Source organism: Flavobacterium sp. (assembly GCF_029945805.1).
Classification (GTDB): domain Bacteria; phylum Bacteroidota; class Bacteroidia; order Flavobacteriales; family Flavobacteriaceae; genus Flavobacterium.
Window position 1 is genome coordinate 115,344 of the sequence record NZ_JAQSDH010000035.1, and the last position, 57,671, is coordinate 173,014.

Below are 57,671 nucleotides of genomic sequence, written 5' to 3' on the forward strand. Positions count from 1 at the left end.
CTAATATTTCCATCGATAAAACAAAAGGAGGAGGAGAATTTTTTTTAAACTCAATTTTTATTTCTTCAATTTTTTGGATTGTAGTTTCATAATCTTGCACATTAAATGCTTCAGAAGCCTCTTTAATGATGATTTTAACATCTTTTTTTTGAGCTAAAGAAATTTGAAATAACAAAAGAACTAATAGGGTAAGTGATGCTCTTTTTTTCATTTTTTTTTGAATATCTTATTTTTTATTCTCTAATTCTTTTGTTTTTATTGGAGAATTTTCTTTTGAAGATTTATCATCTTCATTATTTTTTGTTACTTTTTCTTTAACTTCATCACATGGTTGCAAATCATCATCGGTATATCCAACTACACTATTTTTAATTTTTTTTATAGTTTGAACTAGATATGGATAATCTTTATAATGTTCATCTTTTTCGAGAGCTGTATATTTTTGTTTCAAAATAGCGCTTTGGTCAGCTTTTTTATATGCATCTAAAGTTTTTTTCAACAAGCACGTGTTTTCTAAATAATTTTTTAAAACACTACTCATTCTCTTTTTTGTACTATCTAATTTTGAATTTTCATCTAAAGCTGGTAGCATTTGAATTTCTTTTATTGCTTCATTTACTTTAACGGAATCATACTTTTCAAATATTACATCATTTCTAATTTGAAATAACTTTAAATAATTTTTGTTAAAATCTAATGCTTTATTACAAATTTCAAAGACCTCTTTATTTGTGTCATCTAATAGAATACTTCTTATTAAAATGTTAGAGTTTTCAATTCGCGTTGATATATCATCAATAGCTAAATCTGTTTCCATTAAATATGGTTTGCTAACATATTTGTTATCAAAAATCTCTCTAAGAAAAACAGCATTTGTTTCTTTTATGCTTTTTTTGAGTTGTGCAATTTCTGCATTAGTTGATTTGGTTTGATTAGTTTCTAATTTCTCTTTTGCAGTTTTTTCACTTTCTAGTTTTTCTTTCAAACTTTTTAATTCTTTATCTTTAGAATTAATAGTATTTATTAATTCCTCTTTGCTTGATTTGGAATAATCTTTTTGAGCAAAAGAAAATGTTGATATCAAAATAATTAGCAGAAAATATTTTTTCATGGTTTTTTAGTTTATAAAATTATTCAGTTGGCACACCAGCAGTAGCCCAATCAGTATTAAATTGAGCTAATTCATTGATTAATCTTGTTTTAATATTATTGAATAAGGGCTTAGCTCTATATTTTGGTTGTAATTTTGGCATGTTGTCAATTTCATTTTTAAAGCTATAATAAAGAGTATCATTATAGTTTGTAATGCCCGGTGATATAAAACTGTCTACTTTATTGGGCAAGGTTTCAGAATAATATATGTAAGCATTTATTTGTCCTCGATAATAATCTATAGAACTATTTCTGGATGTGATACTTTCTAATTGACTAAGCCAATTTAAAACATCTGTACTTGTATTCATAGTATTCCCAGTCAGATAAAATTCACACCTGTTGTACACTAAATTTGAGTATACAGTAGTCAAATTTGATATTAGATTAGCTTTTGCTGAACTGTTGATTAATCCTTGTTCATACGAAGCATCAATCGCAGTTGCCAATGTATTGTAACTATTTGGATCAAAATTCTGATTTTTTAAAATGTCAATTTTATTTTCTAAGTCTTTGAAATTTGTATTGGCCTGCTCATCTATTATTTCTACGCCCTGAACATCGTTATTCTCTACTAGTATGAGAACTCCAACTATTAAAACCCCAATAATCATTGTTGCTGCTAAAAAAACAAGACTTCTATTTTTTTCTGTTATTTTTATCATACTATTATATTTTGTTAGGATCTACTTTTTCACCATTATTATTTTGATTATTTTGTTTTGGTGCATTTTTCGGTTTGCCAGTCTTTGGTTTAGTTACAATTGGAGCCACATTTTTAGGTTTGCTTTCTTGTTTCCTATCCTCAGTCGAATGAATAATTATTATCTCTTTATCAGGTATCCTTTGTCCTGATATTTTCTCTAGATTTTGTAAAAACTCATTTTTTTTGTTGCTATCAAAAACTAAAGATTCGTTTTTTAATATTTCGTCTAGATTAGTACTGTAAAAATCAGCATATTTACTTTTATCTTTATTATAAGTCCATTTTTCATTATCTAATTTGAAATGGTATTTCTCTAGTTTAGGGTAAGAGGTTATATAAACAGTAGTGTCTCTAATAGACCTATCTATTTCAAATGTTATTTCTGAAGCTGTTGGATTTGCATTTTGATTAGCCTCATTGTTAGAAATTGGTGTTGGTTCTGGTTCCGGTACAGCATTATCTTTTATAAAAATAAACCAACTTCCAACTCCCAGAGCCACAATCATTATTACCATTATAAAATACAGACCATACGTTTCAAAAAAACTAGCTTTTTTTGGTCCTTTTGGTCGGGATGGCGAAGGTGGAGCTGTGTATTTTCTCTCCACATAAATCATTGAACCTACAGCTTGTTTGAATTTTGGATTGTCAGTAGTATTATATTCTATTTCATCTTCCTTTTTTAGTATTAATACTAATTCATTATCATTTTGATTAAATTCTACAGGAACATTATTTACTTTTAGTTCCTTTAGAATTCTATAATTGTTATTTATTAAAACTTCTTTAAAATTGGTTCTTACTTCTTCGAAAGATTTCAATCCTAGTGATTTAATAATGTCGGTTGAAACCGCATTTTCTTTATTGAAAGCATACATTTTATTAAATAAACCAACAGCTTTATGATTAAATAAACCGCTTAATTGCGGATTATTACCATCATAAAGGCAAAATGCTACTTCATTAGTGTTAGTGGTTATAAAGTTTGCTTGATTTACTTCTAGCGGTAAATCATATTTTAGTAAATTATTGTACTCTTGATTGTTTTTTAAAGTACCTGTACTTTCAAACTCGAGATACTTTTTATTAATTTGTTGAAGTATTACTTCAAAGTTGGCTAATGGATATTTTTTTGGCGTATATAGTCTAATGGCGTAAAAACCTGCTCTACCAAATGAATCAGTAGCATCAGTAATAACCAATGAATATACTCTATAATTTGGAGTTATTTGAAATGTATATACATCAGATTGGTTTGCCAATTTTGTAGCATATTTATTTTCATCGTCTGTAGTTTTTTCAATTTCAGGAGTTCTTCTAATTTCTTTTAAATTATCTGAAACAAACATATCGTTCAAACCCGAAGTAGTTCTTTGTATTATTAGTCCGAATAAATTCATTTTATATTAGATTAATTAAAAATTTTATTAGCTCCACCACTTATAATAAAAGAATCGTTTGTGATTTGATTGAGTATTGTTTTTGCAAAATCTCTATCTAATGTATTCAGTATGGAACCATAAGATAAACTTCCGATTGAGAATGGTATTACTTTGATTTTAATACTGTTTTTTGTATCCTTTCTAGCAGCAATACAATTATTTTTTAAGCTTAAAAATTCATCGTTTAAAAATTCAAGTGCAATGTCACCATTCGGTCTATCGTCGAATGGGTACTTTGATTCCTTTATTGCATCGAATTTATTTACTACTAAATAAATTGCATCTGTTTGTTCTAAAACACCATTTGTATTAAATATTTGGAGGATGTTTGGAAATACAACTGACTGATCAAATTTACTTATTGACTCCGTATTTTCATGTTCTAATGAATCTATGACGAATATTAAAATCTTTTTATTTTTGTTATTGATGTATTTTAAAAATTTATCTACTTCAGCATTACCTTGTATCTTTTCATATAATTCGCCGGGAACATCAACAATATTTAGAGGATGTCTTTTATTATTGGGATCATTAATAGAGGCCGCTATATAATTGTATGAACCCACATCTGTTCGTTCTGGCAAAACACCTCTATTTAAATCTTGTATTAAATCTGTTTGAAAATTCACCCCTGCTGCGTGATATGGATCTGGTAGCAATACCCCAGTTTTGTGAGCTACATTTAACAAACCTGCAATCATTGTTGATTTACCAGAACCAGGAAGTCCTATAAAGTAAACATCTGTACGACCTTCTTCCATTGGAGGAAGTTGCTCTATCGTGTAACTTTTAGTTATTTTATCGGCACTACAATAATATTTTAGAGCGTTAGCCGTTTTTAAGGGCAAACCAGCTTCGGTAATATCTTCAAACGTAATTACTCTTTTGTTTATCAATCCTTTTATTTCATCAGCTATGATTTTTCCTTTTAAGATTCTATCTAAATGAACTGTTTTTTGATTTTTTAAATCTTCATTCTCTAATTCTATTTTCTCCTTTTGAATAGCTGCTTTTAATTCATTTTTGACACTTTCAACTTTTGTAGCATCTAATCCCGCATTTATGAATTCATCTATGGTAATGTCTCCTTTTTTTATGATGTTTACTATGCTATCTATATCAATATTATTACAATTAAGTAAAATATTATTTTTTTGAACTTCAGTCATGATTTCTTTTTTAACTAATTAAATTTCTCTAACATTTTCTATTGCTAATGGATCCATATCATTAGATTTAACATAGTCCACAATTCTCCATGTAAAAAATGGAATCAAAATGAATAAATGCGTAAGAATAATGAAAACTGTTGGAATCATATAATTTGGTTTGTATTCAATATTTAGCTTAGTTGGGCTATTTAGAGGAAGTTGCTTTTTATCAAATACAAGTTTAATCTCAGTTTTATTTAAAGGTAGTTCTCCTATCTTTGAATTAATTGATTTTACATTGGCTTCTACATATTGATTTAATTTAGCATAAGTGGCCACTAAGCTTAAGCGTTTCCAATTATCAAAAACACTTTGGTAATTCTTATTATTAATACTGATGGTTTTATCAATATTCTCAATATTCTTATTAATCTTAATATCATATGGATTTACTTTAGCACTTGCTACTTCATTCACATTTATATAGTCAGGATTACTTAAAATGCTAACTTCTACTTTGTAAGAACCGTTTACTAATTCTTCCCTTAGTTTAATGCTTTTGGTGGTTTTATAATCTCTTAGTTTATTTTTTAGTTGTGAATCAAAACTCTGAAGGTCATCATGGGCTCTTTTTTTATAAATAGAGGCAATACTATCGACTAATTTTATTTTGTAAGTAGCCTCTTTTTTAATCTGGTCTTTGCAATTGTATTCCACATTGATAAAATGTGACATCAAATTAAAACTCACAAATCCTAGTAGCAAGAAGAAAATCCAAAAAAGTGATGATGGATGTAAAAAGTTTTTTTTAATCATTAATTCCTTGTTTTTCTTTAAAAATTGTACAACAAAGAAGTAGCATATTACAAGGAACATACTGCCCAACATGCTTATAACTAAATTACCATCTGTGATGTATAATAGCCCCATAAAATTACCTATTAGGATTACTAATAAAAAGATTGAGGATATAATGTCTACGAATAAAAAGTTTTGTTGTTTCATTAATTTAATTGATTTGTTTGTATTTACTTTTATTGTTAATTAATACTGCTCACAATATCTATAATTTTAATATTGTTTTTTGTTATTGTGTTAGCATCCAGTATTTTTAGTATTTCCTGATTTGAAATATTTTTATTTTTTGATTTTATTAAACCTATCAAACCTGAAATAATTGGAGCAGCCATACTAGTGCCTTGAAGTACTTCGTAACTGTTACCAGGTTTTGCGCCATAAATATTTGTTCCGGGAGCATAAATGGTTGTATAATTACCAAAATTTGAAAATCCCGCTTTTATACCATTTTGATTTACAGCCCCGACTTTTATTGTTGATTTTGCTCTTTGGAATGGGTCAAACCCTGTTAAAATATTGCTATTACCTGCCGCTAAAACACAGGTTACCTTTTTCTCACTAGCATAGTTAAATAAATCATCCCAAAATTCTGTTTCATCTTTAGCACTCGAATTTATGTATTCTTTTTGCCTTTCGAGTGGGATATTTAAACCCATTGGAATCTGCATCCCAAGCGATAAATTCACTACATCTGCTTTATTTTTGATGGCGTAAAGTATGGCATCTATAATATAAGTATTGGACACCATGCCGTTTTGATCTTCCACTTTGATTGGCATGAATGAACATTCTGGACAAATGCCAACTAGTCCTTGATTGTTATTTCCATTAGCAACAATAGTTGAGGTAACATGCGTTCCGTGATTTTCTTTACTTGGACTTACATTTTCCGATTTATCAATCACATTATATGGTTTAACTGCTTTTCCAACTAATTCCGGATGATTTAAGTCGAAACCATTATCAATTACTGCAATTACAATTTTTTTATCTCCAGTAGTTTGATCCCAAGCTTTATTAATATTTATTGCTTTTAAATACCAACTAGCGCTATTGTCTTTTAATTTAGGATCGTTAAAAGTTTTGACATAATCAAATAATGTTTCGTCCCAAACTAATAGTTTGTATTGGTTTAATTTTGCTTTTACTTCAGTTTTAAAATTGACTCTGTCTTTATCAGGAAGTTGTACTTGTAAACGATTCACAACGCTATCGATGTAGACAATTTTATATTCGTCTGAAGGATATTTTTGTTTTAGTTCATTAGCAAACTTTGCAATAGAATTTGATGTGTTTTTAATTGCAATATTTACTAGATTAGAAACAATTCTTCTTTGATTTAGTGTGTCGTTAATGATTTTAGTAGTATCAATAGGATTGATTTGAGCAGCTTGTTCTGGTAAGTATTCTTGATGCCAGTATTCTTCTTCAGTGTTTGGTCTGTCAATAAAAACACGGTCTACAATTCTTTGAATATTTGTTTGTTCGTTGCCATTTGAATTTTTGTTAAATCCAAAAACTATTACCCAAAAGAGTATCGCCAATAGTAACATTAGAAACAGAATAAGAAAATACCGAAATGGAAATTTATTAGTTTGCATTATAGTTGTATTTTATTAATTCTATCATTTCATCTTGTTGACTAATGGTTTTTGAAATCTCTTTAACGATTTTCCCTTTTTTTCTGACTATTAATTTAACGTTTACAGGACTTGTTTCTCTTTTTTCAAAAGCTTTTACACGGGCACTGTAAATCCCATTTGGAGGCGTACATTTAAAATAAATATTTTCTACAGGCTGGTCAGTATCTATACCTTCTGCGTTTAAATCAATATCTAATTGTCCGCCAGCACTTGAAAATTGGTTGTCTTGGCTTTTGCAATATTTTTTATACCATATATGATTGCTTTTTGCATCAATAACATCCAAATCTAGATCATCTGTTGAGTTCCAAATTAGTGTAAAACTAAGACACCCAAATTCTCCTTTATTATCAATTACTCTAATGGAATCACTAACAATTGCATTTCTTGCATTACAACAATCGTCAAGTCGTTTATTAATTGTATTAATTCTATCGTTTGTATTACTCCAGTTATTTCGACATAATACTGCATAAATGAGTAATCCCAATAAGAAAAAGAATACCAGATAGTATAACCACCAATACTTATAAAAAAAAGATTTTATATTTTGTGTGTTCAAATTCATTTATGCTTTGCTAGTTACCACAGTCATTTGCTTTTTGTTCTAACTGATTTAGTTTCGTATTGATGTCGTTATAATTATCACTACAATCACATGATTTTAATAATAGAAAGAAAATTATCAGTAATAATAACAACCAAAGCAACCACCAAAAATTAGAAGCGAACCATTTTAAGAATTTCAAAAAACTTGATTCTTCAACGGGAATAACTCCTTGAACTTCTTCAGTTGGAATCTCTTCACTATTTTCGTCTTCTAAAGGGATGTCATCAACTATTGGTTCTGTATAATCATCTACCTGCTCAATTTCATTTTCTTTATTTATTATTGGAACATTCTCAATTGCTGCATTCCTGTCAGGATACAAAAAAGTATTAGGTGTTTTTGAAATATTTGGTTTATAATTTTCGTTGTTATTAAACTTCCAACCCCATACAATACATATGTCTTTTCCGTTAGAGAAAATAAAATTATCGTTAGAATTGAATACTTTAGCTAGAAGATTAGCCCAATTCTTATTATTTTCATCGCTAGAACATGAAAGTTGGCTTATTTTAGCATTGATTACCTCAATAAATTGCCAATATTTCGCCAATTCATTTTCTGATTCTTCTTTGCTTTTCCCATTGATATTTACTAAATTTTCATGAACCGAGAACCAATCAAAGACATAACCATTTTGAACTGGTTTAGCTAAAATATTTTTATAATTCTTTTCAAGATTAAATGCCAAAAAATTAGCCACCTTATCATAATGATTGAACAAATAACTGTTATCATGTGATATTGGAATAAACGTATCAGTTGGTATTTGGTGGAATTTATTCATAAAATTAATTTAATTTGAATTCGTTAAAATCATTAATTAATTCTTTTAACTGATTGTTAGCTTGCTCATCATAACTTACAAAGCCACAATTAACTAGCAACGAAATTCTAAAAAATTCAATCCATTTATTGTATTTGTCTAAAACAATTCTATTTGAATTGGATACTTCGTCAGAATTATTTTCAAATAAGCCCTGAATGGTTTTTTGATCTGTTGGTATCGTTTTATTATAAAATTTAAAGTTGCTATTTGACTTTAAATTATCAATTTCGATTAATTCTTCAGTTGTAAAGTAGTTGATGTCAAAGTTGATTACAATTTCATTGATTAATAAAGAGAAGGTCTCTGCCAGAAATTCTTCGACACCACGATTTGTATTTGTTTCTGAAACTACATCATTTAATATTCGTTCCAATTTATCTTTTAAACCTCTGTTTTCAATTATTTTAGATAGATGGTTAGCAAGAAAAGAAGTGCTGTTTTGACTCAATCCGTTATTAATAAAATATTCTAAATTAGATTGATTGGTAATTTTTGACTCCCAATAATTTAACAATAATTCTGTATAAAATTGTGCTTTGGATTTGGTTTCCTTATTTGTGAAAAGATTTTCTTTTTTAATACCTTTTTCTGAAAGAAAAGATTCCACTTCCTGATTAGAAGATAGCCATAAGTTTTGTTTTAAAATTTCTATAACTTCTTCATAAGAATTGACATTTCTCAATTCGGGATATTGTGACATTAATATATTTCCTTGATTAAAATTATCTAAACTCTTTTCATTTATGTTTACTACAATATTTTCATTTAGTAAATTATAAATTTCAACAGGCTCTACAGATACTCGTTTAATTAATTGATTGAAACCATTTATATCTTTTGTCAAAATTGCGTTGAATGAAAATTGAATTTCATTCACACTTTTCATACTATTGGCTCTTAAAATAGTTAAATCATCAGTATGGATGTGTTTGTTTAACTCTCTTTTTAAATCAATAACCAGGTTGTTTAATTTATTGATATAATGATTTGTTTTGGTCAAGTTATTTGAAACTTGCGTTAAATTATCAATAATTAACTCCGAACCATCATTGTTTAAATTCGCTGCTATATTCCAGCTGTTTGCGGGAGAATCAAAATGATTCTGAACAAATTTGAAGTTTAAGAAAGATTCTTTTAATTTATCTAAAAAAGGACTTCTTTCTTCTCTTACTTTAATTTCATATCCTTTTTCTTCAAATCCATCGAAAGAATCTGTTGAATATTTGAAATCTCTTAACAAATAAAAGTTTTTGAAATTTTGTTGGTCTTTTGTCCAATCAATGTGCCAGTCTTTTGTTTGTGTTACAATTTCATTTTCAAAAAAGCGGTTGAATCGCGTGTCCCATTTATAGTCTAATTTCTGAACATCATTTGCATATTCAAAATCATTTGTTGTGTCAAATTTTAACTGATTATTAAAAAATGTAAAAATGATAAATAAAGGAGGCACATTAGCATCTTTAAGAGCATTGTTTCTATCATAAGCATTACCACCAATATTTTTTGATATCCAATTGAATAATAATGATGGAATTTCGTTGACATCTAATTGCTTGTCATTTGTACAAAACAAAAGATTGTTGATATTGAAATCATCAGAATATTTGTTGAATAAATACGAAACCTTTCCACGCAATAACATATCCGGAATAATTTCATCGTCTACATCTTCAATTTCTATTGCTAATCTGCTTCTTGCTCCGGGGAAATCTAATAAATCAGAATTTTTTAAAAATTCTTTGCTATCTGTAAGTTCGTTTGGAATAGAGAAAACAAGTTCGGCAGTAAGAGCAGTTATTAAAGATAAATTGATTTTTATTTCCTCGCCATTCTCTTTTTTTATTGTTGTAAATTTATTGCAAGTGTATAATTCTTTTAGTCGCTTTACATCTAATACTTCTCCTTCGCCTCTAAGTACTTCTTTAAATGATAAATAGGCCACTGCATCAAAATTAACAGTTTTTAAGTCGGATATTAACTTTGAAAAAAGGGCTGAAAAATGGTCGTTTTTATTCCATAATACCTCAAAAATTGCTTTCCATTCCTGATACTCAAAACCATCAATAATTTTCCCAATACGTTCAAAGAAACGCGATTCATTTAATCCTTCAAATAGAATTGTGTGTTTGCTTAAATGATTTTCAAAATATTCTTTAATTTCTAAAATATCATATTCTGAAAGAATGGTTTGTTTTGAATTGGAATAATTAGATTCGAAATTCTTAATGTGAATATCTAGCTCCTTATTTTTATCAAAATTTGTTATCTTTTTGAGGTCTAAAAAGAAGGAATCCAAAATAATAATTAAAATGTCTTTTGGAGAAAGTAATTTTACTTTAATTGGAAATTCTTCATATTTCACTTCATTATTAATTGTAAACCTAGTTACTACACCTGTACTTTCTGCCCCAACACCTGGAGGATTGATGTCTTTAAGAAAATCATATTCTTTATTATTATTTTTAATAACAAATGGTTGCCCTTTGCTACTTAATAAATTTTTAATCAGATAGGATTTACCTACTTGACTGCCACCAAAAATGGCAATAACTGGTTTAGAATCGATGTTGTTATATACCTTTCTAAAAGTGTTTAAAGCGTTTTTGAGTTTTAATAAAAGTGAATGCTTTTCCTCATATTTTAAGTTGCTCTCCACCCATTTAACGGATTCAGTCAACTTAATGCTATTGGAATTTATATCCTCCTTTAAAACTGCTATATCTTGTTCTGAATAATGTTTCATAATTATCTGGCATTTAATATAAACTCGCAAGTATCTAACCAATAGCCATTCTCATTATCTAAGGTTTGGTAATTTAGCTTGAAATATTTATTTGGTTTGTCATTTCCTTCATTATCCTCAACACTCTCAATTTTTAATTGTTCTTTGGATTCATCAATATCTCGGGACAAATTGATTTTTAAGGGGAAATTTTGGTAAATCTTGTTTTTTTCAAGACCTATTTGTTCTTCATAAAAAGCATTGTCTTTATTAGGATGACGCGTTTTTACTGTCTTACTAATCTCTTTATTATCAATACTTATGCTGTATAAATCGGAAACTGGATAATTTTTAGAAATGAACTTAGCATATCCAAATTGATATGGAAGTGTATTAACCAAAATTGTATTTTCGTTTTTGGTAGGAGTTAGAATCACTTCTTTATTACTATAATTGGTTTTAACGATGTAATCAGCAGTAGAGATTAATTTTTGTTTTATCAGTTCGGTATCTATTTTTAAGTCATTAATTTTTTTGAGTTTACCTGCCATAAGTGCTATAATTGCGCCAACACTTACCATCGTTTTGGGATCTTCTACAAATCCTCTATTGTCTGAGAAAGGAAACCATTTACCAATCCAATACTTGTTTAAATTGATTAGATTGTTTGGAGAAATAGCTAAGTATTTTAAAAATATTTCTTCCATACTATTTAATGAGCATGGTTTTCCGGAAAGTACAATATAATCACATTGGTATTGGTTTAATACCAAACAAAGCTGTTTTATTAAGCTATCAAAAACAGAACTTGTAATAGTATTAATTTTTTGTGTACTAACTTTCCATTTAATTTCTAAGAAGTTAAAACCAAAATGCTTTTCAAAATAAAGAACGAGCTCTTTGTTTTTAAATTCTTTACCAATTATCTGTTCGAATGATGCCTCATTATTCTCATTATTATTGGCATTTTTCATATAATAAATAGCAATTGGAATCGCTACTTGATGAATAAAAGCTTTACGCATCATTTTGGCTACATACCCAATGTTATTAGAATCTTGACCAAAAAAACCATTTAATTTTTCAGAAACATTTTCTATTCCTTTTGCTTTTGCATAATTTTCAATTACTCCTGTGCACCCTTCATCTGCATCAGAATGAATAGTTCCTTCAATTATTATTTGCTGAATAATTTCTTTTAATAAATCATCACCCGCTAATTTAAAACTGTCCCAGTATAATGGATCCGGCTTTATGTTTATGGTTTTATTTTTACTATTCAAAGAATAATCATTAATCATAACATCAGTTGTACCAGCACCAATATCAATAGAACCTACTGTAATTTTATCTTTGTTTTTGAATAAATAATTGTCAATTACATAATTGTTTCCTTGCAATTTTTTAGACAATAAACTGTACATAAAAACCAGTTGGCAACTAGTGGCTTCATCATATATCCAGTCTTTTCTTTCTTCTAAATCGGGAAGCTTTTTAGCAATATCTTTTATTGAAGGTATTATTTCAGGTAATTCAAACCAGAATTTGTTCTCATTAGAATCAAAATAATATTTAACGTAATTGTTTAATAATTTACAAGCATCTTCAGCTGCTTCTCTCAAGGCAATTTGTTCATACTGAATCATCCCTGTAGGGCAAGAAATTGTGATTCGTTTTAGTGTTCTAGGTATTGTTAGATTGCCATGATCTTCTCTGAACTTATATGAATTTATTTGAACGTAGGCATGAATTAAAAGTTCGAGAAAGACAAACTTCATTAATGAATTTCTTGAGAACAACGATTTTGACCCAAAAACATCCCCATTGGTTAGAGTACCATCAATTTTTAATTGCTCAGATATACCACTTAAATAAACCTTTTTAATTTTATTGAAATTCGTTGGGTAAAACTCCCATTCTTGATCGGCAGGATTAGTGTCCCATAAATATCGTTTTGGACTTGAATTGTGTGTTTTTAATTCATAACCCAGATTTAGATTAAGGTTGGCATTATTGATTAGGTTTTCTGCTTCAAAACCAATCCTAACGAAGCTAGGCACCGTGAATTTATTGTTATGGTATTTTTCTTTGTTTATGTTTCCAAAAACAGATTCACTAAAAACCAAATTCATTGGAAATGGTTGATTATACTCTACTTGTGGGTTGGAATAGTCTTGAATAATTATTTTTTTTACTTTTTCGAAAGTAAAATTTTCATCACTTTGATTTTCAAAAAGTAACGCGCAGGTTGCTGAATTACCAATATCAATTACTAAATCTACCGGTATTTTTTTAGCATCATCAGTAAACAACTGTAATTCGGGCGTTTCTTTTAAGCTCTCAATCCATTTTAATAAAAGGATGTAATGTGAAACATATTGCTTTATAGGTTGTTCATAACGCAATTCCTCATTCTTACCATAGAACGTATCCGCTAAATAACTCTCAATCCATGAAGTGGCCGCATTAGTATTGAATAAAAAGTTACTAATATTGATTTCATTGGTGTGAATTTTGAAAATGTTTTCTTCGGGATTTAAGCTTAATTGTGGCCCGGTTTTATCTGATTCATTTTTAGCTAAAGTGGTATCGATTGCTAAAACCAATTTTATTTTATTGTATTCATCATCACAGTCAAAATATACTCTTACCCAATCTGTTGGATACATTACATCCTTATTGATAGAATTGTCTTTGAAGTATGGTAAAGGAATCCATTTTTTCTTAAAATGTTTTAATGCTTTACGAAGATTATTGGTTTCATAAAAATCGACTATCTCTTGACAGTTTTTTAAATCAGCATCCTCTTTTAATTTATTGTTTACAATAAAATCTTTGTCTAGTAACTCTTGTTTTCTGTAAAAAGTTTCATTTCCATCGTTGGCTACTTTAAACAAAGGGTCTAAGGTGAAATCTAAGATGTTAGCATCAAATGGTTGGTGAAAATAAATTTTATTGCCTTTAGCAAAATCTAAATTGATTTCAGCTTCAAATTTATGATACTGTATACTAGAGTTAGAAATAAGAGAAATTCTTTTCATTAAATTAATTTTAATGTTGCTTTTTATAAAAAGTAAATTTAACAATTTTTAACAAATAACCTATTCGTTTTTTGAACATGTTACTTGTTGTGTTTTAAATCTAATTAGTATTGTAAATCAATAGTTTAGATGGTTTTTGCGAAATTAAAAAATTAGATTCGTATTATTTTACGGTTTTCATCATTCTTACTAAATCATTTTTTTAATACTTACAAAAGGAAATACTAATTTTTAATTTTAAGTTTTATTAAATTCAATTGAAATTATTGAGCTAAAACCATTTTAATAAACAACATTTTAGTTTAAAAGGCACTAAAATTTATTTATATTTGACGTTAAATGACAAAACTAAACTAGAACTTTGTCAAATAGCGACAAAATCTATTAATTTTTATAATGCACCCAAAATGCAATTTTTTTCATAATTAATTTGAATTTTACGCTTAAAAAAGAATCATAAACAACCCCTTTATTACCCTTATGGCCAAACAAGTTACCTCAAAAAAAGAAAAGCCAATTGAAGAACTCCTTTGGGATAGTGCCAATAAATTGCGCGGTACCGTTGAATCTTCGGAATATAAGCATGTAGTATTGGGATTGATATTCTTGAAGTTTGCCAGTGATAAATTTGAGGAACGCCGCAAAGAACTGTTAACGGATGGTAAAGAGAAATACCTTGAGATGAAGGAATTCTACAATATGTCGAATATTTTCTTTTTACCAGAAGAATCACGTTGGTCTTTTATTATTGAAAATTCAAAACAAGATGATATTGCTTTGAAAATAGATACTGCACTTCACACCATTGAAAAAAACAATCCTTCGTTGAAAGGTGCTCTGCCTGATAATTACTTTTCTCGTTTGAATATGGATGTGAGTAAGTTGGCGGCTTTGCTAGATACCATTAACAATATTGACACAATTAAAGATAAAGAACAAGATATTGTAGGTCGTGTTTATGAATATTTTTTAAGAAAATTTGCTATTGCGGAAGGAAAAGGAAAAGGTGAATTCTACACCCCAAAAAGTATTGTAAACCTCATCGCTGAAATGATTGAACCCTATAAAGGTATTATTTATGATCCTGCATGTGGTTCGGGAGGTATGTTCGTGCAATCGATGAAGTTTATTGAAAGTCACCATGGTAACAAAAAAGAGGTTTCCATTTATGGACAGGAATATACTGCTACCACATATAAACTTGCCAAAATGAACTTAGCGATTCGTGGTATTAATGCTAATTTGGGCGATGTTGCAGCCGACACTTTTGGCCGTGACCAACATCCTGATTTGAAAGCTGATTATATCATGGCCAATCCTCCGTTTAATCAAAAAGATTGGAGGGCTTCTAATGAATTGATAGAAGATTCACGCTGGCGCGGTTATGATGTTCCGCCTGTTAGTAATGCTAATTATGGATGGATTTTGAATATGGTTTCTAAATTATCAGAAAACGGAGTAGCTGGATTTATCTTGGCTAATGGTGCTCTTTCTGGTGGTGGCGAAGAATATAAAATTAGACGTAAACTGATTGAAAACAAATTGGTTGAAGCTATTGTTATTATTCCTAGAGATACCTTTTATACGACTGACATTAGTGTTACGCTTTGGATATTGAATAAAAATAAGAAAGCTAGAACGATAGAAATAAACGATGTTGAGAAGAAGTATCGCAACCGAGAAAATGAAATTCTTTTTATGGATTTGAGACGATGGGGTTCTGAATATGAGAAGTCTTATATTGAACTTACTTCCGATGACATTACTAAAGTAGCTGAAAATTATCATAATTGGCAACAGACTTCTTTTGAAACTAAGTATAAAAGCATTCCTGAATTTTGCTATTCTGCTACTTTTGAAGAAGTTGTGAAAAATGATTTTTCCCTAGTTCCAAGTAAATACATTGAATTTACAGATAGAGATAGCACGATTGATTTTGATACTGAAATGTTGAGAATTCAAAAAGAGTTCCAAACCATATTGGCTGAAGAAGTGGATTCACAAAATCAATTAAGAAATGCTTTTAAAGGATTGGGGTATGAAATCAAATTATAAGCGTTTAGGCGACTACATACAACTGGTTGATAAACGAAATACTGATTTAAAGGTTAATCGTCTTCTTGGTATAAATATTACCAAAAACTTTATGCCGTCGGTTGCCAATGTTTCTGAAACCGATTTATCGAGATATAAAGTTATTGAAAAAGGACAGTTTGCCTATAGTGCTATGCAGGTTGGACGCGATGAAACCGTTAGGGTTGTTTTGTTTACTGATGATGAGCCTGCTATCATTTCGCCTGCTTATTTAGTATTTGAAGTTGTTGATACAAAAGAAGTATATCCTGAGTTTTTGATGATGTGGTTCCATCGCCCAGAGTCGGATAGGTATGGTTGGTTTATAAGCGACAGCACCGTGAGAGCAAGTTTGGAATGGGAACGTTTCTGTGAAATAAAGTTGCCTTTGCCTGATGATATTAATGAGCAAAAATACTTTGTTGATATGTATCAAGGGCTACTAAACAATCAAAAAACTTATCAAAAAAGCTTAGATGATTTGCAAATAATTACTAACTCGTTTTTGGATAATTTGAAAAATCAAAAAGTCAAAACTTCATTGGGTAAATTAATTGAGCTTGTTGATATTAGAAATTCCAATAATGAGGTAAAAAAATTATTAGGGATAAATGTCAAAAAGGAATTTATGCCTTCTAAAGCAAATGTTGCTAATACTGATTTAGGGAAATATAAAATAATCAATAAGGACCAATTTGCTTATAGTGCAATGCAAGTAGGAAGAGACGAAACTGTGAGAGTTGTACTTTATGAAAAAAACAAGGCTGCAATTATATCTCCAGCATATAATGTTTTTAGAGTTCGTGATGTAAAAGTTGTACTTCCTGAATTTTTAATGATTTGGTTTCATAGACCCGAATTCAATAGGTATGGTTGGTTTATTAGTGATAGTAGTGTAAGAGCAAGCCTTGAATGGGAAAGATTTATTGAAATAAAAATACCTGTACCCGACATTGAAATTCAAGAATCAATAGTTACAATATTTCATACTCTACAAACGAGAAAGAAAATTAATGAACAACTAAAGAATATGATTCAACCACTTTGTCCTATTCTTATGAAAGGTGTTATGGATAAAGTTAATGCGACTGTAACGGTGTAAATTGGAAATATGGAATATAAATATCAGTTAATATTATTAGGCGAAAATGAAACATTATTTAAACAAATTAAAGTTTCATTAGCTAATAAGTTTGATGAGTTAAAACTAATTAGTGACTTAGTAAAAATTATCACTAAAGAAAACATTTCTGAATATACTGGAGGGCAACCTGCTTATGTAATTTATTCTGGTAATAAAAATAATTTGGATGCTGATACTTTAGAAATTCTTAAAAAGCAAAAACTTGATGGAAATGTAATACTCCCTATTTTTAATACTTCTTTTACTGATGAAATACCAGATGAATTAAGAAATCAAAATGGTTTAAAGTTTGAAGACAACTTAAACAAAATTTGCAATCTTATTTTAGAAGGTTTTGAATTGTTAAGAAAGAACAGAAAAATTTTTATTTCATATAAACGAACTGAATCAAGTAATGTTGCTATTCAATTATATGAAGCTCTAGAAAGAAATAATTTTGATGTATTTATTGATACACATTCCATAGATAAAGGAGAAGAATTTCAAGAAGAATTATGGCATCGAATGACGGATTGTGATGTAATTCTGATGCTCAATACAAAGCATTTTTTAGAAAGTGATTGGTGTGGACAAGAATTAGAGAAAGCTCATCTTAAAAGAATTGGAATAGTTCATTTAATATGGCCTGACAATGATTTTCAAGATTTTGCACAATTAGCACATTCAATTAAATTAAAAAACAATGATTTTGACAAGCCATTATTTAGTGATTTAACAAAAGGTAGATTAGGAATCGAAAAAGTAGACGAAATAATAAATCTTGTCGAAAGTGTTCGAGCAAGAAACTTAGCAGCAAGGCAAGATGCTTTAATAACTGAATTTACGCAAGCAGCCAATGATAATAAAGTTGAGGTAAATTTACAATTTAGTAGGTATATAACCGAAAATCTACCAAATGGAAAAAGAAGAGTTTATATTCCAACTATCGGAGTACCCCAATCTATTAATTGCTTTAATTCAGAACGATTAATTAAAACTATAGAAAAAGGAGAAGTTGATTCAATTCATTTAATTTATGATGAAATGTCAATCAGAGATTATTGGTTGGAGCATTTAGATTGGCTTAATGAATATCTAAAAGTGCAGACTATAAAAAAACAGAATTTTAACAAATGGTTTTCTAAATAATGAAAAATATATTTCTATCAGCAAGTATACCTTTACCAGAAAGGCATCCTAAATATTATGATACAGCAGATATTATTGCAATTAGAGAAGCTGTAATTTCATTAGTAACAGTTGTATTGCCACATCATAGAATTATTTGGGGTGGTCATCCTTCAATAACGCCATTGATTTACTATGTAATGCAAAAAATGAATTTAACCATTCAAGAGCATGTAAAATTATACCAATCAGATTTTTTCAAAGATAAATTTCCGGAGGACAATAATAAATTTCAGAACATAATATTTACTGAAAATATGGGAGAATTACCTTCAAGTATTCAAAGAATGAGGGAAAGAATGTTTTCCGAAAATGAATTTGCAGCTGGAATATTTATTGGTGGAATGGATGGTATTGAAGTTGAATATAATATGTTTAGGGAATATCATCCTAATGCAATTTTATTGCCAATTGCTAGTACGGGAGCTGCAACTAAAATTGTTTATGAAAATTTAAAAGAACCTAAAAATGAAAGATTGCTAAAGGATTACGGATATATGAGTTTATTTCAAAAATTATTAATTGATAAAATATAAAAGATGGCAAAAAAATATTTTGTTTCTTATAAATACAAGGATGATAAAGTACAAAAATTAAAAGACTTTTTCTACGAAGAAGTAAACGTTACTATGCAGTTCATCTACAGAAATACCAGAGTTCGAGATTATGTAGATTTATTGCAAAATAAAATTGGAAGTGATCATATTAATCTTGGTGAAAGAGACGGTGAAAGTTTAGAAGATTTCTTAGACCACGAAATTGAATCCGAATTAAAGAGAAGAATTCGACAGTGTAGCGTAACAATTGTTATGATTTCAAAAGGAATGAAATTAACTACTAAAACTCAAAAGGAACAATGGATTCCTTGGGAAATCTCATACTCTTTGCGAACTGTTCCAACTGGAGGAAATACAAAACAAATGAATGCTGTTTTGGGTGTTGTTTTACCTGACGAAACTGGAACTTATGATTGGTATTATTCTTCTAATCCAAACTGTAATAGTGTAACTCACCATACCAATTTACTATTTAAAATCCTAAGCACTAATATGTTCAACTTATGGGAGAAAAAAACTCGTGAATGTAATGGTTCAATAATTACGATATCTGATGAGCCTTCATTCATAAAAACTGTAAAATGGAGTGATTTTATGTTTAATGATAATTACAATTTTTACATTGATGAAGCTATCAAAATTAAAGATAACATGGCATTATATGATTATAAAATTAATTTAGAGTAAAAAAATGGCAAAATATAGCGTACATCAACAGCCCGTAGAAACTTTATTGAGTTGGATAAAATCTGGCGATATTGCCATACCTGAAATTCAGCGCCCGTTTGTTTGGAATGGTGCCAAAGTAAGAGATTTAATAGATTCTTTATATCAGGGATATCCTGTGGGGTATATCATTACTTGGCGTAATCCTGATGTAAAATTAAAAAACGGAGAACTATCGGCTGGAAAAAAAGTATTAATCGATGGGCAACAACGTATCACTGCCTTAACGGCTGCCATTGTTGGGCAAAGGGTTTTAGATAAAAATTATAAAGAAATCAACATCCGAATTGCTTTCAACCCGTTGGAAGAAAAATTTGATGTACTCAATAAAGCTTATGAAAAAAGCCCGGAATGGATAGACAATATTAACCCTATTGTAAATGATGAGATTTCTATATCTAAAGCTATTCGGAAGTATTGCAAGGACAATCCTGATGCCAATGAAGATTTGGTAGAGGAACGCATAGAAAACCTAAAACGCATTAAGACCAAGCAAGTTGGAATTATTGAGTTAGATGCTAGTTTAGATATTGATACCGTTACCGAAATTTTTATTCGTATCAATCAAAAAGGAGTGGTTTTGAGTAATGCCGATTTTGTAATGTCTAAAATTGCTTCCGATGAAAATCATGGCGGTAATAAAATGCGTAAAATGATTGATTATTTCTGTCGTTTAATTGTAGACAAAGGATTTATAAAACACATTCAAGACAATGATACTGCTTTTACTCAAACGGATTATTATAAAGCCATTAAATGGATGGCGACTGGAAGCGATGATTTGTATGTTCCAGATTATATCGACATGCTTCGGGTTGCTTTTACATTTAAATTTAGCAGAGGTAAGTTTAGTGATTTAGTAGCACTATTATCCGGGCGAAATTTTGAAACTAGAAGTTATGAAGATGTTATTGCTGAAGCGAGTTATGCTAAATTATCAGAAGGATTGGAGGCGTTTGTCAATCAAACCAACTATCAACGTTTTTTAATGATTATTAAATCGACAGGTTTGATAAGTAAGAAATTGATTTCCTCTCAAAACAGTCTTAATTTTGCTTATGCCTTGTATTTAAAATTACGAGAAGATGGCATGGGAGAATCTGAAGTACAAGGATTTGTTAAGCGTTGGATGGTTATGAGTATGTTTATCGGTCGCTATTCGGGTTCTGCTGAATCGCGAATTGATGAGGATGTTAAGCAAATCAATGAAAAAGGAATCCAATTGTATTTGAAACAAATGGAGCAAGCAAATTTAGGAGAAGGATTTTGGGATTTTGGAATCATAAATGATTTAGAAACTTCAAGTGTAAACAACAATGCTTATAATTTATATTTGGCAGCACAAATAAATGCTAGTGCTAATGCATTTTTATCTAAAAGCATGAAAATTAGTAGTCTTATTGAGCAACGAGGCGATGTGCATCATATCTTTCCTAAGAAGTATTTAATGAATAACGGCTATCCGCAAAAGGCCTATAATCAAGTTGCTAATTTTGTTTATACTGAACAAGCCACCAATATAAAAGTGGGAATGTTAACACCAGAGGCATACCTAAATAAGGTAAAAACTCAAATAGATGCAGGTACTAATGAAATAAGTACATTAGATAGTTTAAATGGGTTAAATGATAACTTAGTTGTAAACGATATTCCTGAAATTATTGAAACTGCAAGCCATTTAGAATACGAGACATTTTTAGAAAACCGTAGAAGATTAATGTCGACTAAGTTGAAGAGATATTACGAGGGATTATAATTAAAATATTAAGTTTTTGACCTCTAAAGTTTTTGAACAAAAAGGTTTAAAAGGATGAAGTTACTTAACTTTGATAAATCAAAGTTAAGTAACTTCACTGTAATAAACTAAATAAATTTTAATTTCACTTTTAAAAATGTCCAGTTTTTTATTAAATAAACTGGACAAAATAATATATTTGCAGTAAATTTTATCGTATGAAAACTACTGATTATATTGCGGTTACTATAGATAGACTTCCTAAAGGATATGTTTTCACCTATGCTGACTTTACTACAGAGGTGAATAAGAAAGAAGCAGTCATTAAAGCCTTGAACCGAATGGTGGTTTCGGGTAAGATTTCTAAACTTGCTAAAGGAAAATATTATAAACCTGAACAAACTGTTTTTGGCAACTTGGAACCTAATCAATATCAAGTTGTAAAAGACCTGCTAGAAGTTGATGGTAAGATAATAGGTTATCTTACCGGTTATAGTATTTATAATCAATTAGGACTTACTACTCAAGTGAGTAATACTATTCAGATTGCTAAAAATGAAATTCGTCCGGCACTAAAACGAGAACTCTATACTATTAAGTTTATCAAACAAAAGAATATAATCACCAAAGAGAATATAGCGTTGTTACAACTATTAGATGCTATTCGTTATGTCAAGAAAATACCCGATAGCAGTATAGCTTCGTGTTGCCTACGGTTTGTATCGATATTGAAAACATTATCGGAAAAAGACCTTTCGACTATAGTGCGGTTGTCGCAAAAATATCCGCCCGCTACACGAGCACTTTTGGGTGCATTACTTGAAGAAATGGGCGTTATGCAATTCCAGGAACTATTACAAAAAAACTTAAATCCAATTACAAAATATAAACTATCGGGAGTCCAATTGGTTTTAAAAGCTGCCGAAAAATGGAGTTTACTATGAAGTTACACGAAAATACAACACTATTTAGACAATCTATTGACTTTACAGCTCAACAGATGAAGATATTGCCTATTTATGTAGAAAAAGATTACTGGGTTACTTATGCACTTCATCTTATTTTTCATGATCCAATTGGAGCAGAAACTATATTTAAAGGAGGAACAGCATTGTCAAAATGTTTTGGTTTAATTGAACGGTTTTCTGAGGATATTGATTTGGTTGTTTTGAAAAGAGAGGGAGAAGGCGGAAATCAACTGAAAAACAAGTTGAAGAAAATCACCAATCTTGTTGGTACAAAATTGACGGAAGTTGATGAACCTGGAATTACACATAAAGTTGGTATGCTTCGTAAAATAGCCTATAGCTATCCCAAAAACTTTACGGGAAAATATGGACAAGTAAGAGAGAATATTATTGTAGAAGCCACATGGCTGGGACGATATGAACCTTTTCATAAAAACATTATTTCTTCCTATGTGTCTACAATGATGGAATCTACAGGTCAACACCTTCTTGCTGAAGAATATGGATTGTTGCCTTTTGAAGTTCAGGTATTACATGTAAACAGGACTATTTGTGAAAAAATAATGAGTTTGGTTCGATTTTCTTATGGTGAAAATCCAATAGTTGACCTACAGAACAAAATTCGCCATACCTATGATCTTCATCAGCTGTTGACAGTTCCTGCTATTCTAGAATTTTTTGAAAGCCCAGCTTTTGAAGAGATGCTACTAATTGTAGCAGAAGATGATGTTGAAAGTTTCAAAAACAATAATGAGTGGTTAAACTATCATCCCAAAGATGCTATAATATTCAGTGAAACTGCAGCAACATGGAAGTCATTAGAAACAACTTATACCAATGAATTTGGGAATCTTGTTTATGGCAAATTACCGACAAGTGAAGAAGTATTGAACTCGCTTATAAAAATTAGAGACCGAATAAAAGGTATATCATGGAATATTGTAATCCCTAAAAAGGAAGAAACAAAATGAAATTTACAGAAGCACAATTAGAACAAGCCTTTATTAGTTTGCTCCAAGAAGAGGAAATGACTCATCTTTTGGGTGGCAACATTCGTAAAGCTGAGTTTCAAGGCGTATCGGAACCACCGACTACTTACGGTCATATTGCCAGTGAAAAGGTTTTAATTACCGATGATTTGAAGCAGTATTTGCGCCAGCAGTATGCCTCTGAAAATATCACCGAAAATGAGATAGATTCTATACTTAGGGATTTGGAACGACTGCCTTCTTCTGACTTGTATGAGAGCAACAAAACCATAATGAAGATGGTTAGTGATGGCTTTTTACTAAAGCGAGAAGACCGCAACCAAAAGGATATTTATATTCAGCTGATTGATTATACCTTAGCAGACAATAACACCTATAAAATAGTCAACCAATTGGCTATTAAAGGGTATGAAATGCGCATACCTGATTTGATTTTATATATCAACGGACTGCCTTTGGTGGTGTTTGAATTTAAAACTGCTATTCAGGAAAATACAACCATACACGATGCTTATGTGCAATTGACTACACGGTACAAGAGAGATATTCCGGAATTGTTTAAGTACAATGCCTTTTGTGTGATTAGTGATGGCGTGAATACGAAAGCTGGTTCTTTCTTTGCGCCGTATGAGTTTTTTTATGCCTGGAGAAAGATTGAAGGCATGGTTACCGAAGTTGACGGTATTGATGCGATGTTCACTTTAATTCAAGGGATGTTCAATCGCAACCGCTTGCGCGATATTATTCATAATTTCATTTACTTACCCGATAGCTCTAAGAAAAACGAAAAGATTGTTTGTCGTTATCCTCAATATTATGCTGCAAACAAATTGTTTCAAAATATAAAATTGCACCAGCGACCTGATGGCGATGGTAAAGGCGGTACTTATTTTGGAACCACAGGTTGCGGAAAAAGTTATACGATGTTGTACTTGAGTCGGTTGTTGATGAAGAGTACTTATTTTGGCAGTCCAACGATTATTCTAATTACAGACAGAACCGATTTGGACGACCAGCTTTCGGGTCAATTTACCAATGCTAAGGGATTTGTAGGTGATGAAACGATTATTAGTGTTGAAAGTAGAAGTCATTTGCGCGAATTGCTTCAAGGCAGAAATAGCGGTGGTGTGTTTTTGACCACCATTCACAAATTTACAGAAGACACCAAACTATTAACCGATAGAACCAATGTGATTTGCATTTCGGATGAGGCGCACCGTAGCCAAACCAATTTAGATCAAAAAGTAAAAGTTACTGAAAAAGGAGTTACTAAAACGTATGGTTTTGCCAAGTATTTACATGACTCATTACCTAACGCTTCTTATGTTGGTTTTACAGGAACACCTATTGATGCAACTATCGATGTGTTTGGCGATATCGTTGATGCTTACACCATGACAGAATCTGTAAAAGACGAAATCACTGTTCGTATCGTATATGAAGGTCGTGCCGCTAAAGTATTATTGAATAATAGTAAGTTGCAAGAAATAGAGGCGTACTACAACCAATGTGCTGAGGAAGGCAGTAATGAGCATCAGATAGAAGAGAGTAAAAAAGCGATGGCACAAATGAACGCCATTATTGGAGACCCAAAACGATTGAAAGATTTGGCTGCTGATTTTGTACGTCATTATGAAAATAGAATTGCTGAAGGTGCGACGGTAAAAGGTAAAGCAATGTTTGTATGTAGTAGTCGACCGATTGCTTATGAGTTGTATAAAAATGTATTGGAGTTACGTCCTGAATGGGGTAAAGAAAAAATATGTGCTGAAGGAGTTGTATTGACTGAAAAAGAGAAAAAGGAAATCAAACCCATGGAACAAATTAAAATGGTAATGACCCGAGGGAAAGATGACCCAGAGGATCTTTATTATTTGCTTGGAACCAAGGATGACCGAAAAGAATTGGACCGCCAATTTAAAAATGAGAAATCGAATTTCAAAATTGCCATTGTTGTAGATATGTGGCTTACCGGTTTTGATGTGCCATTCTTAGACACGATGTATATTGACAAACCTATACAACGACATAATTTAATTCAGACTATTTCGCGCGTAAATAGAAAATATGAAGGAAAAGATAAAGGTTTGGTTGTGGATTACATCGGTATCAAAAAACAAATGAATTTGGCATTAGCCCATTACAACAAAACGGATACTGATAACTTTGAAGATATTGAGCAATCTATTATTGTGGTAAAAGACCAGTTGGATTTGTTGCATAAGTTGTTTCATAAATTTGATACTAGTGCTTACTTCAAAGGAACACCATTGGAGCAGTTGCATGCTTTGAATAAAGGAGCCGAATATGCACAAATTACACAAGACATTGAAAAACGTTTTATGTATATCGTAAAGCGATTAAAAACCGCCTACGATATTTGTTCCGGAAGTGATGCCTTTAAGCCACATGACCGCGATGAAATTCATTTCTTTTTGGCTGTACGTTCCATTGTATTTAAACTTACTAAAGGCGTTGCACCTGATACCGCTCAAATGAATAATCGTGTCAAACAAATGATACAGGAAGCTATTGAAAGCGAAGGTGTGGAAGAGATTTTTAAATTGGGTGAAGAAGGTGCTACTGAAGTTGATATTTTCTCGGATGATTATTTGGCTAAATTGGACAAAATCAAATTGCCTAATACTAAAATTAAGCTGCTTCAAAAGTTATTGGCTAAAGCCATTGAAGATATTAAGAAAATCAATAAAATAACTGGTGTTGATTTCTCTAAACGATTGCAATTAATTGTTGACAAATATAATGAACGCAAAGAAGGTGACGTGCTGAGAAGTGAAGTATTGGAAGAGTTTACCGATGAGATTATTGATTTGAATTTTCTCTAAAAAAGGAAAAAGATTCTTTTAAAGATTTAGGGATTGATATAGAAGAAAAAGCATTTTATGATATTTTAAAAGCTTTAGCCATCAAATATGATTTTGTTTATCCAGAAGATAAGCTTATTGGGCTGGCTAAAAAGGTTAAAGAAGTTGTTGATGACAAAGCCAAATATACTGACTGGAGTAAACGTGATGATATTAAAGCCGAATTGAAAGTAGGTTTGATTATTTTATTGGCAGATAATGATTATCCTCCTGTGGATAGAGATGAGGTTTATAAAGAGATTTTTGAACAAGCTGAGAATTTTAAAAAATATCAAAAATAAGTAATCATGTCCGACCAGGCGAAATTTCAAAAAATGCTCGAGGTTTTATTGTTACTGGATTGTCAATATGGGCGAACCATAGCAGAACTATCGGAACGATTTGAAATTTCACAACGAACCGTTTATCGTTATTTGGACACTTTTAAGCACGTTGGTTTTGTTATTGAAAATAATAATGGTTATTTCAAAATCGATAAAGAGAATACTACTGTTCAAGAAATTAGTCATTTGTTGCATTTTTCTGAAGAAGAAGCTTTTATTCTAAGTAAAGCCATTCATAGTATTGACGATACAGATGCACTAAAAAATAAACTTGTTAGAAAATTATATAGTTTGTATGATTTTGACCGAGTTATTCATGCCATTGCCAAGAAAGAGGAAAGTGAAAATATCTACACTTTACTCCAAGCCATAAAACAGCAAAAGCAAGTTGTTTTACAATCTTACAAATCAGGGAACAGTAAAAACATACGCGATAGAATTGTAGAGCCTATCGATTTTACAATAAATTATACTGGAGTATGGTGTTTTGATGTTGAGGACGGTTTAAATAAAGTTTTTAAAACTTCCAGAATTAAAAATGTTTCCCTACTGGAACAAGTATGGAAACATAAACCCCAACATAAAAAAGGTATTATAGATATTTTTAGAATTCAAAGTTTTGAACCTATTTCTGTCCAATTAGAATTGAGTTTGGTTGCTTATAATTTGATTGTTGAAGAATATCCTCTGTCCGAAAAATACATAACTAAAGTTACCGATACATTGTATCAATTGGATTGTGAGGTTGGCAATTTTTTAGGGGTTGGACGTTTTGTACTCGGTTTGCCTGGTGAGGTAAAAATTATAGGACCTCAAGCATTAAAGGATTATGCACAAGAACGATTGAAGGATACTTTTATTTAAATTAACTAATTGAAATATTCTGGATTGCAATAGCCATAATTAAGTCGATTTTTTGGGTTGAGTTTAGAAGATTTTTGATGGTTTGTTTGTGGTCTTAAAACCATTTCCAGAAGTTTCTGATGGATTTCATATTAATTTTTTTAGGTTCCCGCTTTCGCGGGAATTTTTGTTAGCGTTTATCTTTTGTTTCTTTATCAAATGCAATGAGGTTAAGCATATTGCGAAGCCGTGAGCGAATACGGTTGCCATAGATTGTTTCTATTTCTGAAGCTGAAAGATTACTGGTTATGTGGGTTATGGATTTGTTATCTATAAAATGTTCATAGCGACTGATGAGAATTTCAGCCATGACGTTGCAGTCATTTCCAAAATGTTTTATTTGTTGCTCTGCACCAACATCGTCAAAACAATATCCATGAAGTCTGCTATTATTATTTAATTTTTGAGTGTATGGCTGTAAAGCTTCATATCCTCTTTTTGCAAACTCGAATGAAATTTCTCGACATGTTTTTATTTTGTAGTCAGTGGCTGGTATAGCAAATGGTCGGATGAGGTGCATTATTGATGTTTTGCCGCAGCCAATAGGTCCCGATAATAAAATTCCTTTTGATAAATCGATTTGCAGTTTTGCTGCTTCACTTTTGTCTTTGATCATGTAGATTAATAGCTTGTAAAAAATAGGGCAATCGACTTCATTTATTTTGAATGATTGACCGTATTGTGCTTTACCATGATAATGGATATAAGACAAGCATTTATTAAAATCATAGATTTTGTCATTGCCTTCAATGGTATAGGTATCAGTGATGAATTTACAATGGTTCTCCATAGTTTTTGTGAGTTAGAGTGTGCAGATGATTTGGTTGAGGTGAACTTGATTTGGGTTGGAATTTATTTTGGTTCATTATCCAGTTTCGTGCAGAAGCTTTCCAGTCTTTCATTTTGGTTTTACCTCCGACTAACCAACCGATACTGGAGTAATAGTTGAAAAACTTGTTGGCTTCGGTTTCAGAACTTTCTTTAAAAGCGAAATATTCCAATATCATTTCAATAGATGGTGTGTTTCCGTTATTATTTATTTCTTCTTTTTTGACGCAACTTTTTTCTTCTTGAATTTCTTTCAGAGCTTTATTTGAATTTTCAGCATTTAAATTTTCGAATTTGTCATCTATATTATTGTTTATATTGTTTGTATATGTTTTATTATTATCTATATATACCTGTTCATTAACCTGTTCAATAGGCTGTATATTTTTTAGCTTAGTTTTATTTTGAACGGGTTGAACGTTTTGTTTGTATTTATTATCTGCTTTTAAATTGCTGTTTTTAAAGCTGTTGTCACAATTGACTTGTTCAAGAACTTGTTCCATTGCTGAATGGGTTAAATTTTCAATAGATTTATTTTTTGGACTAGTAAAGGGTTCAAATTTTGGTCTAGTAGTTAACACATCAGAGAAGTTTACCATATTTACATTAGAACAGGAATGTGGGTTGAATGTTGGCATATACTCCATAAAACCAAGTGCTTCTAATTCTTTCATACATTTATGATAGGTTGCTTTAGAATTTATTTTGCTGGCTTTCATAATTTCTTCACGTGAAATACCAGTAGGATTTTTGAACCTGTTCACGTTCCAACATTGAAATAGTGCCAAATAGAGCGAGATGTGAGTGGGGTTAATGGAATTTTCATTATTGATTTTATTAAAAAAGCCGGTGAGGTGTTTTATGTAGTTCATTGTCTGTGTATTAAGATGTTTGTATTAAGTATTAAGACTTTTATTTTGCAGTCGCAAACTTCACAAGAGCCGTTGCAATTGTTATCGGTTGTTTTCATCTTATTTATCGAGTAATTTCTTTAAATCATCGTACTTGTAGTAAAGGATGCCACCGACACGATTGAAGTTTAAGGTTCCATTAATGCGAAGGTTTTGCAAAGTGCCTGGAGAAATTTTGAGGAGTTTTCGAACTTCGGAAGATTTGAGCCATTGTGTAGGTTCTTCTGCTGCTGGTTTACCTGATTGAATTTCGTGAAGTAGTGCATTGCCAAAATTGAGTAAGTCTCTTTTTGTTACTACTTGGTGGTTTAACAATTCGATGTTGTCGATTTCCGGAAAGAGTTTTTTTGGATGTAAGTTCATAATGAAAGTGTTTGATTTGTTATGAGACAAATTACTTTCATTTGATTGTTTTTTAAACCCAAGGTGAACCCAAGTTGGGTTGTTTTTTGTTCAAAAAAGTTTATAATCCCATTGATTTTGGAGTTTACTTTTTAAACTTTAACATAAATGGTCAATTTCTCCGTTTTTAATTTGTTGGAAGTCGCAACGGAAAATATGGGCTTGTGGAAGGATACCCAAGTAGAACCCAAGTTGGGTTCTAAATTCGTACAAAAAGAATTGTACAGATAAAAAAACCAAGTTGAAAACTTGGTTATGAAAGTTTAATAATCTTCTCCTCTAAATTTATTGTTTGCTACCTCAGCAAGATTTTGAAGAAATATTGCATTAACAGGATATCGCTTTTTAATGTCTTGCAGGCATCGATAAAGTGCTTTATCATCTAAATCAATATTAAAAGCTACACATAGCCCTCGAGCAATTTCTTTTATGTCAATGTTACCACCATTCAACATTTTTTTATAGTACAAACCATATATTAGCTCTGCTAATTCCATTTTTGTACCTGTCCAAGTAATTTTGCTTATAGTTGGGTTGTATTTTGCTGTGATGTTCCCATTTAACTCATCCAGCTTGTTTTCTAAATAACTAGTGAACATATCATTTGCTATAATGATAGCTACATTGAAATCGTGAGAAGTGCAAAGCTTGGAATCAAAGTTAATCAAGCAACAATCGTCCCTAACAATATCTTTGTAGCTGCGGCGTACAAAAAGGTCTTTATCTTTGATGGTTGTTTTCGAACGGTAGTATTGATAAAATTCTCTATTGCATACAACATATTGATGAATGTCAGATAGCAATTCTTCATAATGCTTTTTTTTGTTTTTTTTGCTTGGTGGTAATGAGGTTTCTAATTTCAATAACTCTTTATAAAAAAGTAGTTTTGAAACCATTCTTGGTTTTAATTCTTTGAAAAAATAGATTTCTTCTTGTAGAGTTTTAAAAACGTGTTTTTTTAGCCATTTGAATAACTCCTTCAATTTTTTTTCTATGTAGTGAATAATATCTAAAGAAACGGTCAAAACGTCATCTGATGCATTTTTCAGCACTTCGTATTCTCTTTCAAATTCGTTAAAATAGTTGATGTGATTGAATTCCATAAAAAACAAAATGGTTTAAACTGATAGTATCAAAATAAACCATTTTGTATTAATATAATGCCATACTATTTGGTAAAAAGTTATTAACACGGCTGAGCCTAGAGATTCCCTGACTTTTTTAAATTTTGCGGTTTTGAAGCAAATTTTGATTTTAAAATCATCATGTCCTCGCTAATTTTCTTATCTAAGATTTTAGCATAATGCTGGGTTGTTTTAAGGCTGGTGTGCCCCAACATTTTGCTTACTGTTTCTAAAGGAACTCCATTGGAAAGTGTTATAGTAGTAGCAAAAGTATGACGGGCAATATGAAAGGTCAATTCCTTTTTGATTTCGCATACATCTGCAATCTCCTTAAGATAAGCGTTCATTTTTTGATTACTTAAAATTGGTAAAAGTCGTTTCTCGTTTTTGCAAACTGGATGTTCTGCGTATTTATCGATGATGTATTTTGCGGTCGGTAATAATGGAATTTTGGATGCTGTATCGGTTTTTTGTCGGTTTTTAAAAATCCATTTATCGCCATCTATTCCCAACGAAATATTGTCAAGCGTTAATTGTTTCACATCTATATACGCTAAGCCTGTAAAGCAGCTGAAAACGAATATATCACGAACTAGTTCCAATCTCTCGGAAACAAATTCTTTGTTCATCATTTGTTCTATTTCGACTTCCGAAAGGAACTCCCGAACAACTTCTTTGACTTTCGCTTTGTAATTGACGAAAGGATCTTTGTTCAGCCAGCCATTGGCCAAGCATTGGTTGATAATCTTGTGGAAATTCTTGATGTATTTGACAGCGGTGTTATTGGCACATTTTCGTACGCTGCGTAAGTAGAATTCATATTCGGTGATAAAGGAATGGTCTATCTTCTCGATATTGATGTCCGTAATATTGTATTTCCAAGAAATAAAATCTTTGGTATGTTTCAACGAAGTTTCATAGCGTTCCAATGTTCCAGCTGCATATTCCTGTCCAACCAGTTCTTTGATTTTACGATTGTGTTCCTGAAAGATTGGAACTAACATTCGTTCGCGTTCTTTTTTACCAGTCAACTCATTTTTGAAGGATTCAAAGTTTACTGGGATGTCTTTTTTGATTAAATTTTTCTCCAGGTTTAAAATCTTTGATTTTAAATTGTCAAGATGTCCATTGATTGAACGAGCTTCCTCCGAAGTTCCTCTCATTTTAGACATTTCAGAATGCCATTTGTCGGGATCAACAAATTTGCCAGTACTATTGTCTAGTCTTCTGCCGTTGATGGTAATTCGTTGGAAAATGGGAACTAAACCTTGAGCGTTGACTTTGAATCTTTTTAAATAAAAAAGGATTGAAATTGGATTGTCCATAATTGGTAACCTTTAAGTTAATAGAAATTTAGAAAAACTATCAACACAAAACAAGATGTTCAATGAATGAACCCCTTGTTTTAAAAGGGTTTACACAGGTAGGGGCACAATGATTTTTATTTTTTAAAGTGCCCCGAATTGTACCCCTTTAGAATGAGAAACTATGAATAATTTGGATAGGGAGTAAATTAAAAAACCCTCTAAATCATACGATTTAAAGGGTTTTGGTAGGTTTTTTGAAATAACCAGCGGAGAAAGAGGGATTCGAACCCCCGGACCTGTGACAGTCAACAGTTTTCAAGACTGCCGCATTCGACCGCTCTGCCATTTCTCCAGTTTGAGCGTGCGCAATTTGTTCTTGCGAGTGCAAATATAGTAACCTTTTTCATTTTGCAAAAAGATTTGAACTAAAATATGCAGTTATTTTTTTGTTTTTTGTTTCACTAACTGCATTTTACTATACAAATTTGGTGTCATTTTTAATAAGGTACATACTCACTAATCTCTAACCCGTATCCAATCATTCCCACCCGTTTGCTTTGCATACTATTGGAAATCAGCCGTATCTTCGAAATATCAATGTCGTGCAGTATCTGAGCACCAATTCCAAAATCCTTCACATCCATCTTGATTTGCGGCACTCTGTGGTTTCCTTCTGCTTGCAATTGCTTTAATTCGGTTAACCTGTTCAGCAAATCTGACGAATCTACGTCCTGATTAATAAACAAAATAGCTCCTTTTTCTTCTAAAATGATACGGTTGAAAACATCATCCAGTTTTTTGTCCATAGCCATCGCTAAAGTATTTAGAATGTCATTATTGGCTTGTGTTGAATTAACTCTTGTAAGTATAGCATCGCCCATGTTCCAACTACCTTTTGTTAAGGCCAAATGCACTTGCTTATTAGTAGTCTGCTGATACGCTCTTAAACGGAAGGTGCCAAAACGCGTTTCCATCTCAAAATCATCTTTCTTTACAATCAGACTGTCGTGTTGCATGCGGTAAGCCACCAAATCTTCTATAGAAACTAATTTCAGATTAAACTTCTTAGCCACTTCTACCAATTCGGGTAAACGTGCCATTGTGCCATCTTCATTCATAATCTCACAAATTACTCCGGCCGATTTGAATCCAGCCAATCGCGCAAAATCAATTGCGGCTTCTGTATGACCAGTTCTCCTTAAAACGCCTCCTTGTTTGGCTACCAATGGAAAAATATGACCAGGGCGCGCTAAATCATAAGGTTTTGTATCTTCATTTACTAAAGCTACTATTGTTTTTGATCGGTCTGCTGCCGAAATTCCGGTAGTAACGCCGTTTCCTTTTAAATCTACAGAAACCGTAAAAGCAGTTTCCATATGATCGGTATTGTTTTTTACCATCGAATGCAATTCTAATTCGAGGCAGCGTTTTTCGGTCAAAGGCGCGCAGATTAATCCTTTACCATGTGTAGCCATGAAATTGATCATTTCGGGTGTTACCTTATCGGCTGCAGCCAAAAAATCACCTTCATTTTCACGATCTTCATCATCTACTACAATGATAATTTTGCCTTGTCGAATGTCTTCGATGGCTTCTTCAATAGTGTTAAGCTTTATTTTCGTCGTGTCCATGAGACTGTTGTTGTGTTGTTTTTGATGAAATGTTTTTTAGAAAATCCCTATTGTAGAGATAGAATAAAATGTAAAAAGGAAAGCCGCCCAATAGTAATGTGATTATATTGATGTCGGCAGATGTGTTATATTGCGTAACTATTTTATATAAGGATTGCTGCGATTTAACTAAGAAAACAAAAAATACCAAAGCTAAAATGGTGCAACCTATCATCAGTAAGATACCTTCCAAAAGTCCGGATACCAATACAGAGAGTGAGAGTATGTTGAATATAAGCGCAATAATACTGAATTTTTTATAATCTGATTCTGCTGTTTCTAAAGCTATTTTATCAAATTTTTTTGGAACTTTTTTTACTGATGGAGTACTGCTGTTTTCCAGAGTTGGAGTAGGAGTATCGGCCCCTATACTTATTTGACTTTCCTGTGTTTCTGCTTTGTTAGAAGGTTTTACAAATGAATTGATATAGGGAATTTTACTGATTAAAAACATAGCCCAGCCGAAATCAAAACTAAACGCAAATCCTTTATCGTCGGTGGCTTTTTTGGTCAGAATTACTGCTAATGGCCCTAAAACAATTGTGGACATCCAACTCCCAAAAAAAGGTGATAATTCATCTTGTTGTGCTACTTTTTTACCAAATGTGTTAATGAAGTGGAAAATAATGAAAATTAAAATAGCGAATACAATGGGTAATCCCAAACCTCCTTTACGGATAATAGCTCCCAAAGGTGCACCAATAAAAAACATTAGTAAACAAGAAAAAGCAATGACGAATTTGTCATATAAAGCGATCCAATGTTGATTGATATTCTTTTGTTTGTCAACTAACTCATAGCGGGAAGTTTCAAAAGAAAAGTTAGCAGCATCGACGTTGCCACTTGCCACACGTAACATTTGGATTTTATCAGTATCAGAATAATTTTTTAAAATATCGTCACTAATAGCGGTCTTTGTAGTATCATATGGATTTCCTGAACTGGTCAATGAAGAGCGTTGGTTTACATTTTCGGCAATCGAAGCTATGTCTTTATTGAAGTTTTTCTGTAACGAATCCAACGTATAAGACAGTTCGCCAACGGTCAGCATGGTGTTGGTATTCGTAATTTGTTCTTCATTCATGTTGGCGCTGTTCAATTTAGATAAATCAATATTGATGACATATCTTTTGAAGGCGCTTTTAGCAAAAGGTACTTTAGTACGATCTTCAAATTTCTTCGGAATAATATCTTCATAATAGTTACCATCTTTAAGCACTAATTTCAAAATATTAGATTTTTCGCTACTAATTAATTCTCCGTTTTTTGCTTTAATAACCGTATTACTTCCTGCTCCAAGATTGGATAATTGGTGAATGGTAATTCCGCTTAGAAATTTACCGTTGTCACCTGATTTCTTTTCAACCTTAATATTATAAGTTCCAATTTGGCTGAATTGCCCTTCTGCTATAGCTAATGCTGGCTTTACTTGAGCAATATTTCTGCGGAAGTTAACAAACTTATATTCGGCAAACGGAATTACATTATTAGCAAATATAAAAGCTACAATACTTAAACCGGTGATGAAATAAATCAGACTTCGCATCGCGCGTTGCAATGAGATTCCGGATGACTTCATGGCGGCAAATTCATAGTTTTCTGCCAAACTTCCAAAAGTCATAATAGAAGCTAATAAAACGGAAAGTGGTAATACCAGCGGGATAATGCTTGGCATCTTGAAGAGTAAAAATTTCAGGATCATTACGATGTCCAAATCTTTACCAGTTAATTCAGAGATGAACAACCAGACAACTTGCAATACGAATATAAAAAATAGAATTACAAATACCGTAGCAAATGTAATAAGGAAGGATTTTAGTAAGTACTTATCAAGTATTTTCACCCGAGATTAATCTAGTTTATTGATGTAGTAATTTGGATATTTACTAGCGGCAAAGGTAAACTGATTTTTTGATAAAGGCTGATTGGTTTTAAAAGAATTAACAGTAAGTGTTGTTCTAGTACCATTTTTCCCCATTTCAATAACATTGAAGATGTTTTTAGTTTGAGAATCGATGCCTAATAATACTTCTTTTCGTTGGTCTTTAGCGTTGGTAGGAACCAATTTTATATACTGTATTTTTCGACCTTTAACATCTTGTAAAATATCCCAGCTGTATTTATAGCCAGAACTGAAAAAGGTAAGCATTTTAGAAGGTGTTATGGCTTTATCATCAGCATCATTAAGACTTGAGATGGTTACTTCCTCATCTTCTGGAACGATAGTGTAGCTTTTTTTACCATCGTAGATTTTAGTTACACCCATAAAATTCAACACATACTTATTGTCCTGAATAATTACATTTCCTTTACTTTCTTTATTGATATTTTCCTTACTATTGTTGAGCGTGTATTTGAAATCAATAGTAATATTGTCGTATGACTTAATCTTAGCAGTAACTTGGTCTAATAAATCTTTTGCTTTTTTATCTTGAGCAGTAGCACTTAGTGTCACTAAAAGTACGATAGCAATTGAAAATATTTTTTTCATTTTAAGCGTTGTTTTGTTCATTGGTGAAAAATTGATCTAACGAAGCCAAGTCTGTAATGTTTACACTTCTCGCTTTGCTTCCTTCAAACTGACCTACAATTCCGGCTGCTTCTAACTGATCAATCAATCTTCCGGCACGGTTATAACCCAATTTCAACTTCCTTTGCAATAATGATGCCGAACCTTGTTGAGCAGTTACAATTATTTCTGCAGCTTCTCGAAACATGCTGTCTCTCTCGGAAATATCAACATCGAGTTTTACATTGCTTCCTTCTTCACCAACGTATTCTGGTAGTAAATAAGCGCTTGCATAAGCTTTTTGTGAGCCGATATAATCTACAATGCGTTCTACTTCTGGAGTATCAACGAAAGCGCATTGTACACGAACTAAATCATTACCGTTAGAATATAATAAATCTCCACGTCCAATCAATTGGTCGGCACCTTGAGTGTCCAAAATAGTTCTGGAATCAATTTTGGAGGTTACTCTAAAAGCAATACGCGCTGGGAAATTCGCTTTAATTAAACCGGTAATTACGTTTACCGACGGTCTTTGTGTTGCAATAATTAAATGGATTCCAATTGCACGTGCCAATTGCGCCAAACGAGCAATCGGGGTTTCTACTTCTTTTCCGGCAGTCATAATTAAATCGGCAAACTCATCGACAACCAAGATGATATAAGGTAAAAATCGGTGTCCGTTTTCCGGATTTAATTTCCGTGCTTTAAACTTATCGTTGTATTCTTTGATATTACGAACCATAGCATCTTTTAGTAACGAATAGCGGTTGTCCATTTCGATACACAACGAATTTAACGTATGAACCACTTTTGTATTATCGGTAATAATGGCATCACCATCATCTGGAAGTTTGGCCAAATAATGACGTTCTATTTTATTGAAAAGTGTTAGCTCGACTTTCTTTGGATCAACCAAAACAAACTTCACTTCCGCTGGATGTTTTTTGTACAATAATGAAGTCAGTACGGCATTCAAACCCACTGATTTTCCTTGACCCGTTGCTCCAGCCATTAATAAGTGTGGCATTTTAGCCAAGTCAACTACAAAAGTTTCATTTGAAATTGTTTTTCCTAAAGCAATTGGCAGTTCCATTTCAGCTTCTTGAAACTTAGCAGATCCAATTACGCTGCGCATCGGAACCATCGTCGGGTTTTTATTTGGAACCTCAATACCAATCGTGCCTTTTCCAGGAATAGGCGCAATGATACGAATCCCGAGTGCCGCTAATGATAGTGCAATATCGTCTTCAAGACTTTTGATTTTGGAAATACGAATTCCGGCTTCGGGAACAATTTCATATAAAGTTACCGAAGGACCAACCGTTGCCTTGATCTGAGCAATATCGATTTTATAATTTTTGAGGGTTTCAACAATTCGGTTTTTGTTTTCCTCTAATTCCGCTTGGTTTATAGTAATACCTACTGAGGCATATTCTTTCAATAAATCAATTGTTGGGAATTTATAATTGGATAATTCTAAGGTGGGGTCAAATTCACCAAAATCAGCTACTAATTTTGCAGCCAGATTTTCTTCCATTATATCTTCAACAGCCGCTTTTTCAATTACAAAAACTTCTTCCGGTGTTTCGATAATCTGTAATTCAGAACTTGGAATTGGAGTAGGGGTAACTGCTTTTATGGTTGGTTCCAAATTAATTTCGGAAGCATTTTCAATCGTTGGCTTTAAGGATTCTTTATTGATTTCGAATTGAGAAGGTTTTAATGTAGGTTCTTCGGACTGTGATTCAGGTTCTTCGTTTACCGCAAATTCTTCCAAATTATAGGCTGTTCCAGTAGCAGCAGTAGTGGATAATCCGCTTAAATCTTGTTTGATGTCTTTGTGTTTTTTTTCAAAAAAAGCTTTGATCGCATCTGGAGATATTTTGATTTTGAAAATTAAATAGATTACAACTGCGAATACAATTACCAGTAATGTTCCAGTTTTACCAATATAATCCTGAATAAACTGGTTGAGTTCATAACCAACTGTTCCGCCTAATTCCGGAATAGTTGTAGAGAAAAAACCAAAGGTCATGGATAAAACGATTATAGCAAACAAATCCCAAAACCAAGTGTTTTTAAGTTTTTTGATCGGTAAATCCAGCAATAGGAAGGCGCCGCTTAAAAATAAAAGCTTCACAAACAAAAAGGAAGCCACGCCAAAACCGCGATAAATGAATAAATCAGCGGTATATGCCCCAAATTTACCCAGCCAGTTTTGTACATGCTCGTTTCGGTCTGTAAAAGAATCAACAGCACTTTGGTCGTTTTGACCTGAAATAAAAAAGGATATAAAGGAAACCAAAAAAGCTATTGATAAAAGCATCAGTAAGAAACCAAACAGCATGCGGTACTGTTTTTGGGTCTTTAGAATTTTAATTTCTAACTGCGGATCTTTTTCTTTAGTTTCTTTTTTTACTGTTTTTGCCATTGTTTATCTATAAGCTATAAAAATAGAAATTTAATCGAATTAGTATAGAAATTTTGGAACATAAATTAACAATCCAACAGCGATCGAGGCCATGGCAGCAAATAATACAGCGCCTCCAGCAATATCCTTGATAAAGCCAATTCGTTCATGGTATTCCGGATGAATGAAATCACAAATCTTTTCCACTGCGGTATTCAAACCTTCCACGGCAAGAACCAAACCGGTTGCTAGAATCTGCATCATCCATTCTTCTCGTGAGATATTGAAATAAAATCCAGCAATTATCAACAGAACAGCAATTGAAGATTGAACCATCACGCTGTGTTCTGTGGTGATTAGTTTATGAGCGCCGATGACCGTGTAGCGCACACTTTTTATTCGTCCTGTTACAAAAGATTTATCTCTTTCCATATCATTATAGTGCAGCTAAAGCTAATTCGTAATTCGGCTCATTCGCTATTTCAGCTACTTGTTCCGTGTATTTTATTATTCCATTTTCATCTAAAACAATAACTACTCTCGAATGTAAACCACTAAAAGCACTGTCCGCAATTTCTAAACCGTAGTCTTTGCCAAAACTTCCGGTTTTAAAATCAGATAAATTAATTACATTTTCTAATCCTTCCGCACCACAAAAGCGGTTTTGTGCAAAAGGCAAATCACGTGAAATACATAAAACTTTAGTGTTCGCTAATTTGCTTGCATCGGCATTAAATGTTCGTACCGAAGTCGCACAAGTCGCCGTATCGATACTTGGAAAAATATTCAACACTACTTTTGAACCTGCAAAATCTGCTAAAGTTACGGTAGATAAATCCGTTTTTACTAATTGAAAATCGGGTGCTTTAGCACCTACTTTTGGTAAGTCACCAATGGTGTTTATTGGGTTTCCGCCTAATGTTATTGAAGCCATGATTGGATGTTTTTTTGAGTGTCAAAAGTAGTAAAAAAAAGTGAAACTTCGTGCTAAAGATTTTGTTGTGTAAATTAGAAGTAAACCAATTTTAACACTTTTAATTTGGTGAAATAGATTGTTATATCGTAATATTGCAATATAATAATTTATGATATGGGAGCATCAAAATCAGATTCTTTTTCGGTAGAACAAAATGAAATGGCCAACTTGTTTAAGGCACTGTCTAATCCGGCACGAATTGCTATTGTGGATTATTTATTGACGGTGGATTCGTGTATTTGTGGCGATATTGTAAACGAGTTGCCATTGGCGCAACCTACAATTTCGCAGCATTTGAAAGAATTGAAAAATGTGGGTATTATAAAAGGAACCATCGAAGGAACGGCAATTTGTTATTGTATTAATCCAGACACTATTGACAAAATCGAAAATCATTTTGGGATGATTCGTCATAAATTAAAAAATAAATGTTGTTAATAAAAGACAACTTAGACCTTTTAGACCTTTTAGACAACTTAGATTATAAAAAGGTAAAAAGGTAAAAATCTAATAATCTAAGAAGTCTAACAATCTAAGAAGTCTAAAAAAAATCTAATTATGAAATTATCAGAAATTAAAAATCATTTAAAAAATTTAGAAACCATTGCGTTTCAATTGCCTAATGGCGAATTAGTTCCTACTCATTTTCATGTAACAGAAGTAGGAAAGGTTACCAAAAATTTCATCGATTGTGGTGGAACAGTTCGTAACGAAGAAGTTGCCAATTTTCAGTTATGGGAAGCAAATGATTACGATCACAGATTGCATCCAGAAAAATTGGTTCATATAATTGAATTATCAGAAGAAAAACTTCAAATTCCAGATTTAGAAATTGAAGTAGAATATCAAATGAAGGAAACCATTGGAAAATTTGATTTGGATTTTGACGGAACTAATTTTCAATTAAAATCGAAACTAACCGATTGTTTGGCAAAAGATAAATGCGGAATTCCTGAAGAAAAACCAAAAGTTAAAATAGGCGAGTGGAAACCAAAACAAACATCTTGTTGTACTCCAGAATCGGGTTGTTGTTAATATAAAAATCTAAAAAATGAATAGTACTATACTAGCAAATATTGCTTTAGTTTCTGAATTTAAAATTTCAGAAGAACGAAAAGAACTATTGAATTCATTAGTCGAATACGTTCAGCATAAAGTAAATAGTCAAGAAGAAATTCGTTTAAATTTCATTTGCACACACAATTCACGTAGAAGTCATTTGTCTCAAATTTGGGCACAAACCATGGCGTTTCATTTTCAAGTTTCAAACGTTTTTTGTTATTCTGGCGGAACGGATGCTACAGCACTATTTCCAAAAGTAGCTGAAACTTTAACGAATCAAGGATTTAAAATTGAAAAATTGAGTTCAGAAAGTAATCCAGTTTATGCTGTAAAATATAATATGAACGCTCATCCAATCATTTGTTTTTCAAAGATTTTTGATGCTGCTTTTAATCCAGAATCAAAATTTGCTGCTATAATTACTTGTTCGTCTGCTGATGAAAATTGCCCTTTTATTGCTGGTGCAGAAGTTAGATTACCAATAAGATATGAAGATCCAAAAGTTTTTGATGGAACAGCAGTTATGGACGAAAAATATGCTGAAAGAAGTTTGGAAATAGCTTCGGAAATGTACTTTGTTTTTTCTCAAATAACGAAGCGATAAAATGAAAAAACGATTAGGATTTTTAGACAAGTATTTAACGCTCTGGATATTTTTAGCGATGGTACTTGGAGTTTCAATTGGTTATTTTATTCCAAATTCAGCGGATTTTATTAATTCATTTTCTTCTGGAACTACTAATGTTCCGTTAGCAATTGGATTGATTTTGATGATGTATCCGCCATTAACTAAAATCGATTTTTCAAAAATTCCATTGATGTTTGAAAAGCCAAAATTGTTAACGGCTTCTTTTTTTATCACTTGGATTTTTGGACCATTTTTAATGTTTTTATTAGCTACTTTCTTCTTGAAAGACTATCCAGAATACATGACGGGTTTGATTATCATCGGAATTGCGCCTTGCATTGCAATGGTAATTGTTTGGAATGAATTAGCCGAAGGAAATCGTGAATTAACAGCTGGTTTAATAGGAATTAACAGTTTGTTGCAAGTGTTCTTTTTTAGTTTGTACGCTTATTTCTATTTAGAAATTATGTTGCCTTTATTCGGAATTAAGGGTTTAGAATTGAATATTACGGTTGCAGAAATTGCCAAAACTGTTGGAATTTATTTAGGAATTCCGTTTGCGTTAGCTGTTGCAAGTCTCTATTTGATAAAAAGATTTATAGGTGATAAATGGTTTAATCAAAAGTTTATTCCTTTTGTTTCTCCAATTACGTTGATAGCGTTGCTTTTTACAATTGTAATTATGTTTAGTTTAAAAGGGGAAATAATTGTTGATTTACCGATGGATGTTATTAGAATAGCAATTCCATTAGTTATTTTCTTTGGAATTATGTTTTTCTTGATGTTTTTCGTTTCAAAGAAAATTGGTGCCAATTATCGTGATGCTGTTGCATTATCTTTCACAGCTTCAGGAAATAATTTTGAATTGGCTATTGCCGTTTCCATTGGTGTTTTCGGAATTAATAGCGGACAAGCTTTCGCTGGAGTAATTGGGCCTTTAGTTGAAGTTCCTGCATTGATACTCTTGGTAAATGTTGCTTTTTGGCTCAAAAAAAAATACTATAAACCACAAAAAAACCAACTCAATTGAGTTGGTTTTATATCTAAAATCTAAGAATTCTAATTAAACATGCAATGCTCTATTGTCCGTTGCCGCCAATGCTGCTTCTTTAATAGCTTCAGCAAATGTTGGATGTGCGTGCGACATTCTAGATATATCTTCAGCCGAAGCTCTGAATTCCATTGCAGTTACTGCTTCAGCAATCAAATCGGCACAACGCGCACCAATCATGTGAACGCCTAAAACTTCGTCCGTTTTTGCATCGGCTAATATTTTTACGAAACCATCTAAATCGCCACCAGCACGTGCTCTTCCTAACGCTTTGAAAGGAAAACTTCCTGCTTTGTAATTTACTCCAGCTTCTTTTAATTGTTCTTCAGTTTTTCCAACAGCAGCCACTTCGGGCCATGTATAAACCACTCCAGGAATTAGATTGTAATCGATATGTGGTTTTTGTCCTGCTATAATTTCGGCAACCATTGCTCCTTCTTCTTCCGCTTTGTGCGCTAACATCGCGCCACGAACCACATCTCCAATTGCATATATGTTAGGAACATTGGTTTGTAAATGATCATTTACTTCAACCATTCCGCGTTCTGTAATTTTGACACCAGCTTTATCAGCATTCAATCCGTCAGTATACGGGCGACGACCCACAGATACTAAAGCGTAATCGCCTTCAAGAGATAGAATTTCACCTTTGGCATTTTCGGCTTTGACCGTAACTGTTTTTCCTTTTCTATCGACAGATTGTACTTTGTGTGATGTATAGAATTTCATGCCTTGTTTTTTCAGCACTTTAGTCAATTCTTTAGACAAACTAGCATCCATTCCTGGAATAATTCGGTCCATATATTCCACAACCGAAACTTGTGCACCTAGACGAAGGTATACTTGTCCCAATTCAATTCCGATAACACCACCACCAATAATGACTAAATGTTTAGGAACTTCTGGTAATTTTAAGGCTTCTGTTGAAGTGATAATTCGTTCTTTGTCTAATTTAATGAAAGGTAAATTGGATGGTTTTGAACCAGTTGCAATAATTATGTTTTTGCCTTCAATCGTTTCTGAAGTGCCATCCGCTTTCGCAATAGCGACATGAGTAGCATCTACAAACGAACCTAGTCCTTCAAAAACGGTGATTTTATTTTTATCCATTAAAAATTTCACACCGCCCGAAGTCTGATCAACCACGGCTTGCTTGCGCGCAATCATTTTTTCCAAATTCACTTTTACTTCGCCCGAAACTTCAATTCCGTGATCGGCAAAATGCTGTAATTCTTCGTAATGATGTGAGGATGCCAATAAGGCTTTTGATGGAATGCAACCTACGTTAAGGCAAGTGCCTCCTAGAGTTGAATATTTTTCTATGATAGCGGTTTTGAAACCTAATTGGGCGCAACGGATTGCTGAAACATATCCTCCTGGGCCAGAACCTATAATGACTACGTCAAATGAACTCATAATGCTATATGTGGTTAATTGTTTAAATTTTTGTGTCACAAAATTACAGTTTTTATTTGAATTTTCGAGTCAAAGAAAATAAGGATTTTTAAAACCGAATGTCCACTGGACATTCTCCTCTTAATATCAAATATAAGAGAAGTTTTAGAATTATTTTATATTAATACGTATAAGCATACAAGAACTGATAAAATGCTTTTTTATACTGTTAAATTATTGAAAATCAATAAAAATTAAAAATACATTTCGTAGCTTTGGTTTAGAATATTAGAAGAAATTGTTATTAAAAAACAATGAAGACAATGTTCAAAGCGGAGAAGCTTTTACAGTAAAAGTTATCCCTTAATATGCAAATCTGAGTATTATTTAAAGTAACCGTTAAGAAGAGATTTATCCTTTTGCAATTGGTAAAAACCACTAAATTTAAATAAGAAGGACAGTAACTGGCTGTTTAAAGCAAAAGTGGGTTATGATTTTAAAAAAAATCAGAATGCGCAGAAAATCCGTTAGAGACTATTCTTTAACGGATTTTTTTTGTTGAAAAATAAAGTGCAGTTTTTAATATTGTTCCTATTCTTCTTTTTTAGTTTGTTAGGCAAAATTTACAACTCCCAATCAAGTACGAACGAATCCATTATGAAATTGGGATTTTTTTATGCTTGTTTTTTATTCAGTTTGCTATTTTTAAAACCATACATAAAGTACACTACTAATCCAATTACCAACCAGATGCCAAACCATTTCCAGTTGGACACAGCCATTCCTGTCAGTAGATAACAGCAGGAAATTAACCCCAATAACGGCAGTAGCGAAAGGTTTTTCCAAAAGGCTAAAACAGCCATCACGATACAAAGAATAAAGAATACGACCAACGTGATATTAGTCGCAATTTTATCTCCCGAAAAATCAAATGTTTCACTGAAATAGGTGGGTAAATAATACTGAACAACACCAATAGTTGCAAGGCAAAGCAATGGGAATATGAATTTTGAATTCACATACGGAATTCTGAATTTTCCTTTGGTAGCGCGTTCTACTAATTCTGCTTCGCTTTGCGGAGATAGTAATAATACACCACCACAAACTAACACAAAAGCAAATAAAGTACCGATACTGGTGAAGTCTAATACAAAGTTTTCGTCTGTGAAGAATATCGGAATTCCAACAACCAAACCGGTGACAATGGTAGCAAAACTTGGTGTTTTATATTTTGGATGTATTTCAGAGAATTTCTTTGGCATCAAACCATCACGGCTCATGGTCATCCAAATTCTGGGTTGTCCCATCTGGAATACTAATAAAACACTAGTCATTGCCACAACAGCAGCAATAGATACAATGAATAACATCCATTTAACTCCTTTTAATGCAAAAATTTCAGCCAATGGATCGCTTACACCCAAAAGTTTATAGGAAACCATTCCCGTTATAACAAGTGCCAGAATAATATAAACCACCGTACAAATAACCAGTGAATACATCATTCCACGAGGCAAATCACGTTGCGGATTTTTGCTTTCTTCTGCCAATGTTGATACAGCGTCAAAACCGATATAGGCAAAGAACACAGCGGACACACCGCCCATTACACCACCAAAACCATTAGGCATAAAAGGAGTCCAATTCTCTATGTCAATATAAAATGCACCGACAATTATTACCAAGGCAATTATGGCTAATTTTATGTAAACCATTATATTACTAAAGTTTTTAGACTCTTTGGTGCCGCGATAAACCAAATATGTAATCAGCATATTAATCACTACTGCGGGCAAATCAAATATGATTCGGAAGCCATTTAACGTAGGAGCAGTTTGCCATGCAGTCATTCCTTCTCCAGCTTTATTGGCTAGAATGGCATCTTGAGCTGATTTGTAGTTTATCGTAAGCCATTCCGGTAGATGAAGGTGGAAACTTTCGAGTAAATTGGTAAAATAGCCGCTCCAAGAAAAAGCAATATAAATGTTTCCGATAGAATATTCCATTATCAAGGCCCATCCAATAATCCAAGCAAATAATTCTCCAAAAGAAACATAAGCGTAAGTATATGCACTTCCCGAAACTGGGACGCGCGAGGCAAATTCGGCATAACATAAAGCCGTTAGACCACAAGCAACAGCACAAATAGCATATAAAAAAACTACGGCTGGACCGCCTGAGAAACAGGCATTGCCAATAGCACTAAAAGTACCACCACCTATAATCGCTGCAATACCAAAGAAAGTCAAATCTTTAACGTTTAAAACTTTGTGTAAGCCGTGTGATTCTCCATCACCGCCTTGTTTTACAATTATAGCGGTTGATTTTTTTCGAAATAGTTTGGATAATAACATTCTTTTGATTTTGGTTTAGAAAGAAACAAATATATAAAAGATTTGATAGTAAGAGGAGAATCACCAGTAGGCATTCGGAATAAAGTAGCAAATATATACTTTGGTACTTTTTTTATATAAGTTTTGCCAATTTGTAAATAGTAATATATAATTAAAAACTATCGTAAAACATGATAGTTATCATTAATTTTGGACATCAGAAAATGTAATTTTATAGCAACATAAATAATATACCATGGAAAATGATTCAACGATAGGTAAGTGCCCTTTTAATCAAAAAGATGATGTTTCAGTAAATTCAACTAAAAATCAAGATTGGTGGCCAAAATCATTAAACTTAGATATTCTAAGTCAACATGATTCAAAAACAAATCCGTTAGGAAGTGATTTTAATTATGCCGAAGAATTTAAAAAATTAGACTTAGAAGCATTAAAAACTGATTTAAAAAAATTAATGACGGATAGTCAAGATTGGTGGCCTGCAGATTGGGGACATTATGGCGGATTAATGATCCGTTTGGCATGGCATTCTGCTGGAACCTACAGAATTTCAGATGGTCGTGGCGGTAGTGGAACAGGAAATCAGCGTTTTGCGCCAATAAATAGTTGGCCAGATAATGGGAATTTAGATAAAGCACGCCGTCTATTGTGGCCTATCAAGAAAAAATATGGCAATAAAATTTCATGGGCAGATTTAATTGTCTTAGCAGGAAACATGGCTTATGAATCGATGGGTTTCAAAACTTTCGGATTTGCTGGTGGACGTCAAGATATTTGGAACCCGCAAAAAGAAGTGTATTGGGGTGCAGAAAAAGAATGGTTAGCAAAATCAGGAAGTGAAGGCAGCAGATATTCCGGAGAAAGAGATTTAGAAAATCCTTTAGCGGCTGTAATGATGGGATTAATTTATGTAAATCCAGAAGGAGTTGACGGGGTGCCAGACCCTCTAAAAACAGCTCATGATGTTCGTATTACTTTTGAACGAATGGCGATGAATGATGAAGAGACTTGTGCATTAACTGCTGGTGGTCATACCGTTGGGAAAGCACACGGAAATGGTGATGCCTCTAAATTAGGAAAAGAACCAGAAGGTGGTGAAATTCAAGATCAAGGTTTTGGCTGGTTAAATCCAAGTGGAAATGGCCCTAATACAATAACTAGTGGTTTAGAAGGTTCTTGGACAACACATCCTACGCGTTGGGATAATGAATATTTCCATTTATTGCTAACTTATGATTGGGAATTGAAAAAAAGTCCAGCTGGCGCTTGGCAATGGGAACCAATAAATATTAAAGAAGAAGACAAACCTGTTGATGCTTTTGATTCTTCTAAAAGAAGAAATCCTATCATGACCGATGCTGATATGGCAATGAAAATGGATCCAATTTATAGAGAAATATCAGAGCGTTTTCATAAAGACCCAGCCTATTTTAATGATGTTTTTGCAAGGGCTTGGTTCAAATTAACGCATAGAGATTTAGGTCCTAAGAATAGATATCTAGGTGCTGATGCGCCAACAGAAGAATTAGTTTGGCAAGATCCAATTCCGACAGTAAATTACACGTTGTCAGAAACTGAAATTGAAGAATTAAAAGTTAAGTTACTAAATAGTGGTTTGACAAGAGTTGAATTAATTAATACTGCATGGGATAGCGCTAGAACCTATAGAGGTTCCGATTTTAGAGGTGGCGCCAATGGTGCAAGAATTCGTTTAGCTCCACAAAAAGATTGGATGGCAAATGAACCTGAAAGACTGCAAAAAGTACTAGCAAAACTTACTGAAATCCAATCTGGATTAAGCAAAAAAGTTAGTATTGCGGATTTAATTGTACTTGGTGGAAGCGCAGCCATTGAAAAAGCCGCTCAAGATGGAGGTTTTAACGTCAAAGTTCCATTCTATGCAGGAAGAGGAGATGCAACTGACGAAATGACTGATCCAGCATCATTTGAAGTTTTAGAACCAACAAATGATGCTTTCAGAAACTTTATGAAAAGAAAATTTGTTGTAGAACCTGAAGAATTAATGCTAGATAAAGCACAACTTTTAGGCTTAACAGCACCTGAAATGACAGTTTTAATTGGTGGAATGCGTGTGCTAGGCACCAATTATAAAGGTTCAAAACAAGGAGTGTTCACCAATAATGAAGGTGTTTTAACCAATGATTTCTTTGTAAATTTAACAGATATGAATTACAGTTGGAACTCAGTTGGAGAAAATTTATACAATATTGTAGACAGAAAAACTGGAGTTACCAAATGGACAGCAACACGAGTTGATTTAGTTTTTGGTTCAAATTCTATCTTAAGGTCTTATGCTGAGGTATATGCACAAGATGATAACAAAGAAAAATTTGTCAAAGACTTTGTTAAAGTGTGGTCAAAAGTAATGAACCTTGACCGATTTGATTTAAATTAAATCTTTTATAATAAAAATGCCTCTCAGAAATGAGAGGCATTTTTTTATGGAGTAAATACAGTTTTGTAATTATTCCAATACCGATAAATTAAGAATAGGTTTCCTAAAAACAGAGCGATTGCAAGTGGCAATTGCTCAGGAACTAAAAAGTAATTAATCAATAAAATATTGATGGTTATCGGAAGAATAATTATGTTAGCCAATGTGACATATTTTCCGATGACAAATGATAAACCACAAAGTAGCTCAATACCTTTAGCCAACGGCATTAAATAAGTAGAAGTTACCAAACCCAATTGGAATACCTTAAAATCTCCAGTGGCAACTTTCTCTGGCATCAGTTTTAAAAAGAAACTGATAGATGCATAAAGAAGCAATGCGCCAATTAAAACACGAACAATAATGGTAGCGATTTTCATAATAGCTGATTATTTTTGGTTAGTATACCAAAGTTAAACAAAATAAATACTAATGGATTAAGTTGAGTTATTTATTTCATTTTCAAGTTGCTAGCAGTTATTTTTTGATAAATTTACGATACGCTATAATTCCTAGAATTGTTAGTAAAATTAATGACCAAAGCTGAAATATAAAAGCAAGTAGGGCTTTCATCATATACCAACTAGTTTTTAAACTATCCACGATTTGTAGTCCAATATTTGGAAGATAGGCATTGCTATTTTTTTTATTAGCAACAATTTCTTGCTGAATACTTTCTCGTTGGTACAAATACAAAGTAACTGTACTAAAACTGACCTGATCTTCCAAGTTTAGATTTTGCAAAACACTCTGATCACTTTCGGTTTCTCTAACTAAAATGGTATCCAATTTCGCATTCGGAACTCGAAGTCTGATGGTATTATCAACGGTAATTCGGTTAGTTTCTAGCGTACTGTCTTTACTGATTTTTGTTTCCGATTTTTCACTACTGTTGCTTTTTAAATCCGTGAAAGTTACGAATCCACCATTTTTGCCAACAATGTTTTCAATCACATAAGTTGATTTAGCAACGTTTTTTACTTTGAATTTTAAATCGGCGGTTTGAACAAATTTTCGATTACTGTCTTTTTTCTCAACAGCCGCATTGGAAGAAATTGTTGAGGTTACAGTCGAAGTAACATCCGAAGCTTCAGCGTTAGAATCGGCAAGCGAATCTGCTTGTTTACGCGCAAAGGCAAGTCCGAATAAGAGCAATGCCAAACCAAGTTTTGAAAGGTGTTTCATTTTACATTCATTTGTAAAGGGTATTAATTGCGCTTAATTTTTCGGAAACAATGAGCGTATTTTTCTATCAATAATTTTAAAATGAATTACTTGTTCAACGTTATTTCTTTCCTACTAAAAAGCAGACCACAAATTGATAATCAATATGAAATGAAAGAATAATTTTTATTGTAAATTTGAAAATCATTAAATACACTCACTTTTGAGAACAAAAATTAGCCGAACTATTGATAATCCAACGCACTTTAAGCAACAACTTTTGCAATGGTCACAGCAGTTTCGTGAAGTTGTGTTTTTGGATTCTAATGACTACAAACAAAACTATTCGAGTTGCGATTGTACTTTGGCTGTGGATGCGTTTACTTCGATAAAAACCGATTTCAGCAAAGCATTTGACGAATTAAAGCAATACCAGCAACAAAGCAAAGATTGGCTTTTTGGGTATTTGTCGTATGATTTGAAGAATACTACAGAACATTTACAGTCTAATAATTTTGATGGATTGCATTTTCCAGATTTATTCTTTTTTCAACCGAAGAAACTATTTTTATTGAATGGAAATCAATTGGAAATTCTCTATTTGAATATGGTAGATGATGAAGTAGAAAGTGATTTTGAGGAAATTAATCTGCAGAATGTGGAAAGCAAAACACAGATTGTCACGCCGAGCACAGTCGAGGTGCAGCAGCGAGTCTCTAAAGAAAACTATATTTCCAAAATTTCAAATATGCTCGAACACATTCATCGTGGCGACATCTATGAAGTGAATTTTTGTATGGAATTTTATGCCGAAAATGCGACAATCGAACCAATAGAAATTTATCAGAAACTAAATCGTATTTCAAAACCGCCGTTTGCTACTTTCTTTAAAAATGATATGCAGTATTTACTTTCTGCATCACCAGAACGTTATCTAAAAAAGGCAGGAAACAAAATCATTTCCCAACCCATAAAAGGAACAGCCAAACGTTTTTCAGAGGCAACTTTAGATGAAAATTCCAAAATAGCATTAGAACAAAACCCAAAAGAACGCTCCGAAAACATCATGATTGTTGATTTGGTTCGCAATGATTTATCGCATACTGCCACAAAAGGTTCAGTAAAAGTGGAAGAATTGTGTAAAATATATACGTTTGAACAAGTGCACCAAATGATTTCGACGGTTGTTTCGAATGTAGAAAATACAACTTCAGCTGTAGAAATTATCAAAACCACTTTCCCAATGGGAAGCATGACTGGTGCGCCCAAGATTTCGGCTATGAAAATTATAGAAGAACTCGAAGAAACCAAACGCGGTTTATATAGCGGAGCAGTCGGTTATTTTACTCCAGATAATGATTTCGATTTTAATGTCGTAATCCGCAGCATCTTATACAATGCTAAAGAAAAATACGTGTCGTTTTCCGTCGGAAGCGCTATTACATCTTTATCAAATCCCGAAGAAGAATACGAAGAATGTCTGCTGAAAGCCAGAGCAATGTTTGAAGTTTTGAGTTAAGTTTAAGGGAAAAGGGAAAAGGGAAAAGAGAAAAGGGAAAAGAAGAAAGGGAAAAGTAAAATCATAAAATATGAATAGTTATAGAGATTTAATTGTTTGGCAAAAATCAATGGATTTGGTTACAAAAATTTATCAACTCATAACTCGACTTCCAAATGATGAAAAATTTGGTTTGACATCGCAAATTAAGCGAAGTGCAGTTTCTATTCCTTCTAATATTGCTGAAGGTTATGGTCGAAATTACAAAAAAGACTATTCGAGATTTTTACAAATAGCTAGAGGCTCATTATATGAAAATCAAACACAATTAGAAATAGCAGTTAATCTTTCGTTCATTGAAACGGATGATTTAAAAGAAATTAAAGAACTTTCTTTAGAAGTCGAAAAAATGCTAAATTCGCTAATTAAAAAATTAGAAGAATAGTTTACTTTTTACTTATCCCTTTTCCCTAATTACTAAAAAATATGCTTTCAAAATTCCAAAACCACATCAATAAAAATTTTTCCTTCTTGAACGGAAAAAAACTCCTTTTGGCAACAAGCGGAGGAATTGATAGTATGGTTTTATTAGAATTATGTCATCAATTGAATTTGGATATTAGAGTCGCGCATTGTAATTTTCAATTGCGTGGCGCTGAAAGTGATGAAGATGAAAACTTCGTGAAAAACCAATGTGAAAAACTGGATATTTTGTTATTTGTAAATCATTTTGATACCAAGAAATTCGCAGACGAACACAAATTGTCCATTCAAGTTGTGGCAAGAAACCTGCGTTACGAATGGTTCAATACACTTTTGATCATCAACAATTACGATTATATTCTGATGGCTCATCATTTAGATGACAGTTTGGAAACCTTTTTAATCAATTTCACACGCGGTTCTGGTTTGGATGGTTTGACTGGAATTCCACAACAAAACGGGAATATAATCCGTCCGTTACTGCCTTTTTCGCGAGATGAAATTGAAGTTTTTGCTAATGCAAATGACATTCAATGGCGCGAAGACAGTAGCAATGCATCCGATAAATACCTTCGGAATAAATTGCGTCACGATGTGATTCCCGTTTTAAAAGAACTCAATCCAAGTTTATTGCCCTCGTTTGAAAGTACGATTTCTAATCTGCAACAAGCCCAAACTTTAGTAGATGATGCGTCTCGAATTGTATATAGAAAAGTTGTGGAAGATGTCGATTTCCAAAAGAAAATCAATTTGTCCGAATTGATGCAATTGCCCAACTATCAGGCGTATTTGTACCAATGGCTGGAGCCTTTTGGCTTTACGGATTGGGATTCGATTACCGATTTAGTTTCGGCACAATCTGGAAAACAAATCCATGCGCAAAAGCATTCATTGTTAAAAGATAGAAACGAACTTATTATTTATCAGAAGCAAGAATCGGAAGAAAGTGAAGAATTTTTGATTGAAAAAGAGCAAGAACTAGTTAAATTTCCCTTAAAAATTTACTTTTGTAAAGTAGATGACATTTCGGTTCAGTCAACTAATACTATATTTGTCGACGAAGAAAAACTTCAGTTTCCTTTGTTAATTAGAAAATGGCGTAAAGGCGATTTGTTTTATCCTTTAGGTATGCACGGTTCAAAAAAATTGAGCAAATATTTCAAAGACGAAAAATTTTCTTTGATAGAAAAATCAGAAACTTGGCTGTTATGTTCACACAATCAAATTGTTTGGATTATTGGTAAAAGACAAGACGAACGATTTAAAGTCACAAAACAAACAACTAAAATACTACAAATACAACTTCAATAATGAAACGATTACTACTTTCCCTTTTACTTCTTTTAGCTTTCGCAAATACCAATGCACAGATTATAAAACCAGTCAAATGGACTTCCAAAGTGGAGAAAATATCCGATACCGAATTCAATTTGGTTATGGAAGGAAAAATTGATCCTGAATGGCATGTGTATTCGCAATTTACGCCAGAAGACGGACCTTTGCCAGCTGAATTTAAATTTGATGATACTAAGGGCAACTATGAATTGGTTGGTAAAGTAAAAGAAAGTCCGTATAAAAAACAGTTCAATGATGTTTTTGGAGTGGATGAATATTATTTTGAGAAGAGCGTAAAGTTTACTCAAAAAGTAAAAATTCTGAATACAAAAGTCGTATTAATAAAAGCAAGTATTGATTATCAAGTTTGCAAAACAAGCTGTATTAACGATAATTTTAAATTTAAGTTTGACCTTCCAAACCAGGGAAAAATTGTTGAAGAAACAATCGCTACTATTCCAGCCGATACGAGTACACAATCCCAATTTTCAGTTAGTGAATCGCCAAAAGCAGAAGTAAAAGCAGAAGTAAAAGTTGCAACTAGATCTCCAGAAAAAGAGGAAAATAGAGGCTTGTTAACCATTTTCTTTTTAGCATTTCTTGGAGGTTTAGCGGCCTTGTTAACACCTTGTGTTTTTCCAATGATACCAATGACAGTTAGCTTTTTCACCAAACAAAGTAAAAATCCGGCTCAGGGAAAACGAAACGCCATTCTTTACGGAATTTCTATCATTGCCATTTATGTTGTTTTAGGATTAGCCATTACGGGTATTTTTGGTGCCGATGCTTTGAATGCACTCTCAACAAATCCATGGTTTAATGTGGCTTTCTTTGTACTTTTAGTAGTATTTGCAGTTTCTTTTCTTGGTGCTTTTGAAATTATGTTGCCAAATTCTTGGGCAAATAAAGTTGACAGACAAGCGGATAGAGGCGGAATAATTGGGATTTTATTCATGGCGCTAGCATTGGCAATTGTATCCTTTTCATGTACAGGACCTATTGTTGGAACTCTTTTAGTAGAATCAGCTTCAAAAGGTGGAATCGCACCAATTATCGGAATGCTTGGTTTTTCATCTGCTTTAGCATTGCCATTTATGTTGTTCGCCATGTTTCCAAGCTGGATGCATTCGTTACCAAAATCAGGTGGATGGTTGAATACCGTGAAGGTTTCTTTAGGATTTTTAGAACTAGCTTTAGCATTTAAATTTTTATCGAATGCCGATTTAGTATTGCAATTACATTGGTTAGAAAGAGAAGTTTTCTTAGCAATATGGATTGCCATTTTCGGTACATGGGCACTGTATTTATTAGGTAAAATCATGACGCCTCACGATAGTCCATTAACCCATATTTCTGTCGGAAGATTATCTTTAGGATTAGTAGTTTTAGCATTTACAGTTTATATGATTCCAGGATTATTTGGAGCACCATTAAAATTAATCAGCGCATTTCCGCCGCCGCAAACGTATAGCGAAAGTCCAATGGGATTCTTCGGAAGCAGCTCAATATCAGAAAAAGGGATTTTAACTGAAGGAGCTGAAATCGGTCCCCATGGCTTAACCGTTTTTACCGACTACGCTGAAGGTTTGGCGTATGCTAAAACGGTGAACAAACCAGTTATGTTAGATTTTACAGGCTATGCTTGCGTAAATTGTCGTAAGATGGAAAACAATGTTTGGGCGGATGAAAAAGTTTTAAATTCGTTGAAAAACGATGTGGTTTTAATTTCGTTATATGTTGATGACAAAAGAGATTTACCAAAAAACGAACAATATGTATCTAAAGAGACAGGAAATGATATTATTACTGTTGGTGACAAATGGACCGAATTCATCATCACAAAATACAAAACCAATACGCAACCGTTCTATGTTTTAATCGATTTGAAAGAGGAAAAACTAAATGCTCCAATTGGCTATACACCAAATATTGATGAGTATTTTGGTTGGATGAAAGACGGAATTTCTAAATTTGAATAAATAAAAAAAAAGTTCTTGCGCAACCAATTATCCCTTTTTATATCTTTAGTGTAAACCAAAACCAAAACGATATGAAAAAAATTCAAATTATTTTAAGTTTATTATTTATCACAATCGCTTATGTAAGTTGCGATCCAAATGATGACAATTCAACTTCAGACGACAACTTTTTAGAAAACTTTGGAAATAGTGCTAGTAGAAGCTTCATAGGTCAAATAGTAGATACGGACAATCATCCTTTGCAAGGTGTTACTGTTAAAATTGGTTCTTCTACAACACAAACAGACATTAACGGTGTTTTCATTATCAATGGCGCCAATGTATATGAGCGTTTTGCTTATATAACTGCAACTAAAGTTGGCTATATTGATGGTTCACGTTCTATGGTTCCTACCTCTGGAAAAAACAATGTAAAAATCATGTTGTTGCCCAATACTCCAGTGCAAACGGTACAATCTGGAGTTGGAAGCGAAGTAGCTTTGCCTTCAGGAACTAAAGTGGTTTTTGACGGCGCTTTTGAAGATGCGAATGGGAATGATTATTCAGGTGCTGTTCAAGTCGCACTGTTTCATTTATTACCATCCGATGAAAATATTAGTAAATTGATGCCCGGAATGTTATACGCCCAAACGGAAACCAATCAACAAGCAGCATTGGAAACTTATGGGATGATTAACGTTGAACTTCGCGGTAGTGGTGGACAAAAATTAAATATCAAAAAAGGACACACAGCTGAAATAACTTTACAAATTGATGATAGCCAAATTGCAACAGCTCCAAGTACTATTCCGTTATGGCATTTTGATGAAGAAAGAGGCTACTGGAAAGAAGATGGTGTTGCCACTAAATTAGGTACTAAATATGTTGGAGAAGTTTCGCATTTTTCTTGGTGGAATTGTGATATCCCAAATTCTTCAATTCTTTTGACTTTTAATTTTGTTGATGCAAATGGAAATCCACTTTCAAATTTATATATAAATATTTTGAATCCATCCGGTTTCCATGCTTCGGGAAGTACAGATAGCAATGGACAACTATCCGGGATTTTACCGGCAAACCAAGTGTTGATAGTCAATGTTTATTCGTCGTTTTATTCTTGTGGCGGTAACAACATTCTTTTCTCAACCACTGTCGGGCCATTTACAACAGATACAGTGCTACCCAATATTATTATAAATGAATCAGGTGATGTAATGAATTCTAATGTGGTTGGAACCTTATTAAAATGCGACAACACTCCAGTTACAAACGGATACGTTTATCTATCAAGAAATGGTAACGGGGCTGTTGCTGCGATAACAAATGGAGTTTTTAGCTTCAACGAGATTTATTGTGCAAGCAATACGGATTTTACCTTAAAAGGTTTTGATATTGAAAATCTGCAACAAACAGATTCTATTGCTTATAACTTTACGGCACCAATAACCAATATCGGTAACCTTCAGGCTTGTACAGCAGTGGATGAATTTATTTCTTACCAAATTGATAATAATCCTACGGTATTTTTAATCCAACAAGTGAGTGGTGGTGCATCCGGAACAGGAACTCCAAATACAAATGGTTTTTACCTCAATGCTTACAATAACGATCAAAGTGGTTTGTATATTGGGGGAACAACGAATGTTCCAGGTATTTATACTACAGCTCAATTTTCATTGGAAGGTGGTAGTTTTGGTTATATTAGCTCAACGACAACTAACACCATTCAGTTTAATTTGAATCAGGTTGGCGCGATTGGTCAATACATAGACATGACTTTTAGCGGAACGTATTTTGACCCCGAATTCGGTGGTATAACAAGAACCATTACTGGCGTGGCTCACGTCATTCGAGATAATTAGTCACAACAACAATTTATAACAAAAAAGCCCCATTTAATGGGGCTTTTTTGTCATCCTAAAATTTCACTAACTTCCGATTTTAAGAAGCTTAACGCTAGTGAACTTGCCGATTGACCATCCAGAAGATTGCTTAAAATCTTTTCTCTTAATTGATCTGCATTCGTAACAGACGCATCCAAAGTTGTTTTTCTGATGTTTTGAATGATCGTGTTTTTAGCTGTCAAAAGCATTGTCCACAAATCATCCGTAACATATACTTGCTGGGTTATGTTGTGCTCGTATTCTTGTTCGATATGCTGTATTAAAAGATTCTGATAAGCTACTTTATCGTCATTTATTGGTGCAACGCGAACCAATAATTTTGCCGGATTGATACGTTCTAAAAGCAAAGCCAGTCTTTCATAAGCCTGCAAGCGTAAGGGTAATGCTTCTTTTTGATTGTCTTTTTGCAATAACCAACGTCTCGTGTTTTGTTGGTCTTTAAAATAACTGTCAAATAAATAATAGGCTACTCCACCCGTAATTAATGATGGAACGGCATACAAAAGGACTTCTACTAATTTATCTATACTCATCTTGAAATTTACTAAAATTGTTGACAAATATAATAGAAATAGAGCTAAAAGTTTATTGCTTTTAATCATTAGTAACATTAAATTTGT

General features: G+C 32.5%; 46 protein-coding genes, 1 tRNA gene and 1 pseudogene (1 of these 48 only partly in view). 20 read left to right on the forward strand and 28 right to left on the reverse strand.

Annotation, left to right across the window (positions count from 1 at the left end; all coding sequences use genetic code 11):
* The 11 genes in view from PSU83_RS08990 to PSU83_RS09040 are tightly spaced (at most 35 nt apart) and all read right to left on the reverse strand, a layout consistent with a single transcriptional unit that may run on beyond the window.
* Window positions 1–211, reverse strand: partial view of a cell envelope integrity protein TolA gene (locus PSU83_RS08990; protein WP_300589043.1) — the 5' end (the start) only. It extends 914 nt beyond the left edge of the window; 211 of the gene's 1,125 nt are visible here — the first part of the coding sequence; the start codon lies at window positions 209–211; the stop codon falls past the left edge of the window.
* 15 nt (window positions 212–226) lie between these two features.
* Window positions 227–1,111 carry a hypothetical protein gene (locus PSU83_RS08995; RefSeq protein ID WP_300589046.1) on the reverse strand — a complete coding sequence of 295 codons (885 nt, stop codon included), beginning with the start codon at window positions 1,109–1,111 and terminating at the stop codon, window positions 227–229.
* A gap of 19 nt (window positions 1,112–1,130) precedes the next feature.
* Window positions 1,131–1,817: a hypothetical protein gene (locus PSU83_RS09000; protein WP_300589048.1), complete on the reverse strand. Its 687-nt coding sequence runs from the start codon at window positions 1,815–1,817 to the stop codon at window positions 1,131–1,133.
* Between the two features lie 4 nt (window positions 1,818–1,821).
* Window positions 1,822–3,258, reverse strand: a complete 1,437-nt coding sequence (locus PSU83_RS09005; RefSeq protein WP_300589050.1) for a hypothetical protein — start codon at window positions 3,256–3,258, stop codon at window positions 1,822–1,824.
* 11 nt (window positions 3,259–3,269) lie between these two features.
* Window positions 3,270–4,472 carry a GTPase gene (locus tag PSU83_RS09010; RefSeq protein ID WP_300589052.1) on the reverse strand — a complete coding sequence of 401 codons (1,203 nt, stop codon included), beginning with the start codon at window positions 4,470–4,472 and terminating at the stop codon, window positions 3,270–3,272.
* Between the two features lie 18 nt (window positions 4,473–4,490).
* Window positions 4,491–5,459 (reverse strand): hypothetical protein, encoded by a 969-nt coding sequence (locus PSU83_RS09015; RefSeq protein ID WP_300589055.1) that lies wholly within the window; start codon window positions 5,457–5,459, stop codon window positions 4,491–4,493.
* Window positions 5,460–5,494: 35 nt separating this feature from the next.
* A complete protein-coding gene (locus PSU83_RS09020) occupies window positions 5,495–6,913 on the reverse strand; it encodes a S8 family serine peptidase (RefSeq protein WP_300589057.1) in 1,419 nt (472 codons plus the stop codon).
* Window positions 6,903–7,517, reverse strand: a complete 615-nt coding sequence (locus tag PSU83_RS09025; RefSeq protein WP_300589059.1) for a hypothetical protein — start codon at window positions 7,515–7,517, stop codon at window positions 6,903–6,905. The genes PSU83_RS09020 and PSU83_RS09025 overlap by 11 nt, the downstream gene beginning before the upstream one ends.
* Before the next feature lie 16 nt (window positions 7,518–7,533).
* Window positions 7,534–8,349 carry a hypothetical protein gene (locus tag PSU83_RS09030; RefSeq protein ID WP_300589061.1) on the reverse strand — a complete coding sequence of 272 codons (816 nt, stop codon included), beginning with the start codon at window positions 8,347–8,349 and terminating at the stop codon, window positions 7,534–7,536.
* A 4-nt stretch (window positions 8,350–8,353) separates the two neighbouring features.
* Window positions 8,354–11,134 carry a virulence factor SrfC family protein gene (locus PSU83_RS09035; protein WP_300589064.1) on the reverse strand — a complete coding sequence of 927 codons (2,781 nt, stop codon included), beginning with the start codon at window positions 11,132–11,134 and terminating at the stop codon, window positions 8,354–8,356.
* Window positions 11,135–11,136: 2 nt separating this feature from the next.
* Window positions 11,137–14,154 (reverse strand): virulence factor SrfB, encoded by a 3,018-nt coding sequence (locus tag PSU83_RS09040; RefSeq protein ID WP_300589066.1) that lies wholly within the window; start codon window positions 14,152–14,154, stop codon window positions 11,137–11,139.
* A 480-nt stretch (window positions 14,155–14,634) separates the two neighbouring features.
* Here PSU83_RS09040 and PSU83_RS09045 point away from each other — a divergent pair, with 480 nt between their 5' ends.
* The 10 genes and pseudogenes from PSU83_RS09045 (at window position 14,635) to PSU83_RS09095 (ending at window position 27,585) form a co-directional block, all read left to right on the forward strand.
* Complete coding sequence (locus PSU83_RS09045) at window positions 14,635–16,209, forward strand: class I SAM-dependent DNA methyltransferase (RefSeq protein WP_300589068.1); 1,575 nt, start codon at window positions 14,635–14,637, stop codon at window positions 16,207–16,209.
* Window positions 16,193–17,329 (forward strand): restriction endonuclease subunit S, encoded by a 1,137-nt coding sequence (locus PSU83_RS09050; protein ID WP_300589070.1) that lies wholly within the window; start codon window positions 16,193–16,195, stop codon window positions 17,327–17,329. The genes PSU83_RS09045 and PSU83_RS09050 overlap by 17 nt, the downstream gene beginning before the upstream one ends.
* A 9-nt stretch (window positions 17,330–17,338) precedes the next feature.
* Window positions 17,339–18,499: a toll/interleukin-1 receptor domain-containing protein gene (locus PSU83_RS09055; protein ID WP_300589072.1), complete on the forward strand. Its 1,161-nt coding sequence runs from the start codon at window positions 17,339–17,341 to the stop codon at window positions 18,497–18,499.
* On the forward strand, window positions 18,499–19,074 hold the full coding sequence (locus PSU83_RS09060; RefSeq protein ID WP_300589074.1) for a hypothetical protein: 576 nt from the start codon (window positions 18,499–18,501) through the stop codon (window positions 19,072–19,074). The genes PSU83_RS09055 and PSU83_RS09060 overlap by 1 nt, the downstream gene beginning before the upstream one ends.
* Before the next feature lie 3 nt (window positions 19,075–19,077).
* Window positions 19,078–19,782 carry a TIR domain-containing protein gene (locus PSU83_RS09065; protein WP_300589076.1) on the forward strand — a complete coding sequence of 235 codons (705 nt, stop codon included), beginning with the start codon at window positions 19,078–19,080 and terminating at the stop codon, window positions 19,780–19,782.
* Between the two features lie 4 nt (window positions 19,783–19,786).
* Window positions 19,787–21,577, forward strand: coding sequence for a DUF262 domain-containing protein (locus tag PSU83_RS09070; RefSeq protein WP_300589077.1), 1,791 nt, complete (start codon window positions 19,787–19,789; stop codon window positions 21,575–21,577).
* Between the two features lie 197 nt (window positions 21,578–21,774).
* On the forward strand, window positions 21,775–22,500 hold the full coding sequence (locus PSU83_RS09075; protein ID WP_300589078.1) for a DUF6088 family protein: 726 nt from the start codon (window positions 21,775–21,777) through the stop codon (window positions 22,498–22,500).
* Complete coding sequence (locus tag PSU83_RS09080; RefSeq protein ID WP_300589079.1) at window positions 22,497–23,495, forward strand: nucleotidyl transferase AbiEii/AbiGii toxin family protein; 999 nt, start codon at window positions 22,497–22,499, stop codon at window positions 23,493–23,495. The genes PSU83_RS09075 and PSU83_RS09080 overlap by 4 nt, the downstream gene beginning before the upstream one ends.
* Window positions 23,492–26,679 (forward strand): annotated as a pseudogene (locus PSU83_RS09085) (type I restriction endonuclease subunit R). Before PSU83_RS09080 ends, PSU83_RS09085 begins: the two are co-directional and overlap by 4 nt.
* Before the next feature lie 6 nt (window positions 26,680–26,685).
* Entirely contained in the window at window positions 26,686–27,585 is a 900-nt protein-coding gene (locus PSU83_RS09095) for a WYL domain-containing transcriptional regulator (protein WP_300589081.1), read from the forward strand.
* A 169-nt stretch (window positions 27,586–27,754) separates the two neighbouring features.
* Here PSU83_RS09095 and PSU83_RS09100 read toward each other — a convergent pair whose 3' ends face one another.
* From PSU83_RS09100 to tpx, 12 genes are all read right to left on the reverse strand, one after another.
* A complete protein-coding gene (locus PSU83_RS09100) occupies window positions 27,755–28,414 on the reverse strand; it encodes an ATPase (protein ID WP_300589082.1) in 660 nt (219 codons plus the stop codon).
* The gene (locus PSU83_RS09105) at window positions 28,398–29,126 is read right to left on the reverse strand and encodes a hypothetical protein (protein ID WP_300589083.1); all 729 of its coding nucleotides are present in this window, start codon (window positions 29,124–29,126) and stop codon (window positions 28,398–28,400) included. Before PSU83_RS09105 ends, PSU83_RS09100 begins: the two co-directional genes overlap by 17 nt.
* Window positions 29,127–29,423: 297 nt before the next feature.
* Window positions 29,424–29,726, reverse strand: a complete 303-nt coding sequence (locus PSU83_RS09110) for a helix-turn-helix domain-containing protein (protein ID WP_300589084.1) — start codon at window positions 29,724–29,726, stop codon at window positions 29,424–29,426.
* A 302-nt stretch (window positions 29,727–30,028) separates the two neighbouring features.
* On the reverse strand, window positions 30,029–30,868 hold the full coding sequence (locus PSU83_RS09115; RefSeq protein WP_300589085.1) for an RteC domain-containing protein: 840 nt from the start codon (window positions 30,866–30,868) through the stop codon (window positions 30,029–30,031).
* A 98-nt stretch (window positions 30,869–30,966) separates the two neighbouring features.
* Window positions 30,967–32,214, reverse strand: a complete 1,248-nt coding sequence (locus tag PSU83_RS09120; RefSeq protein WP_300589086.1) for a site-specific integrase — start codon at window positions 32,212–32,214, stop codon at window positions 30,967–30,969.
* A 249-nt stretch (window positions 32,215–32,463) separates the two neighbouring features.
* Window positions 32,464–32,548, reverse strand: a tRNA-Ser gene (locus PSU83_RS09125).
* A gap of 145 nt (window positions 32,549–32,693) precedes the next feature.
* On the reverse strand, window positions 32,694–33,827 hold the full coding sequence (ribB, locus tag PSU83_RS09130; protein WP_300589088.1) for a 3,4-dihydroxy-2-butanone-4-phosphate synthase: 1,134 nt from the start codon (window positions 33,825–33,827) through the stop codon (window positions 32,694–32,696).
* Window positions 33,802–35,709, reverse strand: a complete 1,908-nt coding sequence (locus PSU83_RS09135; RefSeq protein WP_363319884.1) for an LptF/LptG family permease — start codon at window positions 35,707–35,709, stop codon at window positions 33,802–33,804. Before PSU83_RS09135 ends, ribB begins: the two co-directional genes overlap by 26 nt.
* Window positions 35,710–35,715: 6 nt before the next feature.
* A complete protein-coding gene (locus PSU83_RS09140) occupies window positions 35,716–36,357 on the reverse strand; it encodes an outer membrane lipoprotein carrier protein LolA (RefSeq protein WP_300589089.1) in 642 nt (213 codons plus the stop codon).
* A gap of 1 nt (window position 36,358) precedes the next feature.
* Window positions 36,359–38,809: a DNA translocase FtsK gene (locus tag PSU83_RS09145; RefSeq protein WP_300589090.1), complete on the reverse strand. Its 2,451-nt coding sequence runs from the start codon at window positions 38,807–38,809 to the stop codon at window positions 36,359–36,361.
* Window positions 38,810–38,848: 39 nt separating this feature from the next.
* Window positions 38,849–39,220 carry a diacylglycerol kinase family protein gene (locus PSU83_RS09150; RefSeq protein ID WP_300589091.1) on the reverse strand — a complete coding sequence of 124 codons (372 nt, stop codon included), beginning with the start codon at window positions 39,218–39,220 and terminating at the stop codon, window positions 38,849–38,851.
* 4 nt (window positions 39,221–39,224) lie between these two features.
* A complete protein-coding gene (gene tpx, locus PSU83_RS09155; RefSeq protein ID WP_300589092.1) occupies window positions 39,225–39,722 on the reverse strand; it encodes a thiol peroxidase in 498 nt (165 codons plus the stop codon).
* 156 nt (window positions 39,723–39,878) lie between these two features.
* Between tpx and PSU83_RS09160 the strand changes: the two genes are divergently transcribed.
* From PSU83_RS09160 to arsB, 4 genes are all read left to right on the forward strand, one after another.
* A complete protein-coding gene (locus tag PSU83_RS09160; protein ID WP_300589093.1) occupies window positions 39,879–40,202 on the forward strand; it encodes a metalloregulator ArsR/SmtB family transcription factor in 324 nt (107 codons plus the stop codon).
* A 120-nt stretch (window positions 40,203–40,322) separates the two neighbouring features.
* Window positions 40,323–40,799, forward strand: coding sequence for a DUF6428 family protein (locus tag PSU83_RS09165; protein WP_300589094.1), 477 nt, complete (start codon window positions 40,323–40,325; stop codon window positions 40,797–40,799).
* Between the two features lie 16 nt (window positions 40,800–40,815).
* A complete protein-coding gene (locus tag PSU83_RS09170; protein WP_300589095.1) occupies window positions 40,816–41,430 on the forward strand; it encodes a protein-tyrosine-phosphatase in 615 nt (204 codons plus the stop codon).
* Window position 41,431: 1 nt separating this feature from the next.
* Window positions 41,432–42,484, forward strand: coding sequence for an ACR3 family arsenite efflux transporter (arsB, locus tag PSU83_RS09175; RefSeq protein ID WP_300589096.1), 1,053 nt, complete (start codon window positions 41,432–41,434; stop codon window positions 42,482–42,484).
* Between the two features lie 33 nt (window positions 42,485–42,517).
* On the opposite strand, the gene lpdA is transcribed toward arsB, so the two are convergent.
* Window positions 42,518–43,921, reverse strand: a complete 1,404-nt coding sequence (gene lpdA / locus PSU83_RS09180) for a dihydrolipoyl dehydrogenase (protein ID WP_300589097.1) — start codon at window positions 43,919–43,921, stop codon at window positions 42,518–42,520.
* A gap of 653 nt (window positions 43,922–44,574) precedes the next feature.
* Window positions 44,575–46,254 carry an amino acid permease gene (locus PSU83_RS09185; protein WP_300589098.1) on the reverse strand — a complete coding sequence of 560 codons (1,680 nt, stop codon included), beginning with the start codon at window positions 46,252–46,254 and terminating at the stop codon, window positions 44,575–44,577.
* Between the two features lie 235 nt (window positions 46,255–46,489).
* Here PSU83_RS09185 and katG point away from each other — a divergent pair, with 235 nt between their 5' ends.
* Window positions 46,490–48,670 carry a catalase/peroxidase HPI gene (katG, locus tag PSU83_RS09190; RefSeq protein WP_300589099.1) on the forward strand — a complete coding sequence of 727 codons (2,181 nt, stop codon included), beginning with the start codon at window positions 46,490–46,492 and terminating at the stop codon, window positions 48,668–48,670.
* Between the two features lie 44 nt (window positions 48,671–48,714).
* On the opposite strand, the gene PSU83_RS09195 is transcribed toward katG, so the two are convergent.
* Together PSU83_RS09195 and PSU83_RS09200 are read right to left on the reverse strand one after the other, a co-directional pair.
* Entirely contained in the window at window positions 48,715–49,089 is a 375-nt protein-coding gene (locus PSU83_RS09195; protein ID WP_300589100.1) for a DoxX family protein, read from the reverse strand.
* Between the two features lie 97 nt (window positions 49,090–49,186).
* A complete protein-coding gene (locus PSU83_RS09200) occupies window positions 49,187–49,894 on the reverse strand; it encodes a DUF4349 domain-containing protein (protein ID WP_300589101.1) in 708 nt (235 codons plus the stop codon).
* A gap of 202 nt (window positions 49,895–50,096) precedes the next feature.
* Between PSU83_RS09200 and PSU83_RS09205 the strand changes: the two genes are divergently transcribed.
* The 5 genes from PSU83_RS09205 to PSU83_RS09225 all read left to right on the forward strand — a co-directional run bounded on the left by PSU83_RS09205 (window position 50,097) and on the right by PSU83_RS09225 (window position 57,009).
* Window positions 50,097–51,392, forward strand: a complete 1,296-nt coding sequence (locus tag PSU83_RS09205) for an anthranilate synthase component I family protein (protein ID WP_300589102.1) — start codon at window positions 50,097–50,099, stop codon at window positions 51,390–51,392.
* A gap of 70 nt (window positions 51,393–51,462) precedes the next feature.
* Window positions 51,463–51,816, forward strand: a complete 354-nt coding sequence (locus PSU83_RS09210; RefSeq protein ID WP_300589103.1) for a four helix bundle protein — start codon at window positions 51,463–51,465, stop codon at window positions 51,814–51,816.
* 41 nt (window positions 51,817–51,857) lie between these two features.
* Entirely contained in the window at window positions 51,858–53,165 is a 1,308-nt protein-coding gene (gene tilS, locus PSU83_RS09215) for a tRNA lysidine(34) synthetase TilS (protein WP_300589104.1), read from the forward strand.
* The gene (locus PSU83_RS09220) at window positions 53,165–55,168 is read left to right on the forward strand and encodes a thioredoxin family protein (RefSeq protein WP_300589105.1); all 2,004 of its coding nucleotides are present in this window, start codon (window positions 53,165–53,167) and stop codon (window positions 55,166–55,168) included. The genes tilS and PSU83_RS09220 overlap by 1 nt, the downstream gene beginning before the upstream one ends.
* A gap of 71 nt (window positions 55,169–55,239) precedes the next feature.
* Complete coding sequence (locus tag PSU83_RS09225; RefSeq protein ID WP_300589106.1) at window positions 55,240–57,009, forward strand: hypothetical protein; 1,770 nt, start codon at window positions 55,240–55,242, stop codon at window positions 57,007–57,009.
* Window positions 57,010–57,059: 50 nt separating this feature from the next.
* Here the strand turns inward: PSU83_RS09225 and PSU83_RS09230 are convergent, their stop codons facing one another.
* Window positions 57,060–57,584 (reverse strand): hypothetical protein, encoded by a 525-nt coding sequence (locus tag PSU83_RS09230; protein WP_300589107.1) that lies wholly within the window; start codon window positions 57,582–57,584, stop codon window positions 57,060–57,062.
* Window positions 57,585–57,671 lie beyond the last annotated feature (87 nt).

Coding starts and splice junctions, on each gene's coding strand:
- PSU83_RS09230 (WP_300589107.1), bottom strand. CDS start 57,584: ATGAGTATAGATAAATTAGTAGAAGTCCTTTTGTATGCCGTTCCATCA.
- PSU83_RS09095 (WP_300589081.1), top strand. CDS start 26,686: ATGTCCGACCAGGCGAAATTTCAAAAAATGCTCGAGGTTTTATTGTTA.
- PSU83_RS09210 (WP_300589103.1), top strand. CDS start 51,463: ATGAATAGTTATAGAGATTTAATTGTTTGGCAAAAATCAATGGATTTG.
- PSU83_RS09000 (WP_300589048.1), bottom strand. CDS start 1,817: ATGATAAAAATAACAGAAAAAAATAGAAGTCTTGTTTTTTTAGCAGCA.
- PSU83_RS09040 (WP_300589066.1), bottom strand. CDS start 14,154: ATGAAAAGAATTTCTCTTATTTCTAACTCTAGTATACAGTATCATAAA.
- PSU83_RS09055 (WP_300589072.1), top strand. CDS start 17,339: ATGGAATATAAATATCAGTTAATATTATTAGGCGAAAATGAAACATTA.
- PSU83_RS09005 (WP_300589050.1), bottom strand. CDS start 3,258: ATGAATTTATTCGGACTAATAATACAAAGAACTACTTCGGGTTTGAAC.
- PSU83_RS09195 (WP_300589100.1), bottom strand. CDS start 49,089: ATGAAAATCGCTACCATTATTGTTCGTGTTTTAATTGGCGCATTGCTT.
- PSU83_RS09075 (WP_300589078.1), top strand. CDS start 21,775: ATGAAAACTACTGATTATATTGCGGTTACTATAGATAGACTTCCTAAA.
- PSU83_RS09170 (WP_300589095.1), top strand. CDS start 40,816: ATGAATAGTACTATACTAGCAAATATTGCTTTAGTTTCTGAATTTAAA.
- PSU83_RS09150 (WP_300589091.1), bottom strand. CDS start 39,220: ATGGAAAGAGATAAATCTTTTGTAACAGGACGAATAAAAAGTGTGCGC.
- PSU83_RS09200 (WP_300589101.1), bottom strand. CDS start 49,894: ATGAAACACCTTTCAAAACTTGGTTTGGCATTGCTCTTATTCGGACTT.
- PSU83_RS09185 (WP_300589098.1), bottom strand. CDS start 46,254: ATGTTATTATCCAAACTATTTCGAAAAAAATCAACCGCTATAATTGTA.
- PSU83_RS09120 (WP_300589086.1), bottom strand. CDS start 32,214: ATGGACAATCCAATTTCAATCCTTTTTTATTTAAAAAGATTCAAAGTC.
- PSU83_RS09045 (WP_300589068.1), top strand. CDS start 14,635: ATGGCCAAACAAGTTACCTCAAAAAAAGAAAAGCCAATTGAAGAACTC.
- katG (WP_300589099.1), top strand. CDS start 46,490: ATGGAAAATGATTCAACGATAGGTAAGTGCCCTTTTAATCAAAAAGAT.
- lpdA (WP_300589097.1), bottom strand. CDS start 43,921: ATGAGTTCATTTGACGTAGTCATTATAGGTTCTGGCCCAGGAGGATAT.
- PSU83_RS09165 (WP_300589094.1), top strand. CDS start 40,323: ATGAAATTATCAGAAATTAAAAATCATTTAAAAAATTTAGAAACCATT.
- PSU83_RS09015 (WP_300589055.1), bottom strand. CDS start 5,459: ATGAAACAACAAAACTTTTTATTCGTAGACATTATATCCTCAATCTTT.
- PSU83_RS09060 (WP_300589074.1), top strand. CDS start 18,499: ATGAAAAATATATTTCTATCAGCAAGTATACCTTTACCAGAAAGGCAT.
- PSU83_RS09225 (WP_300589106.1), top strand. CDS start 55,240: ATGAAAAAAATTCAAATTATTTTAAGTTTATTATTTATCACAATCGCT.
- PSU83_RS09140 (WP_300589089.1), bottom strand. CDS start 36,357: ATGAAAAAAATATTTTCAATTGCTATCGTACTTTTAGTGACACTAAGT.
- PSU83_RS09020 (WP_300589057.1), bottom strand. CDS start 6,913: ATGCAAACTAATAAATTTCCATTTCGGTATTTTCTTATTCTGTTTCTA.
- tilS (WP_300589104.1), top strand. CDS start 51,858: ATGCTTTCAAAATTCCAAAACCACATCAATAAAAATTTTTCCTTCTTG.
- PSU83_RS09070 (WP_300589077.1), top strand. CDS start 19,787: ATGGCAAAATATAGCGTACATCAACAGCCCGTAGAAACTTTATTGAGT.
- PSU83_RS09105 (WP_300589083.1), bottom strand. CDS start 29,126: ATGAAAGAATTAGAAGCACTTGGTTTTATGGAGTATATGCCAACATTC.
- tpx (WP_300589092.1), bottom strand. CDS start 39,722: ATGGCTTCAATAACATTAGGCGGAAACCCAATAAACACCATTGGTGAC.
- PSU83_RS09220 (WP_300589105.1), top strand. CDS start 53,165: ATGAAACGATTACTACTTTCCCTTTTACTTCTTTTAGCTTTCGCAAAT.
- PSU83_RS09115 (WP_300589085.1), bottom strand. CDS start 30,868: ATGGAATTCAATCACATCAACTATTTTAACGAATTTGAAAGAGAATAC.
- PSU83_RS09010 (WP_300589052.1), bottom strand. CDS start 4,472: ATGACTGAAGTTCAAAAAAATAATATTTTACTTAATTGTAATAATATT.
- PSU83_RS09065 (WP_300589076.1), top strand. CDS start 19,078: ATGGCAAAAAAATATTTTGTTTCTTATAAATACAAGGATGATAAAGTA.
- PSU83_RS09110 (WP_300589084.1), bottom strand. CDS start 29,726: ATGAACTTACATCCAAAAAAACTCTTTCCGGAAATCGACAACATCGAA.
- arsB (WP_300589096.1), top strand. CDS start 41,432: ATGAAAAAACGATTAGGATTTTTAGACAAGTATTTAACGCTCTGGATA.
- PSU83_RS09050 (WP_300589070.1), top strand. CDS start 16,193: ATGAAATCAAATTATAAGCGTTTAGGCGACTACATACAACTGGTTGAT.
- PSU83_RS09100 (WP_300589082.1), bottom strand. CDS start 28,414: ATGGAGAACCATTGTAAATTCATCACTGATACCTATACCATTGAAGGC.
- PSU83_RS09145 (WP_300589090.1), bottom strand. CDS start 38,809: ATGGCAAAAACAGTAAAAAAAGAAACTAAAGAAAAAGATCCGCAGTTA.
- PSU83_RS08995 (WP_300589046.1), bottom strand. CDS start 1,111: ATGAAAAAATATTTTCTGCTAATTATTTTGATATCAACATTTTCTTTT.
- PSU83_RS09160 (WP_300589093.1), top strand. CDS start 39,879: ATGGGAGCATCAAAATCAGATTCTTTTTCGGTAGAACAAAATGAAATG.
- PSU83_RS09030 (WP_300589061.1), bottom strand. CDS start 8,349: ATGAATAAATTCCACCAAATACCAACTGATACGTTTATTCCAATATCA.
- ribB (WP_300589088.1), bottom strand. CDS start 33,827: ATGGACACGACGAAAATAAAGCTTAACACTATTGAAGAAGCCATCGAA.
- PSU83_RS09035 (WP_300589064.1), bottom strand. CDS start 11,134: ATGAAACATTATTCAGAACAAGATATAGCAGTTTTAAAGGAGGATATA.
- PSU83_RS09080 (WP_300589079.1), top strand. CDS start 22,497: ATGAAGTTACACGAAAATACAACACTATTTAGACAATCTATTGACTTT.